At 64.8% G+C, this 57,671-nt stretch carries 50 protein-coding genes and 1 pseudogene (1 of these 51 running past the window's edge); 21 read left to right on the top strand and 30 right to left on the bottom strand.

The window, feature by feature from the left end; translation table 11 throughout:
• The 7 genes from BLR77_RS14715 to BLR77_RS14685 all read left to right on the top strand — a co-directional run.
• A protein-coding gene (locus BLR77_RS14715) for a CheR family methyltransferase (protein WP_074679036.1) crosses the window boundary here: on the top strand, positions 1-314 show its 3' portion. The gene continues 934 nt to the left of window position 1, outside the view; 314 of the gene's 1,248 nt are visible here — the last part of the coding sequence; its start codon lies beyond the left edge, outside the window; it ends in the stop codon at positions 312-314.
• A complete protein-coding gene (locus BLR77_RS14710; RefSeq protein WP_074679034.1) occupies positions 307-990 on the top strand; it encodes a chemotaxis protein CheW in 684 nt (227 codons plus the stop codon). Before BLR77_RS14715 ends, BLR77_RS14710 begins: the two co-directional genes overlap by 8 nt.
• On the top strand, positions 987-3,251 hold the full coding sequence (locus BLR77_RS14705) for a hybrid sensor histidine kinase/response regulator (protein WP_074679032.1): 2,265 nt from the start codon (positions 987-989) through the stop codon (positions 3,249-3,251). Before BLR77_RS14710 ends, BLR77_RS14705 begins: the two co-directional genes overlap by 4 nt.
• Positions 3,248-4,252: a chemotaxis response regulator protein-glutamate methylesterase gene (gene cheB, locus BLR77_RS14700; RefSeq protein WP_074679030.1), complete on the top strand. Its 1,005-nt coding sequence runs from the start codon at positions 3,248-3,250 to the stop codon at positions 4,250-4,252. The genes BLR77_RS14705 and cheB overlap by 4 nt, the downstream gene beginning before the upstream one ends.
• A 62-nt stretch (positions 4,253-4,314) precedes the next feature.
• Positions 4,315-5,337: a response regulator gene (locus BLR77_RS14695; protein WP_074679028.1), complete on the top strand. Its 1,023-nt coding sequence runs from the start codon at positions 4,315-4,317 to the stop codon at positions 5,335-5,337.
• Between the two features lie 220 nt (positions 5,338-5,557).
• Positions 5,558-5,998 (top strand): type II 3-dehydroquinate dehydratase, encoded by a 441-nt coding sequence (gene aroQ, locus BLR77_RS14690; protein WP_074679026.1) that lies wholly within the window; start codon positions 5,558-5,560, stop codon positions 5,996-5,998.
• Positions 5,999-6,003: 5 nt separating this feature from the next.
• Entirely contained in the window at positions 6,004-6,855 is an 852-nt protein-coding gene (locus BLR77_RS14685) for a shikimate dehydrogenase (protein WP_074679024.1), read from the top strand.
• Between the two features lie 70 nt (positions 6,856-6,925).
• On the opposite strand, the gene BLR77_RS14680 is transcribed toward BLR77_RS14685, so the two are convergent.
• The 6 genes from BLR77_RS14680 to BLR77_RS14655 all read right to left on the bottom strand — a co-directional run bounded on the left by BLR77_RS14680 (position 6,926) and on the right by BLR77_RS14655 (position 13,734).
• Entirely contained in the window at positions 6,926-7,597 is a 672-nt protein-coding gene (locus BLR77_RS14680; RefSeq protein ID WP_074679022.1) for a TetR/AcrR family transcriptional regulator, read from the bottom strand.
• An 86-nt stretch (positions 7,598-7,683) separates the two neighbouring features.
• On the bottom strand, positions 7,684-9,591 hold the full coding sequence (gene quiC, locus BLR77_RS14675; protein ID WP_074679020.1) for a 3-dehydroshikimate dehydratase QuiC: 1,908 nt from the start codon (positions 9,589-9,591) through the stop codon (positions 7,684-7,686).
• A gap of 191 nt (positions 9,592-9,782) precedes the next feature.
• Complete coding sequence (locus tag BLR77_RS14670; protein WP_074679018.1) at positions 9,783-10,667, bottom strand: DMT family transporter; 885 nt, start codon at positions 10,665-10,667, stop codon at positions 9,783-9,785.
• Between the two features lie 105 nt (positions 10,668-10,772).
• Positions 10,773-11,591: a sugar phosphate isomerase/epimerase family protein gene (locus tag BLR77_RS14665; protein ID WP_074679016.1), complete on the bottom strand. Its 819-nt coding sequence runs from the start codon at positions 11,589-11,591 to the stop codon at positions 10,773-10,775.
• Positions 11,592-11,604: 13 nt separating this feature from the next.
• Positions 11,605-12,654, bottom strand: a complete 1,050-nt coding sequence (locus BLR77_RS14660; RefSeq protein ID WP_074679014.1) for a Gfo/Idh/MocA family protein — start codon at positions 12,652-12,654, stop codon at positions 11,605-11,607.
• A 303-nt stretch (positions 12,655-12,957) separates the two neighbouring features.
• Positions 12,958-13,734 carry an IclR family transcriptional regulator gene (locus BLR77_RS14655; protein ID WP_074679012.1) on the bottom strand — a complete coding sequence of 259 codons (777 nt, stop codon included), beginning with the start codon at positions 13,732-13,734 and terminating at the stop codon, positions 12,958-12,960.
• 550 nt (positions 13,735-14,284) lie between these two features.
• Between BLR77_RS14655 and BLR77_RS14650 the strand changes: the two genes are divergently transcribed.
• The 3 genes from BLR77_RS14650 (at position 14,285) to BLR77_RS14640 (ending at position 17,352) form a co-directional block, all read left to right on the top strand.
• Positions 14,285-14,755: a tripartite tricarboxylate transporter TctB family protein gene (locus tag BLR77_RS14650; protein ID WP_074679010.1), complete on the top strand. Its 471-nt coding sequence runs from the start codon at positions 14,285-14,287 to the stop codon at positions 14,753-14,755.
• A 13-nt stretch (positions 14,756-14,768) separates the two neighbouring features.
• The gene (locus BLR77_RS14645; protein WP_074679008.1) at positions 14,769-16,283 is read left to right on the top strand and encodes a tripartite tricarboxylate transporter permease; all 1,515 of its coding nucleotides are present in this window, start codon (positions 14,769-14,771) and stop codon (positions 16,281-16,283) included.
• A gap of 67 nt (positions 16,284-16,350) precedes the next feature.
• Entirely contained in the window at positions 16,351-17,352 is a 1,002-nt protein-coding gene (locus tag BLR77_RS14640; RefSeq protein WP_074679006.1) for a tripartite tricarboxylate transporter substrate binding protein, read from the top strand.
• Between the two features lie 71 nt (positions 17,353-17,423).
• Here the strand turns inward: BLR77_RS14640 and BLR77_RS14635 are convergent, their stop codons facing one another.
• Positions 17,424-18,293, bottom strand: a complete 870-nt coding sequence (locus BLR77_RS14635; protein ID WP_074679004.1) for a helix-turn-helix domain-containing protein — start codon at positions 18,291-18,293, stop codon at positions 17,424-17,426.
• A gap of 135 nt (positions 18,294-18,428) precedes the next feature.
• On the opposite strand from BLR77_RS14635, the gene pobA (BLR77_RS14630) reads away from it, so the two are divergent.
• The 7 genes from pobA (BLR77_RS14630) to BLR77_RS14600 all read left to right on the top strand — a co-directional run bounded on the left by pobA (BLR77_RS14630) (position 18,429) and on the right by BLR77_RS14600 (position 28,255).
• Positions 18,429-19,613 (top strand): 4-hydroxybenzoate 3-monooxygenase, encoded by a 1,185-nt coding sequence (gene pobA, locus BLR77_RS14630; protein WP_074679002.1) that lies wholly within the window; start codon positions 18,429-18,431, stop codon positions 19,611-19,613.
• Between the two features lie 300 nt (positions 19,614-19,913).
• Complete coding sequence (locus tag BLR77_RS14625) at positions 19,914-20,966, top strand: TRAP transporter substrate-binding protein (protein ID WP_074679000.1); 1,053 nt, start codon at positions 19,914-19,916, stop codon at positions 20,964-20,966.
• A 58-nt stretch (positions 20,967-21,024) separates the two neighbouring features.
• Positions 21,025-21,555 carry a TRAP transporter small permease gene (locus BLR77_RS14620; RefSeq protein WP_074678998.1) on the top strand — a complete coding sequence of 177 codons (531 nt, stop codon included), beginning with the start codon at positions 21,025-21,027 and terminating at the stop codon, positions 21,553-21,555.
• Positions 21,552-22,874: a TRAP transporter large permease gene (locus BLR77_RS14615; RefSeq protein WP_074678996.1), complete on the top strand. Its 1,323-nt coding sequence runs from the start codon at positions 21,552-21,554 to the stop codon at positions 22,872-22,874. Before BLR77_RS14620 ends, BLR77_RS14615 begins: the two co-directional genes overlap by 4 nt.
• Positions 22,875-23,047: 173 nt before the next feature.
• Positions 23,048-24,271, top strand: a complete 1,224-nt coding sequence (locus tag BLR77_RS14610) for an OprD family porin (RefSeq protein ID WP_083366080.1) — start codon at positions 23,048-23,050, stop codon at positions 24,269-24,271.
• 107 nt (positions 24,272-24,378) lie between these two features.
• Positions 24,379-26,313 carry a methyl-accepting chemotaxis protein gene (locus tag BLR77_RS14605; protein ID WP_074678992.1) on the top strand — a complete coding sequence of 645 codons (1,935 nt, stop codon included), beginning with the start codon at positions 24,379-24,381 and terminating at the stop codon, positions 26,311-26,313.
• 247 nt (positions 26,314-26,560) lie between these two features.
• Complete coding sequence (locus BLR77_RS14600; protein WP_074678990.1) at positions 26,561-28,255, top strand: FAD-dependent oxidoreductase; 1,695 nt, start codon at positions 26,561-26,563, stop codon at positions 28,253-28,255.
• A gap of 81 nt (positions 28,256-28,336) precedes the next feature.
• Here BLR77_RS14600 and pcaC read toward each other — a convergent pair whose 3' ends face one another.
• The 13 genes from pcaC to BLR77_RS14535 form a co-directional block, all read right to left on the bottom strand.
• Positions 28,337-28,732: a 4-carboxymuconolactone decarboxylase gene (gene pcaC / locus BLR77_RS14595; protein WP_074678988.1), complete on the bottom strand. Its 396-nt coding sequence runs from the start codon at positions 28,730-28,732 to the stop codon at positions 28,337-28,339.
• 72 nt (positions 28,733-28,804) lie between these two features.
• Positions 28,805-29,593, bottom strand: coding sequence for a 3-oxoadipate enol-lactonase (pcaD, locus tag BLR77_RS14590; RefSeq protein WP_074678986.1), 789 nt, complete (start codon positions 29,591-29,593; stop codon positions 28,805-28,807).
• A gap of 9 nt (positions 29,594-29,602) precedes the next feature.
• The gene (locus tag BLR77_RS14585; RefSeq protein ID WP_074678984.1) at positions 29,603-30,955 is read right to left on the bottom strand and encodes a 3-carboxy-cis,cis-muconate cycloisomerase; all 1,353 of its coding nucleotides are present in this window, start codon (positions 30,953-30,955) and stop codon (positions 29,603-29,605) included.
• Positions 30,956-31,148: 193 nt separating this feature from the next.
• Positions 31,149-32,354, bottom strand: a complete 1,206-nt coding sequence (gene pcaF / locus BLR77_RS14580) for a 3-oxoadipyl-CoA thiolase (protein WP_074678982.1) — start codon at positions 32,352-32,354, stop codon at positions 31,149-31,151.
• Positions 32,351-33,133: a CoA-transferase subunit beta gene (locus BLR77_RS14575; RefSeq protein ID WP_074678980.1), complete on the bottom strand. Its 783-nt coding sequence runs from the start codon at positions 33,131-33,133 to the stop codon at positions 32,351-32,353. Before BLR77_RS14575 ends, pcaF begins: the two co-directional genes overlap by 4 nt.
• Entirely contained in the window at positions 33,133-33,981 is an 849-nt protein-coding gene (locus BLR77_RS14570; protein WP_024767627.1) for a CoA transferase subunit A, read from the bottom strand. The genes BLR77_RS14575 and BLR77_RS14570 overlap by 1 nt, the downstream gene beginning before the upstream one ends.
• Before the next feature lie 134 nt (positions 33,982-34,115).
• Positions 34,116-34,961, bottom strand: a complete 846-nt coding sequence (locus tag BLR77_RS14565) for an IclR family transcriptional regulator (protein ID WP_055987375.1) — start codon at positions 34,959-34,961, stop codon at positions 34,116-34,118.
• 164 nt (positions 34,962-35,125) lie between these two features.
• Positions 35,126-36,076: an AEC family transporter gene (locus BLR77_RS14560; RefSeq protein WP_024767626.1), complete on the bottom strand. Its 951-nt coding sequence runs from the start codon at positions 36,074-36,076 to the stop codon at positions 35,126-35,128.
• Entirely contained in the window at positions 36,070-37,089 is a 1,020-nt protein-coding gene (gene zapE / locus BLR77_RS14555) for a cell division protein ZapE (RefSeq protein WP_074678978.1), read from the bottom strand. Before zapE ends, BLR77_RS14560 begins: the two co-directional genes overlap by 7 nt.
• Positions 37,079-37,687 carry a protocatechuate 3,4-dioxygenase subunit alpha gene (gene pcaG / locus BLR77_RS14550; RefSeq protein ID WP_074678976.1) on the bottom strand — a complete coding sequence of 203 codons (609 nt, stop codon included), beginning with the start codon at positions 37,685-37,687 and terminating at the stop codon, positions 37,079-37,081. Before pcaG ends, zapE begins: the two co-directional genes overlap by 11 nt.
• A gap of 11 nt (positions 37,688-37,698) precedes the next feature.
• Positions 37,699-38,418: a protocatechuate 3,4-dioxygenase subunit beta gene (gene pcaH / locus BLR77_RS14545; protein ID WP_074678974.1), complete on the bottom strand. Its 720-nt coding sequence runs from the start codon at positions 38,416-38,418 to the stop codon at positions 37,699-37,701.
• Between the two features lie 116 nt (positions 38,419-38,534).
• On the bottom strand, positions 38,535-39,467 hold the full coding sequence (pcaQ, locus tag BLR77_RS14540) for a pca operon transcription factor PcaQ (protein ID WP_074678972.1): 933 nt from the start codon (positions 39,465-39,467) through the stop codon (positions 38,535-38,537).
• Positions 39,464-40,321, bottom strand: coding sequence for a helix-turn-helix domain-containing protein (locus BLR77_RS14535; protein WP_074678970.1), 858 nt, complete (start codon positions 40,319-40,321; stop codon positions 39,464-39,466). Before BLR77_RS14535 ends, pcaQ begins: the two co-directional genes overlap by 4 nt.
• A gap of 123 nt (positions 40,322-40,444) precedes the next feature.
• On the opposite strand from BLR77_RS14535, the gene pobA (BLR77_RS14530) reads away from it, so the two are divergent.
• On the top strand, positions 40,445-41,629 hold the full coding sequence (gene pobA / locus BLR77_RS14530; RefSeq protein WP_074678968.1) for a 4-hydroxybenzoate 3-monooxygenase: 1,185 nt from the start codon (positions 40,445-40,447) through the stop codon (positions 41,627-41,629).
• 400 nt (positions 41,630-42,029) lie between these two features.
• On the opposite strand, the gene BLR77_RS14525 is transcribed toward pobA (BLR77_RS14530), so the two are convergent.
• The 5 genes from BLR77_RS14525 to mhpT form a co-directional block, all read right to left on the bottom strand.
• A complete protein-coding gene (locus BLR77_RS14525; RefSeq protein ID WP_074678966.1) occupies positions 42,030-43,262 on the bottom strand; it encodes a thiolase family protein in 1,233 nt (410 codons plus the stop codon).
• Positions 43,259-45,127 carry a feruloyl-CoA synthase gene (locus BLR77_RS14520; RefSeq protein ID WP_074678964.1) on the bottom strand — a complete coding sequence of 623 codons (1,869 nt, stop codon included), beginning with the start codon at positions 45,125-45,127 and terminating at the stop codon, positions 43,259-43,261. Before BLR77_RS14520 ends, BLR77_RS14525 begins: the two co-directional genes overlap by 4 nt.
• A 159-nt stretch (positions 45,128-45,286) precedes the next feature.
• Entirely contained in the window at positions 45,287-46,729 is a 1,443-nt protein-coding gene (locus BLR77_RS14515; RefSeq protein WP_074678962.1) for an aldehyde dehydrogenase, read from the bottom strand.
• 60 nt (positions 46,730-46,789) lie between these two features.
• Complete coding sequence (locus BLR77_RS14510) at positions 46,790-47,620, bottom strand: p-hydroxycinnamoyl CoA hydratase/lyase (RefSeq protein WP_074678960.1); 831 nt, start codon at positions 47,618-47,620, stop codon at positions 46,790-46,792.
• A 155-nt stretch (positions 47,621-47,775) separates the two neighbouring features.
• Positions 47,776-48,978, bottom strand: a complete 1,203-nt coding sequence (gene mhpT / locus BLR77_RS14505) for a 3-(3-hydroxy-phenyl)propionate transporter MhpT (protein ID WP_074678959.1) — start codon at positions 48,976-48,978, stop codon at positions 47,776-47,778.
• A gap of 295 nt (positions 48,979-49,273) precedes the next feature.
• Here mhpT and BLR77_RS14500 point away from each other — a divergent pair, with 295 nt between their 5' ends.
• The gene (locus BLR77_RS14500) at positions 49,274-50,572 is read left to right on the top strand and encodes an OprD family porin (protein WP_074678957.1); all 1,299 of its coding nucleotides are present in this window, start codon (positions 49,274-49,276) and stop codon (positions 50,570-50,572) included.
• 39 nt (positions 50,573-50,611) lie between these two features.
• Here the strand turns inward: BLR77_RS14500 and BLR77_RS14495 are convergent, their stop codons facing one another.
• The 4 genes from BLR77_RS14495 to BLR77_RS14480 form a co-directional block, all read right to left on the bottom strand.
• Positions 50,612-51,565, bottom strand: coding sequence for an aldo/keto reductase (locus BLR77_RS14495; RefSeq protein WP_074678955.1), 954 nt, complete (start codon positions 51,563-51,565; stop codon positions 50,612-50,614).
• Between the two features lie 72 nt (positions 51,566-51,637).
• Complete coding sequence (locus tag BLR77_RS14490) at positions 51,638-52,720, bottom strand: polyamine ABC transporter substrate-binding protein (protein WP_238380582.1); 1,083 nt, start codon at positions 52,718-52,720, stop codon at positions 51,638-51,640.
• 36 nt (positions 52,721-52,756) lie between these two features.
• Positions 52,757-54,085, bottom strand: coding sequence for an alginate export family protein (locus tag BLR77_RS14485; protein ID WP_074678951.1), 1,329 nt, complete (start codon positions 54,083-54,085; stop codon positions 52,757-52,759).
• Between the two features lie 140 nt (positions 54,086-54,225).
• A complete protein-coding gene (locus tag BLR77_RS14480) occupies positions 54,226-55,497 on the bottom strand; it encodes a serine hydrolase domain-containing protein (RefSeq protein ID WP_074678949.1) in 1,272 nt (423 codons plus the stop codon).
• A gap of 154 nt (positions 55,498-55,651) precedes the next feature.
• On the opposite strand from BLR77_RS14480, the gene BLR77_RS14475 reads away from it, so the two are divergent.
• Entirely contained in the window at positions 55,652-56,266 is a 615-nt protein-coding gene (locus tag BLR77_RS14475; protein ID WP_074678947.1) for a TetR/AcrR family transcriptional regulator, read from the top strand.
• A gap of 30 nt (positions 56,267-56,296) precedes the next feature.
• Here the strand turns inward: BLR77_RS14475 and BLR77_RS14470 are convergent, their stop codons facing one another.
• Positions 56,297-56,788: a DUF3237 domain-containing protein gene (locus tag BLR77_RS14470; RefSeq protein WP_274379656.1), complete on the bottom strand. Its 492-nt coding sequence runs from the start codon at positions 56,786-56,788 to the stop codon at positions 56,297-56,299.
• Positions 56,789-57,116: 328 nt separating this feature from the next.
• On the opposite strand from BLR77_RS14470, the pseudogene BLR77_RS25095 reads away from it, so the two are divergent.
• Positions 57,117-57,248: pseudogene (locus BLR77_RS25095) on the top strand (IS110 family transposase); the annotation flags it as partial.
• Positions 57,249-57,671: the final 423 nt, after the last annotated feature.

Here is a 57,671-nt window from a genome sequence, read left to right as displayed (position 1 = left end):
CAGCGGATATCTGGAGCGAAATCGCCAACCTGGCCAACGCCGGGCGCACCGACGAGGCGCGCCAGCGCACTGAACAGCACCTGCAGCAGAACGGCCCCAGCGCCGCCGCCTATTACTGGCTGGGCCTGCTCTGCGACGCGGCAGGTCAGGGCGACCAGGCCTGCGCTTACTACCGCAAGGCGATCTATCTCGAACCGCAGCACCGCGAGGCGCTCACCCACCTGGCCGCGCACCTGGAAGCGCAAGGCGATCAGACCGGCGCCCAGCGCCTGTATCGCCGCGCGCAGAATCCCGAGGTAGGCGAACGTGACTGATCAGGATCTGCTGCACAGCCAAGCAGCCGTGGACGACTGCTGGAATCGCATCGGCGTGTTTGGCGACAAGAGTTGCCCGCAGCTGGAGCGGCATATTCACTGTCGCAACTGCGAGGTTTACGGCGCAGCGGCCATCGCCCTGCTCGACCGTTACGGCAGTACGCTGGAGCGTGGCGATGATGACTATGGCCAAGGCGAAACCGAGGAAGCGCAGGGCGCACAGCGCTCACTGCTGATCTTCCGCCTGGGTGAACAATGGCTGGCCATCGCTACGCGCTGCCTGGCCGAGGTGATGCCGGTCTCGCCGATTCACGTGCTGCCGCACCGCAACAGCCGTGGCCTGCTGGGCGTGACCAACGTACGCGGCACCCTGGTCGCCTGCCTGTCGCTGGCCGAATTGCTCGGCCTCGAAACGCAGCAGGATGCGCGCCGTGGCGAGCGACGGGTGATCCCGCGCATGCTGATTCTGGAGAGCGACAGCGGCCCACTGGTGACGCCGGTGGATGAGGTCAGCGGCATCCAGCGCATCCCCGTGGCGCGCATCAGCAGCGCCAAGCACGATGACAAGCGCGCCATCAGCCGTTTCACCGCCGGTGTCCTGCAATGGCAGGAGCAGAGCATTACCCTGCTCGACGACGAACAGTTGCTGCAAACCATGATCGGGAGCCTCGCGTGACACCGGACCAGATGAGGGATGCATCGCTGCTCGACCTGTTCCGGCTGGAGGCCGAGGCGCAGAAGCAGGTGCTCGACACCGGCCTGCTGATTCTCGAGCGCGACCCGACCAACGCCAGCCAGCTGGAAGCCTGCATGCGCGCCGCGCACTCGCTCAAAGGCGCGGCACGCATCGTCGGCCTGGACAATGGCGTGCAGGTCGCCCACGCCATGGAAGACCTGCTGGTCGCCGCTCAGGAAGGCCTGCTGCGGCTGCTGCCCGATCATATCGACGCGCTGCTGCAAGGCTCCGACCTGCTCCTGCGCATCGGCCAGGCCCAGCAGGACGCCGAGCAGGAAGCGCGGGTGGCAACCGTCACCACGCGCCTGCAGGTGCTGCTTGGCAACGCCGTACCCGCGCTGCGCGTGCAACCTGGCGAAAGTGCTGCATTTGCCGCCGAAGCCGCACCGTCCAACCTGCCCGAAACGCCCACTGCGGCCAGCCCGCAATCAGCCGAGCCAGTGGCCGACGAGCGCATCAGTCGTGTATTGCGGGTGTCGGCCGAGCGTTTCGATCACCTGATCGACCTGTCCGGCAAATCGCTGGTGGAATTCCAGCGCACCAAGCCGCTGAACGATTCGCTGCATCGCCTCAAGCGCCAGCAGGAGTCGGCGCGGCGCACGCTGGAGACACTGCGCGAACACCTGCTCGGCACGGACCTGGACGCCTCCGCCCAGGCGCTGTTCGCCGAGAGCCGCAACCTGCTGATCGAATGTCAGCAACAGCTGCAGGCCCATCAGGAACTGTTCGACGACTTCGTCTGGTACGGCGGGCAACGCACGCAGCAACTGTACGACCTGGCCCTGGCCTCGCGCATGCGCCCCTTTGCCGATGTACTGACCGGACAGACACGCATGCTGCGTGACCTTGGCCGCTCGCTGGGCAAACAGGTGCGCCTGGAGATCGAGGGTGAGAACACCCAGGTCGACCGCGACGTGCTGGAACGCCTGGAAGCGCCGCTGACGCACCTACTGCGCAACGCCGTCGACCACGGTATCGAGCCACCGGCGCTGCGCGCCCGCAAGGGCAAGCCGGAGGAAGGTGTGGTGCAACTGCGCGCACGTCATCATGCCGGCATGCTGGTGCTGGAAGTCGGCGACGACGGCGCCGGCATCGACCTCGAGCGCGTCGCTCAGGCGGTGATCAACCGTCGTTTCGCCACCGCCGAGCAGGCGCAGCAGATGACCGAGGAAGAGCTGCTGGCCTTTCTCTTCCTGCCCGGTTTCAGCATGAGCCAGCAGGTCACCGAAGTCTCCGGTCGCGGTGTCGGCCTCGACGTGGTGCAACACGAGATTCGCCGTATGCGCGGCAATGTACGTCTGCTGCAGAGCCCTGATAAGGGCTGCCTGTTCCACCTCGAACTGCCGCTGACCCTCTCGGTGGTGCGTGCTCTGGTGGTGACCATCGGCGGCGAGGCCTACGCCTTCCCGCTGGCGCAGATCGAACGCATGCTGCGCCTGCCGCGCAGCGCTATCGTCCAGCTCGAGGGGCGCCAGCACTTCTGGCTGGAGGACGAGCACGTCGGCCTGATCTCCGCCGCACAGCTGCTGCAATGCAACGAGAAACAGGGCGACGATGACAGCATTCCCATCGTGCTGATTCGCGACCGCGAGCAGTATCACGGCCTGGCGGTCGAAGCCTTCCTCGGCGAGTTCACCCTGGTGCTGATGCCGCTCGATGGACGCCTGGGCAAGGTGCGCGACGTCGCGGCCGGCGCCCTGCTGCACGACGGCACGCCGGTGCTGATCCTGGACGTCGACGACCTGCTCAACTCGGTGGGCAAATTGCTCGGCACCGGTCACCTAGAACGTGTCGACCATGCCAGCCATGCGCGCCAGGCTGTCAGCAAGCGCGTGCTGGTGGTGGATGACTCGCTCACCGTGCGCGAACTGGAGCGCAAGCTGCTGCTCAGCCGTGGCTATCAGGTGTCGGTCGCCGTGGATGGCATGGACGGCTGGAATGCCCTGCGTGCCGAGGCCTTCGATCTGCTGATCACCGATATCGACATGCCGCGCATGGATGGCATCGAACTGGTCACGCAAGTGCGCCAGGACCCACGCCTGCGTTCGCTGCCGGTGATGGTGGTGTCGTACAAGGACCGCGAAGAGGATCGCCGTCGCGGCCTGGAGGCCGGCGCCGATTATTACCTGGCCAAGGCCAGCTTCCATGACGAAGCGCTGCTGGACGCCGTACAAACCCTGATCGGTGAGGCCCGCGAATGAGGATCGCCATTGCCAACGACATGCCCCTGGCAGTCGAAGCCCTGCGCCGCGCCCTGGCGGCCGAGCCCGAGTATCAGTTGATCTGGGTCGCCAGCAACGGCGAGGAGGCTGTCAGCCACTGCCGCGACGACCTGCCCGATCTGCTGCTGATGGACATGCTCATGCCCGGCATGGACGGCGTGGAAGCGACCCGGCGGATCATGCACGACACGCCCTGCGCCATTCTCATCGTCACCTCGGACGTCGAACGCAACATGTCGCGGGTGTTCGATGCCATGGGTGCCGGCGCACTGGATGTGGTCGCCGCACCGTCGCTTGGCCCACAACAGGTGCTCGATGCCGCGACGGTAAGGCGCAAGATCCACAACATCGCCTGGATGATCGGCCACAAGACCTCGCGCTCGGTCAAACCAACGCCCGTGCGCAGCACCGAGAACCGCGGCAAACGTCTGGTGGCTATCGGCGCATCGGCCGGCGGCCCGGCTTCGCTGGTGGAGCTGCTGCAGCAGATCCCGCCGGATTTCCCCGCCAGCATCGTGCTGGTGCAGCATGTCGACGAAGTCTTCGCGGCCGGCATGGCTCAGTGGCTCGGCAGCGAATCGCACATGCCGGTGCGCCTGGCCCGGGAAGGCGAAGTGCTGCAACCGGCCACCGTGCTCCTGGCCGGCACCAACAATCACCTGTACCTGGCGCCGGAGGGGCGCCTGGTGTACCGACGCGAGCCGGCCGATCAGGTATACCGGCCTTCTATCGATGTATTCTTCGAGAGCGTGGCCACCTACTGGCGAGGTGATGCGATTGGCGTACTGCTGACGGGTATGGGCCGCGATGGCGCCAGGGGCCTGAAGCTGATGCGCGAGCGCGGCTTTCATACCATCGCCCAGGACCAGGCCAGCAGCGCCGTCTACGGTATGCCCAAGGCCGCCGTGGCGCTGGGCGCCGCAGCAGAGGTGCTGCCTCTGGACAGAATTGCGGCGCGCCTGCTCGAGCGCCTGAGCTAAGAACGCCAACCCGCGGCCAAAGAAGCCGCGTAACCCACGACAACAAAGGCGGAGACGCACTTATGCATAGGCCTCAAGGGAACTCCAATCATCATTACGGCTTGCCCGACTACTCGATGATGGTGCTGCTGGTCGACGACCAGGCCATGATCGGCGAAGCCGTACGGCGTGCGCTGAGTGAAGAGAGCGACATCGACTTCCACTTCTGCTCCGACCCGCAACAGGCGCTGAACGTGGCTCAGCAGATAAAGCCGACGGTGATCCTGCAGGACCTGATCATGCCCGGCGTCGACGGTATCGAACTGCTCGCCCAGTACCGTGCGGCGCCCGGCCTGCGCGATGTGCCGATCATCGTGCTGTCGACCAAGGAAGACCCCAAGGTCAAGAGCGCCGCCTTCACCGCCGGCGCCAACGATTACCTGGTCAAGCTGCCGGACGTGATCGAACTGCTCGCGCGCATTCGCTACCACTCGCGCTCCTACCTGACCATGCTGCAGCGCGACGAGGCCTATCGCGCCCTGCGCGAAAGCCAGCAACAGCTGCTCGACACCAATCTGGTGCTGCAACGCCTGATCAAGTCCGACGGTCTCACCGGCCTGGCCAACCGCCGCTACTTCGACGAATACCTGGAGATCGAATGGAGCCGCGCCCTGCGTGATCAGAGCGAGCTGTCGCTGCTGATGATCGACGTCGACTACTTCAAGGCCTACAACGACCAGCATGGCCACGTCGCCGGCGATGAAGTGTTGCGCCGCGTCGGTGAATCGCTGCGCGCCAGTTGCACGCGCGCCTCTGATCTGGCCGCACGCTACGGCGGCGAAGAATTTGCCGTGATCATGCCCGGCACCGCCGCCGGCGGCGCGCGCCTGCAGGCAGAAAAGATTCGTCGCGCAGTGGAGGCGATGGGTATCCCTCACGATCTGCCCAAACCGGGCTCGCCGATCAGTGTGAGCATCGGTATCGCCACCATCAGCCCCTCCATGGAGCATGATCCGCTGAGCCTGGTGATAAAGGCTGACGAAGGCCTGTATCTGGCCAAGCACAGCGGACGCAATCAGGTAGCGCAGGCTGGCGGCAGCAGCTGACACGGTAACCTGACACCAGCCGGGCGATAATCGCCCACTTTCCAAGCGCTATTCGACCTCACCACGATCCCATGTAACCCCCGTAGTTGCTGAGCCTGACACCTCAACTGGAGGCGTCAGGCAACTCGACGCGTGATCACATGCTGGCCGCTGAATTGACTGAATTAACCAGTTAGTACATTTTCCCCTGCAGTCACGTCACAACAACAAGAGATACCCCATGACGCCCTGCATTCTTGTACTCAATGGCCCCAATCTGAACCTGCTTGGAACCCGCGAACCGGCCACCTATGGCCATGAAACCCTCGCCGACATTTCCCAGCTCTGTGCCGATACTGCTGCCGAGCATGGCCTGAAGATCGAGTTTCGCCAGACCAACCACGAAGGCGAGCTGCTCGACTGGATCCACGGTGCGCGCGGGCGCTGCGCCGGCATTCTGATCAATCCGGCGGCCTGGACCCACACCTCGGTGGCCATCCGCGATGCCCTGGTGGCCAGCGAACTACCAGTGCTCGAAGTACACCTGTCCAACGTGCACAAGCGCGAGCCGTTCCGCCATCACTCTTTCGTCTCGCCCATCGCAGTAGGCGTCATCTGTGGCCTCGGCAGCCAGGGTTACCGCCTGGGTCTGCAGTACTTCGCTCAATCGCTCAAGGGTTAAAAACCATGTCCTCCGTTACCAATGGCATTCTCGCCGGCCTGATCGGCAAAGGCATCCAGGCCTCCCGCACGCCCGCCATGCACGAACGCGAAGGCGATGCGCAGGGGCTGCGCTACCTCTACCGTCTGATCGACCTCGATCAGCTCGGCCTTGACCTCGATGCACTGCCCAGCCTGCTCGATGCAGCGCAGCACATGGGCTTCACCGGTCTCAACATCACCTTCCCGGCCAAGCAGGCGATCATCCCGCTGCTCGACGAGCTGTCGGACGAGGCGCGAGGCATTGGCGCGGTGAACACCGTGGTGCTCAAGGACGGCAAGCGTGTCGGCCACAACACCGACTGCCTGGGCTTCGCCGAGGGTTTGCGCCGCGGCCTGCCCAACGTGGCCCGGCGGCGCGTGGTGCAGATGGGGGCTGGCGGCGCAGGCGCAGCCGTGGCGCATGCTCTGCTCGCCGAAGGCGTCGAACGCCTGTGCATTTTTGAAGTGGAGCCCGGCCGCGCCCAGGCCCTGGCGGACAATCTCAACGCTCACTTTGGCGCCGAGCGCGCCATCGCCGGTGAAGACCTGGCAGGTGAAGTCGCCGCTGCCGACGGCCTGGTCAACACCACGCCGGTGGGCATGGCCAAACTGCCGGGCACACCGCTGCCGGTGGAGCTGCTGCATGCCAGGCTGTGGGTCGCCGAGATCATCTACTTCCCACTGGAAACCGAACTGCTCCGCCACGCCCGCGCCCTCGGCTGCAGCACCCTGGACGGCGGCACCATGGCGGTATTCCAGGCGGTCAAGGCGTTCGAGCTGTTCAGCGGCCGCCCGGCCGATGCCGAACGCATGCAGGCGCACTTCGCCAGTTTCTGAGCGCACTCATGCAAAAAGGGCCCTGGCAGCGACAACGCCGCCAGGGCCCTTTTCATATCCGCACCGATCTTCAGCCCTGGATATAACGCAGCACGGCCTCGCAGATCATCGCCTTGTGCCGCTGCTTGACCTGCTCGTCGGGCAGATCGATCTGGAAGATCTCGCCAAAGGTGTGGCGGTTCGAGACGCGATAAAAGCAGAACGAGCTGATCAGCAAGTGTACATCGAGCACATCGATACCGGGGCGGAACACGCCCTCCTCCTCACCGCGGCGCAGGGTCTTGCCGAGGGTATCGAGCACCACGTTGCTCATCTGGCGAATGGCAGGCGATTGCTTGACGAACTCGCCGTAGTGGATGTTCTCGATGCTGACGATGCGCACGAAGTCGACGTTGCGGTCATGGTGATCGAAGGTGAACTCCACCAGCCGGCGAATCGCCAATACGGGTGGCAAAGAGGCCAGATCGAGGCGACTCTCGGTGCCACGGATATCGCCGTAGAGCTTGACCAGCACTTCGAGATAGAGCTGCTCCTTGCTGCCGAAGTAGTAGTAGATCATCCGCTTGGACGTGGCAGTGCGCTCGGCGATGGCATCCACCCGGGCACCGGAAAGCCCCTGCTGGACGAACTCCGTGATGGCAGCCTGGAGGATGCTCTCACGGGTTTTCTCCGGGTTGTTCTTACGTACCTTGCGCACCACCTCGGTAGGTGGCGTGGCCAGGTTGGCAACGGCTTCGGTCATACGGCAATGGTCTTTTTTATAGGTATTGGTGGGGCGGATTATGGCAGGCCGCAGCGGCAACCGGACAGGCTGCCGCCTGAACCCACTTATAACCGCGGACGCTTCAATCCGCCGCTGCGTGACTTGGCCATGGCAGCCAGGCGTACCGCGACGTTAGCCGCGCCGTAGCCGACATAGCCGCCCTTGCGCTGAATGATCTCGAAGAAGAAGCGCTCTTCGAACGGCTCGGTGTAGACATGGAACAGCTCGCCACCCTGAGCATCGCGGTCGTAGAGCACGTTGTAATAGGCCAGCTCGCTGAGGAACTCATCGTCGAAATCGAAGCGCGCGGCCAGATCATCGTAGTAGTTCAGCGGAATTTCCAGCAGTGGCACCCCTGCCTCCTTGGACCGCGCGACTTCGGCGAATATGTCTTCGCAGGAGAACGCGATGTGGTGCACGCCGGAGCCCTGATAGCTGGACAGCGCATGAGCAATGGCGGTGTTGCGGTTCTCCGAGATGTTCAGCGGCAAGCGGATCGAACTGCAACGGCTGCGAATCGCGCGGCTTTTAACCAGACCGTAAGGATCGGGCAAGACCACTTCGTCGTCCGCTTCGAAGTCCAGCAGGCTCTTGTAGAACAGCACCCAACTGTCCAGCGAGTCGGCCGGCAATGCCAAGGCCATGTGGTCGATGCGCTGCAGACCACCGCTGGCCTCGACCGTCTGATTGAGGCTGAAGTCGGTGTCATAGATGGTCTGCCCTGCTCCCGCCTGCTCCACCAGGTAGATCAGGCTGCCATCAGGGGCGCGCACTGCCGGCACTTCCCGCTCGTTGGGGCCGACCAGGCCGCGATAAGGCTGGCCGCGATAGTCGCAGGCACGCTGTAACGCAGCGGCACCATCCTTCACCCGCAGCGCGGTGGCACACAGCGACGGGCCATGGGACTCGAAGAAGTTGTGCGCGAAAGAATAGGGTTCGGCGTTGAGCACGATGTTGATATCGCCCTGACGCAGCAGGCTGACGTCCTTGGAGCGATGCTGGCCGGCACGAGCGAAGCCCAGTCGCTCCAGCCAGCCGGCCAGGCGCGCGCCGACGGCCTCATTGACGGCGAACTCGAGAAATTCGACGCCATCGTAGCGGTGGGCCGCAGGCGGCGTGAAGAGCACGCCCGGCTCGATCTGATGCCCCTCTTTCTCGAGACGCTTGTGAGTCTTCTCTTCGAGGTAAAGCAGCGAGCGCAGGCCGTCGGCCGCGTTCTGCCGCGGCGGCGCGGCGCGGAAGCCGTCGTTGAAGATTTCCAGTGACAGCGGACCGCGATAGCCGGTACGCAGGATCGGCGCGAGAAAGCCCGCCAGATCGAACTCGCCCTGTCCCGGGAAGCAGCGGAAATGCCGGCTCCATTCAAGCACGTCCATGGCCAGGATCGGCGCATCGGCCATCTGCACGAAGAAGATCTTGTCGCCGGGGATATCGGCGATGGCAGCAGGGTCGCCCTTGAGCGACAGGGTATGGAAACTGTCGAGGATCACCCCGACGGCAGGATGGTCGGCCTGACGCACCAGGTTCCACACCTGCTGGTAGGTGTTGACGTGGCGTCCCCACGCCAGGGCCTCGTAACCGATACGCAGGCCGCGTGCGCCGGCACGCTCGCCGAGCAGGCGCAGGTCGTCGATAAGGATTTCATCGTCGCCCAGCGAGTCGGCAGCGACGTTGCTGCACACCAGCACCAGGTCGGTGCCCAGCTCCTGCATCAGGTCGAACTTGCGCTCGGCGCGGTCGATGTTGCGCTGCAGACGGTCACGGCGACAGCCTTCGAAGTCGCGAAATGGCTGGAACAGGGTGATGGCGATGCCGAGGTCGGCGCAGCGCTTGCGGATTTCGCTGGGGCTGCCGTCGTAGTAGAGCAGGTCGTTCTCGAAGATTTCCACACCGTCGAAGCCGGCGGCGGCAATGGCTTCGAGCTTCTCAGGCAGGGTACCGCTGAGGGAAACGGTGGCAATTGAACGCTGCATAGACGGCTCCGGGCTGAGGCGGCGCCGTGGCGGGCAAAGTGAGGGAGGCGAAACGCGCTCCTGAGCCCTCACTCGGCCGGTGGATCGGCGCTCATGGATTGTTCGTAGCCTGGATTATTGGCAGGGTCGGGAATATCGGCAATTCAAAATGAACGAACTGGTTAGTTTTCCGTTCGATAATCGAACAATGCTTATTCCCGGGGCCGCCTCCTGCTCTGCCAGGCGGCCGCCAAACCACTGAGGCAGATGATGAGGATACCGATCATCGCCGTGGTGTCCGGCTTGTGCTGGAACACCAGCAGCCCCAGCAGCCCGGCGAAGACGATCTGCACGTAGCCAAACGGCGCCAGCAAAGCAGGCGCGGCATGGCGGAAGGCGTGGGTCAGCAACAGATGCGCGGCCATGCCACAGCCGCCCAGCGCCAGCATCATCAAACCGTGCGTCAGGCTCGGCACATGCCAGAAGAACGGCACCAGCAGACTCATCACCAGCGTGTTGACCAGGCCGGCGAAGAAGTTGCTGGTGGTGGCGCTGTCCACTTCACTGAGGCGCCGGGTGAGGATCTGATAGCAGCTGAAACACAACGCGGCGCTCAGCGGCAACAGCACCGCCGGGGTGAACAGGCTGCCGCCCGGATGCACGATGATCAGCACCCCGACGAAGCCGATGATCACCGCCACCCACTGCCCCACGCTGACGCGTTCACCGAGCAAAGGCACCGAGAGTGCCGTGACCAGCAGCGGCGCCAGAAAGATCACCGAGGTCGCCTCGGCCAGCGGGATGAACATCAGCCCCGTGGTGAACAGCAGGCTAACCCCCAGCAGGCACAGCGCCCGCAGCACCTGCAGACCGGGTCGCTTGGTGCGCAGCACGCGCAAGCCGGATTGCGGCAGGAAGATGCCTGCCATCAACAGGGTGTGCACCAGGTAGCGAGCCCAGACGATGAGAATGATTGGATAGAAGCCCGACAGGTATTTGGACATGGCATCGTGACTGGCGAACAGGAAGGTCGCCAGCACCATCAGGCCGATCCCCTTGAGCGGGTGATTGGCGCCGGACAATGGAGTGATGGTCATGAAATACCCGGAAAGCGGACTCGCCGCAAAAAGATAGCAAGACAACTAACTATACAGACCATGGCTGACCCGCGCCTATATCCGCGGCGGCAGGCGCTGGCTGCATTACGACTGACGGTCGAGCAACTGCCGGGTCTTCTCCAGCGCCATGCGCGCCCGCTGCAGCGCGCTGACGCCCTGCTCCATAAGCTGCCGGGTGGGAATCTCCAGACTCAACGGGATGTTCGCCGGCAGGGTTCCCAGCAAGCCGAGCAGATCGCAGTCGCCATCACCGGGAAAGCGCCGCTCGTTGCGCGCCTGCCGCAGGATTTCGTCCATGTCCTGCGGACGCGGCCCGGCCACATCGCACAACTGAGCGTAGCGCAGACGCTCGGTGGGCACCGCCGCCAGATCCTGCAGGCGCGAGGCTGAACGATCGAAGTGGAAAGCATCGACCAGCACGCAGCCATTGGCTCGCCCCGCCGCAGCGACGATACGCGCCGCCTGGGTGAGGTCGCGGGCGTCGGTCCAGGGCATGAACTCCAGATGCGGATGCAGGCCGTACTGCTCGGACAGATCACAGAGCGCGGCGAAGTTGTCGCTCAGTCGCGCTTCATCTGGATCATTGCCGGCCACCAGCAATTCGCTGGCACCACACTCGGCGCCTACAGCGAGGATGGCCTCGAAGTCGCTGACGCGGGTTTCCGCCTTCAGGCGCAGGATTTCCACATCGAGCACCCGGATGCCGGTATCGCGCAGACGCTGCAGGGTCTGCCCGCGCAGGGCGGCATCGGCCACCAGCGGAAAGTGATGCTCCTCCGGCGTGGCCGGCAGCAGACGCAAGCCAACATGGCTGTAGCCGGCGCGCGCCGCCACCTCGACCATCTCCGGCGGTGGCAGCTCGAGCACGGTCAGGGCGGCCAGGGAAAGAATACGTTCGCTCATGATGATTCTCTGCTCAGAGGGGTTCGGGGACGCAGGCCTGGCCACTTTCCGCCGCCTGGCGGATGGCCTCGACCAACGCCAGGGTGCGACCGGCATCGGCAGCGCTGACCAGCGGCTGAACCTGGCCACGGGCGACCTGGACGAAATGCTGCAACTGGCGATACAGGGCCTCGCCTGTGGCGAAATGCTCCTGCACCTGCTGCAGCGGCTGGTGCCAGCCGGCGCCTGCCTCGTTGTAGTGCCAGCGCTTGAGCTGCGGAATGCTCAGCGCGCCACGGGTACCGGCGAGCAGATAACAGGGCTGATCGGCCTGACGCGGGTAGACCGGGTTCTCGCCGGAATCCAGCTCCCAGCTCCAGGGCGCGGCAACGGCGTCGGAGCCGGTCAGGCTGCCCAACGCGCCACCTTCGAACTGCAGCAGCACCGCCGCGCTGTCCTCATTGGCGAAGCCGCGTACGCCGTTGCTGGTGATGGCTTGCACCTGACGCACCTCACCACACAGATGGCGCAGCAGATCGAGGTCATGAATCAGATTGGTCAGCAGCATCCCGGCACCGGCTTCACGGCGCCAGGCTATGTCGTAGTAGCTGTCGGGTTTCTGCACCTGCCACAGGGCGGTGACCGTGGTCAGCCGGCCCAGAGCGCCCTCCTCGATCAACGCGCGGGCACGGGCGATCAGCGGATTGTGCCGGCGATGATGGCCGACCAGCACCGGCACGCCGCTACGTTCACTGGCCGCCACCAGTTCGCGCACCTCATCCAGGTGCACGCCCACCGGTTTTTCCAGCAACACCGGCACGCCGGCTGCAATGCAGTCGAGCGCGGTGCTGACATGCAGCGCATTGGGGTTGGCGACGATCACCGCCTCGGGCCGCACCTGCTCCAGCATCTGCAGATGATCGGCGAAACAAGGCACGCCGCATTGCGCCGCAAACTCGGCGGCCTGGGGGCCGGGATCGGCGATGGCACACAATTGCGCTTCGGCCAGATTCTGCAGGTGCTGATGGTGCTGTCGGCCCATGACGCCAGCACCGATCAGGGCAATACGCAGGGGAAGGGTCACGCGGGGATCCTCTTGTTGTCGTGTTCGCGCGGGGGCGCCGAAGAGATTCTGCAGCGCCTTTTTAATTTAGAACCCAGTTCCAAAAATTACGCAAGGCGAAAATGCAGCGAATACCGCAGGCTTCGCTGCCCCCCAGAAGTCGACGCGAGATCCGTAGGGTGCGCCATGCGCGCCGCGCCTTGAAAGCAATCGGATTTGGGATCAGGCCTGCGGATTACCCGCAGGCGCGGCTGTGCCGCGAAGGACGCTGATCGCGGCTGAAGCCGCTCCTACGGTGGGCTAGGCGTGTTGCGTTCTAGCCGATCAGGCGAACAGCTCGGAGGCGGGGCTCGCAGCGGACAACTCTTCGGCGGCGGCCAGCAGCTCAGGCGCCAGTTGCTCGATACACGCCAGCGGCAGGCGCGCACTGGGCCCGGCGATGCTGAGCACACCGATCACTCGCCCTCCGAAGGGATGGCGCACTACAGCGGCCAGAGCCGCGGTACCCAACGACGAGCTTTCCATCACCCAGGCGTAACCCTGCTGGCGTGCCAGCGCCAGGCGCTGCAGCAGCTCCTGTTGGTTACGCGGTGCATTGGGGCCGAACTCGGCGGGGTCGGCGATGCCCTGCCGAACAACCAGCTCCAAGGCCTCGGCATCGCTCATGCTGGCCAGCCAGGCATGCCCGGAAGCGGTGTAGAACAGCGGCGCGTCACGCCCCATGTCCGGGTCGTAACGCAGACCGGAGCGAGCCCCCTGGCTCTTGGCGATCCAGGTCTGGCGCTCGCCCTCGATCACACCCAGGCGCACCAGCTCGCCGCTGGTTTCAGCCAACGCATCGAGAATCGGCTGCACCACGTCAGCGCCGCTGTTGGCCAGATAGCGAAAGCCCAGCGCCACCAGTTTGGTCGACAGGCGATAGCGACTGGTAAGCGCATCCTGGCGCACATAGCCCAGGCGCATCAGCTCGGCGAGCATGCGATGCGTGGCGCTCTTGGGAATATCCAGCTCATCGGCCAGTGCCTGCATCTGCACGCCACGGGCATCACGAGTGAGGCTTTCGAGAAGGCTGAGCGCGCGTTCGATCTGACTGCCGGCCATGAGAGTGTCCTGGAGAATTTGCGCAGATTCTAAGAGACAAGCGCCCGGCGACGCGAGCCAGACGGGAGCCTGCCTCTGGATGCTGGGCCACGGACGCGCGATACTGCCAGCGCAACGCACAATGTACTAACTGGTTCGTTCTTGTTCGTTTATCGAACAAAACCCCGTTTAGCGAATTGAAATGGCCAGCGTGGTCGGCCCACTATTCCTACCACGCCTGAAAACGAAGTGATCCTCTGCCTGGTGCATCACACTTCGAGTCTTTCAGCAGCCAATAAATATAAGAAGGTCAATTGTCATGTCACAGCCTATGCACCTGCGTGCCCCGGCCACCCATGCCACAGCGAGGATGGTTCCTCGTCCGGCGCCCAGCTCGTTGCTCGACGACTGGTCATCTCTCTCCACTCTGGCTATGCCCGTCCTCGCCCCTGCCCGTCAGGGCATGCGCAAGGTCTCCTGGCGGCGCCTGATCGGCGCGCTGACAGCCAAACGGCAGCCTGCGTGCAAATCCTGACCTGCCCCATCCTCCCAACCCTGTCGGAGCGATAGCATGAACAAGACAGACAAGATGCTGGTCGGCGAGCGCACCTTCTGTGTCCTGCTGGTGCTGGCGAGCCTGGTGGTGTTCTACCTGGCCTACCAGATTTCCGGTTTCTCCTCGATCAATTCCCCCGGGGCATTTCCCCTCGGCGTCGCGCTGGTGATGATCCTCTCCGCCGGGAAGATCGCCGTCGAGCTGATCGGCAAGGCCAAGCCCGACTGCAGCGGCTGGCTGGACGCATTCCAGCAGTTTCGCAACACCCACTTCCCGCGCCGCACCCTGGTCTTCGGCTTGCTGGCCGTGGCGTACCTGGCGGCGATCCAGTGGGTCAGCTTCTACGTCAGCACCTTCCTTTTTCTGGTGCTGTCGATCGTCTACCTGCGAGGCGGCCGCGTACTCAACGCGATCCTGATTGCAGCTGTCTTGCTGGTGCTGATCTACCTGCTGTTCAGCCTGGCGTTCAGCGTTTACCTGCCATAACGAGGCACCCGAGATGAGCGATACCCTTTCCTACCTGCTGATGGCCTGGAGTGACCCGCAGCTGCTGATGCTGACTGCGCTGGGCACTTTCGCCGGCATCTATATCGGCGCCATCCCGGGCCTGTCGGTGACCATGGCGGTGTCCATCCTGGTGTCCTTCACCTTCGCCTGGGATGTCAACGATGCACTGGCGCTGATCGTCGGTATCTTCATCGGCGGCGTTTACGGTGGCTCGCGCAGCGCCATCCTGCTGAACATCCCCGGCGCGCCCTCCTCGGTGGCCACGGCCTTCGACGGCTACCCGCTGGCACAACAGGGCGAAGCCGGACGCGCCATCGGCCTGAGCACCGTGATGTCGGTGGTCGGCGGTATCGTCGGCACCATCATGCTCGCCAGCGCCGCACCGCTGATCGGCGATCTGGCCCTGCGCTTCGCACCGCGCGACTACTTCCTGGTCGCCGCCATCGGTCTGCTGCTGGTCGGCAGTCTGGCCGAAGGCTCGCTGGCAAAAGGCATCTTCGCCGCCGCCCTGGGTGCGGTGATCGGCCTGGTCGGTATGGACCCGGTCACCGCGCAAGGGCGTTTCACCCTGGGCCAGGTCGAACTGATGGGCGGCATCCACTACGTGGTGCTGATGATTGGCCTGTTCGGCGTCGCCGAGGCCTTCTACCAACTGCATAACCTCGACAGCCCGGTGATCCGCCAGAAGGTGGACAAGATCCTGCCCTCCTTCGCCATGGTCCTGAAGTTCCTCCCGCTGTCGATCCGCACCTCGATCATTGGCGTCATCGTCGGCGTGCTGCCGGGCGTCGGTGGCGACATCGCCGCGCTGATGGCCTATGACCACGCCAAGCGCACCGTGAAGAATCCGACCAGACCGTTCGGCAAGGGTGCCTACGAAGGCCTGATAGCGCCGGAAACCGCCAACAGCGCGGCGGTCGGCGGCGCCTATGTGCCGATGCTGACCCTGGGCATGCCGGGTGATGCAGTCACTGCGGTGATCATCGGCGCCCTGGTGGTGCATGGCCTCAATCCCGGCCCGATGCTGATGGTGGAAAACCCGCATATCTTCTACTTCACCGTCGGCAATCTGCTGCTGGCCAACGTGTTCCTGATGATCTTCGGCCTGATGGGCATCAAGCTCTTCGCCAAGTTCGTGGAAATGCCCAAGTCCGTGCTGATTCCACTGATCCTCGTGCTCTGCGTGGTCGGCACCTACTCGATCAACAGCAGCATGACCGAGGTGTACTGGATGCTCGGCTTCGGCGTGCTCGGCTATCTGCTGAAGATCTTCGGCTTCCAGATGGGCCCGATCATCCTCGGCGCCATCCTCGGCCCGCTGATGGACACCTCGTATCGCCAGGCCATGTCCTCGGCCGGTGACAACCCGGTGGAGCTGCTGCAAGGGCTGGTCACCAGCCCGCTGTCACTGATCCTCAGCGCCGCGGTGGTGCTGATTCTGCTCGGCAACACCCCGCTGCTGAAGAAACTCAAGAGCAAGCTCAGCCCCGCTTCGGCGCGTGGCTGATACCCAGGTTCAAAGGCGTGCCCCGGCCTACAGGGGCTCACAACAACAACCGATGGAGAGTCTCCACATGTTCAAATCGCTACTGACTGGCGCCGCTCTCGGACTCAGCGCCCTCACCATGGCCCTGCCAGCCCACGCCGAGTACCCCGAGCGCAGCATCCAGGCGGTCATTCCCTGGGGTGCAGGCGGCGCCACCGACAACGTCATGCGCAGCCTGACTCCGTACGTGGAAAAGGAACTGGGCGGCAAGTTCATCCTCAACAACCGTCCGGGTGGCACCGCCGTGATCGGCAGCACCCACGTCATGCAGCAGCGTCCGAACGGTTACACCATCCTGCTCGGCGCCGAGAACCCGCAGCTCTATAAAGTGCTGAAACTCGCCGACTTCGATTACGCCGACTTCTACCCGGTCAACATCATCGGCCAGAACGTGGTAGTGATCGCCGCCAACGCCGACGCGCCGTTCAACAACATGGCCGAGCTGATGGCGGCAGCCAAGGCCAACCCGGACACCCTGCGCATGGGCTCCACTGGCGCCGGCGGCCTGCCGAGCACGGTCAGCGCGATGATCAATGCGGTGGACGAGCTGAAAGTGCGTGAAGTGACCTTCGGTGGCGACGGCCCCGGCATCACCGCGCTGATGGGCAAGCACATCGACTTCATGCCCCTGAGCCTGGCCGCCGCCCGCGAGCTGGTACGCAGCGGCAAACTCAAGGCCCTGGCCGTGTTCGCCACCGAGGAAACCCCGGAGCTGCCGGGCGTGGAGCCGATCACCAAGGCCCTGCCGGCCATCGCCGAGTACCTGCCGTGGGGTCCGTTCTGGGGCGCCTTCGTGCACAAGGACACCCCGGACGACGTCAAGCAGAAGCTGGTCGACGCTTACGCCAAAGCCGTCGGCAACGACGAGTTCCAGGGCTTCCTGAAGAACTTCGGCGCGCAGAGCCTGAACCTCAACGGCGCAGAAGCTGAAGAGTTCCTCAAGCGCTGGCAGTCGGTCACCACCTGGTCGATGTACAAGGCCAAGGCCATCGAAATTTCCCCGGACTCGGTTGGCATCGCCAAGCCCTGATCCCCACGCATGGGGCGCCCTGCACGAGGTAGGGCGCGCCATGCGCATTCACCTCCCCGCGCCCGCACCTCTCAGCGACGCAAACGAAACGCCTTGGGCGAAAGCCCGCTGCCACGCTTGAAGAAACGGGAAAAATAGCCCGGCTCGGAAAAACCCAGACTGTCTGACACCTGGCTCACCGTCATGGTGGTGTACACCAGACAGCGCTTGGCCTCGAGCAACAGACGCTGATTGATCAGCTGCAACGCGGATTGCCCGGCCAGCCGCCGGCACAGCGCGTTGAGGTGAGCGGCACTGATCCCCAGGCGCGAGGCGTAATGCTCGATCGGTAGATGCTCGCGAAAGTGCACTTCGAGCAAGCGCACGAATGCCTGCACATGCTCACGCCCTCGTCCATCCGTGGGCTCCTGCGCCTCGCTTCGCGCCAGTTGCCGACGCGCGATGGCAACCAGCAGGACGCTGATCAGCGATTGCAGCATCAGCTCCCGCGCTGGCTCCAGACGGCCGTACTCCTGGCTGATGGATTCGAACAAGGCATCCAGGTAACGGCGCTGCTCGCCAACCTCGTAGCACATGGGGCTGTGCAAGCACTGCTGGCCCAATGGCGCGGCCAGTTGTTCCACCAGCGGCCGCGCCAGGCTCAGCACATAGCCCTGAACATCACTCGAGAAGCGAAAGCCGTGCACGCACAGTGCCGGTACGACCTGCAGCGAAGCGCTGCGCACCTGGCGCAATTGCCCCTCAACCTCCAGCTCCGCTTCACCCGCCTGTACATAGAGCAATTGCAACAGGTCAGCGTGGCGGTGCGGTTTGATCTCCCACCCGTGCAACTGGCTGCGCTCGGGAATCGATTCGCAGTGGATGAGATCTGGGGTCGGCCATTCGGCCGTCTCACCGTACAGCTTGAATACCGGCACCAGGGGTGCTTTCGAAACGGTCATGGCCGGGCGCTTAAAATCATCGAAAAGTCCAAGAATCCTTTTCGATATTGCCTTCTAACCGAACATGCATCCACAAAAAATACAGACCTGAGCCTGTGAATCGACATACAGCCGATCACCTACTGGAGAACAATAATGAACACTCAGGTCGCCATCATCGGCGCTGGCCCCTCCGGCCTGCTGCTCGGCCAATTGCTGCACAACGTCGGCATCGACAACGTCATCCTCGAACGCCAGAGTCCCGACTACGTGCTCGGCCGCATCCGCGCCGGCGTGCTCGAACAGGGTATGGTCGACCTGCTGCGCGAGGCCGGTGTGGCCGCGCGCATGGATCGCGAAGGCCTGCCGCACGATGGTTTCCAGCTGGCCTTCGATGGCCGCTGCGAGCGCATCGACCTCAAGGGGCTGACCGCTGGCAAGAGCGTGATGGTCTACGGCCAGACCGAGGTCACCCGCGACCTGATGGAGGCCCGCCAGGCCAGCGGGGCCATCACCCTGTACAACACCAGCCAGCTGCAGTTGCACGAACTCAAGGGCGAGCGCCCTTACCTGACCTTCGAGCATGAGGGCCGCACACAGCGTCTGACGTGCGATTACATCGCAGGCTGCGACGGCTTCCATGGCGTATCGCGACAATCCATTCCGGCAGGGGTACTTCAGGAATTCGAGCGGGTGTATCCGTTCGGCTGGCTGGGCATCCTTGCCGACACCCCGCCGGTGCATGAGGAGCTGATCTACGCCAACCACGCGCGTGGCTTCGCCCTGTGCAGCATGCGTTCGCCGACACGCACGCGTTACTACGTGCAGGTGGGCGCCGAGGAGAAGGTCGAAGACTGGTCCGACGAGCGCTTCTGGGACGAACTCAAGCGCCGCCTGCCAAGCGATATCGCCAGCCAGTTGGTCACCGGGCCTTCGATCGAAAAGAGCATCGCGCCGCTACGCAGCTTCGTCGTCGAACCGATGCAGTACGGCCGCCTGTTTCTGCTCGGTGATGCCGCGCACATCGTCCCGCCGACCGGTGCCAAGGGCCTCAACCTGGCCGCCAGCGACGTCAGCACGCTGTACCGCATCCTGCTCAAGGTCTACCGCGAAGGCCGCGTGGAGCTGCTCGAACGCTACTCGGCAATCTGCCTGCGGCGCATCTGGAAGGCCGAGCGCTTTTCCTGGTGGATGACCTCGATGCTGCATCGTTTTCCCGATACCGATGCCTTCAGCCGCCGCATGCAGGAGACCGAACTGGATTACTTCGTCAGTTCCGAAGCCGGGCGCAGGACCATCGCCGAGAACTACGTCGGCCTGCCCTACGAGGCCATCGAATAGCTCATTTATCAGCCGCAAGGTGCGCCGCGTGCACCCTGCCAGACCGAGGTTCATGGGTGCACACGGCGCACCTTACCTCTCGAACGGAAGCCCTTGATCGATAATCGCCTGGCGCGCCACAGGCACGTCCCAGGCCTACGCAATTCGTTCGTTTATCGCACACTAAGTCGTTAATCGAATTGAATAGCCCCTCGCTAACTCGCACCATGCGAGCAGCGAATCCTAGCGGCGGCAGTATTGCAGCCGAACCTGGCTGTACCTGAGTCGCCTACTAACAATGAATAAGAAAGGACATTTGCGATGCACAAGCTTTCCAAGGCTTTGCTGACGCTGCTTGCCACCAGCGTCATGACCTGGGCCAACGCCGACGAGGCCGAGGTCACCCTCAAGGTTCACCACTTCCTGCCGGCGCACTCGGTGACCCAGGCCGACTTTCTCAAGCCCTGGGCAGAGAAGATCACCGCCGAATCCAATGGCCGGATCCAGTTTCAGTTCTACCCGTCCATGCAGCTGGGCGGCACCCCGCCACAGCTGATCGATCAGGCGCGTGATGGCGTCGCCGACATCGTCTGGACCCTGCCTGGCTACACCAGCGGCCGCTTCCCTCTGGCCTCGGCATTCGAGATGCCGTTCATGAGCCACTCTTCGGAAGCCAGCAGCCAGGCCATGTGGGATTTCCTCGAAGCCCACGGGCAGAAGGAATTCGCCGACGTGCATCTGCTGGCCACCCACCTGACCGATGGCGCGCTGCTGCACACGGCGAAGAAGCCGGTGCGCAGCCTGTCCGACTTCCGCGGCCTGAAACTGCGCTCGGCCAACCGCATCTCCACCAAGCTGATCTCCATGCTCGGCGCCACACCGGTGGCCATGCCGGTACCGCAGGTGCCGGAAGCGCTGTCCAAGGGTGTGGTAGACGGCGCCGTGCTGCCCTGGGACGTGGTCCCTGCACTGAAGCTGCAGGAACTGGTCAAGTACCACACCGAAATGGCGCCGGGTCAGCCGGCGCTGATGCACACAGCGCTGGTGCTGGCGATGAACCCGGCCAAGTACGCCAGCCTGCCCGATGACCTGCGCAAGATCATCGACGACAACAGCGGCCGTGAACTCTCACGCCAGGCCGGCCATATCTGGGATACCAACGTGATCGAGACCGGACACAAACTGGCGCAATCGCGTGGCAACGAGATCTACGTACTGCCCGCCGAAGAACAGGCCAAGTGGATGGCCATCGGCCGCAAGCTGGACAACGACTGGATCAAGGAAGTCGAGAGCAAGGGCAACGACAACGGTGCCGCGCTGCTGCAAGAAGTGCGCGACCTGATCGAAAGCTACAACGCCAAGCTGCCGCACTGATCGTTAACCCTCGTTGTGCTGGCCGGCACTTGCGGTGCCGGCCTTGCGGAGTCCTCTCATGATCGAAAACCCTGCCCTGTCCGGGCGGCCTCAGCGCACGCGCCCGTTTGGCCAGTTGCTCGATGCCCTGGCACGCTGGCTGGCACTGGCTGGTGGCCTCGTGCTGGTCGCCATCACCCTGCTGTCGGCCTACAGCATCACCATGCGCAGCCTGTTCGACGCGCCACTGCTCGGTGACGTCGAACTGGTGCAGATGGGCTGCGGCATTGCCGTGGTGAGCTTCCTGCCGCTGTGCCAGTTGCGTCGTAGCAATGTCATCGTCGACGCCTTCACCCTGCGCGCCTCGGCCACCACCCGGCGCTATCTCGACACCCTCGGCTGCCTGCTGATGGCTGCCTGTGCGGCGCTGCTAGCCTGGCGCTCGGTAATCGGCACGCTGGATACTTATCGCAACGGTGAAGAGTCGATCATCATGGGCATTCCCATGTGGTGGTCGATGACGCCCTTCGCGCCGTCTTTCGCCCTGCTGGCCGTCGTTGCCCTGTACACCGCCTGGCTCGACCAGCGTGGTGAGGGAGGCCAGCAATGAGCAGCGTCGCATTGGGCGGACTCTTCCTCGCCTTCCTCCTGGTTCTGCTGGCCATCCGCATTCCGATCGCCATCGCCATGCTGCTGACCGGTATTGGCGGCTACGTCTCGATCAGCGGCTGGGACCCATTGCTCAACTACCTGAAGACGGTGGCCTACGCACGTTACACCGTGTACGACCTGTCGGTGATCCCGCTGTTTCTGCTGATGGGGCAGTTCGCCTCGCGGGGCGGCCTGGCTACCGGCCTGTTCCGTGCCGCAGCCGCCATGGTCGGGCACTGGCGCGGTGGCCTGGCGATCTCCGCCATTGGCTCGTGCGCCGCCTTCGGCGCGGTCTGTGGCTCATCGGTGGCGACCGCTGCGACCATGGGTCAGGTGGCTCTGCCGGAGCTGCGTCGCTACAAGTACTCCAACTCGCTGGCAGTCGGTTGCCTGGCGGCCGGCGGCACCCTGGGCATTCTCATCCCGCCCTCGGTGGTGCTGGTGATCTACGCCATCCTCGCCCAGCAGAACATCTCCACGCTGTTCATGGCCGCCTTCGTGCCGGGCATTCTCGCCGTCATCGGCTACATGATTGCCATCGCCATCTATGTGCGCCTGTTCCCGGACTCCGGCCCGGCGCAGGAGCGCTCGAGCTGGAAACAGCGACTGCAGGCACAGCAGGGTGTGTGGCCGGTACTGCTGATTTTCCTGGTGGTGCTCGGGGGTATCTACGGCGGCTGGTTCACCCCGACCGAGGCCGCTGCCATCGGCACCGTGGGCACGGGCTTCTTCGCCTTCACCCTGGGCAAGATGCGTCTGGCCGAACTCAAGGAGGTGCTGCTGGGCACCGGCGTGACCACGGCCATGATCTTCATGATCCTGCTCGGCGCCGATGTGATGAACGCCTTCCTGGCCATCTCGCAATTGCCCAACTTCATCGCCGAAAGCATCAGCGGCGCAGGTCTGCCACCGTTCCTGGTGCTGGCCGGGATCCTCGTTCTGTACCTGATCCTCGGCTGCGTGATGGACACCATGTCGATGATCCTGCTGACCATCCCGATCTTCTTCCCGGTGATCATGGGGCTGGACTTCTATGGTCTGGACCAGACGGAAAAAGCCATCTGGTTCGGCATTCTGGCCTTGATGGTGGTGGAGATCGGCATGGTCACCCCGCCTCTGGGCATGAACGTGTACGTGATTGCCGGCATGGCGCGCGATATTCCCATGCGCGACGCCTTCAGAGGCATCGTGCCGTTCCTGATCTCGGACGTCGTGCGCGTGGTCATCCTCGTGCTCTTCCCATCGATCACCCTGTGCCTGGTGCGCTGGCTGACCTGAGGACTCGCGATGCATTCAGACGAACGCCGCTGAACCCCGAATAACTGCCACCACTCTCCCCGATGTAGAAGCGTATCCGCCGCTGCGGAGGGGAGCTTTCAACCTTGAAAAAGGAAACGATAACAATGAAAAAAGCTCTGTACATCGCTCCCAGCGCAATCGCCGTTGCCGTCATGGCCTCCAGCCTCTCGGTCGGCGTTCAGGCCGCCGGTTTCGTCGAAGACGCCAAGGTCACCCTCGGCCTGCGCAACTATTACTTCAACCGCAACTACCTCAATGGCACCGACCCCGTGATTCGCGGCGAACGCCAGGGCCAGGCCGAAGGTTGGACCCAGAGCTTCATCCTTGACGCGCGCTCCGGTTTCACCGAAGGCACCGTCGGCTTCGGTCTCGATGTGCTCGGTCTGTACAGCATCAAGCTGGACGGCAATCGCGGCGCCGCCAACACCCAGCTGATGCCGATCCACGATGACGGTCAGGCCGCTGACCAGTTCGGTCGTACTGCAGTGGCCGCCAAAGCCAAGATTTCCAAGACCGAGCTGAAGGTTGGCGAGTGGTTCGCCGTGCTGCCGATCCTGCGCGCTGACGACGGTCGTTCGCTGCCGCAAACCTTCCAGGGTGCGCAACTGACCTCCAACGAGATCGATGGCCTGACCCTGTACGGCGGCCAGTTCTGGAAGAACAGCCAGCGCAACGATGCCAGCCGTGAAGACATGTCGTTCACCGTAAACGGCACCACGCACAACGGCGACGATTTCAACTTCGCCGGTGGTGAGTACCGCTTCAATGGCAACAACACCATGGTCGGCGTCTGGCATGCCCGCCTGGAAGACGTCTACCAGCAGAGCTACGTGCAGTTGACCCACAGCCAACCGGTCGGCGACTGGGTGCTGGGTGCCAACCTGGGCTATGTCACCGGCAAGGAAGAAGGCGCGGCCAAGGCCGGTAACCTGGACAACAAGGTCTACCAGGGTGCGCTCTCCGCCAAGACCGGCAACAACACCTTCATGGTGGCCTACCAGCGCCTGAGCGGTGACACCAAGTTCATGCGCATCGACGGCGCCAGTGGCGGAACTCTGGTCAACGACGGCTTCACCAACAGCTACGACAACCCGGAAGAGCGCTCCTGGCAGGTTCGTCACGACTACAACTTCGCCGGCCTCGGCATCCCGGGCCTGACCCTGATGAACCGTTACGTCAGCGGTTCCAACATCCACACCGGCGGCCGTACCGATGCCGAAGAGTGGGGTCGTGAATCCGAGCTGGCCTACACCATTCAGGAAGGCACGCTGAAGAACCTGAGCGTGCGCTGGCGTAACTCCGATGTGCGCCGTGACGTGGGCCAGGATCTGCACGAGAACCGTCTGATCATCAACTACCCGCTGTCGATTCTGTAAGCCTCACGCGACATCGCTGCACAAGTGACTCCTAGTGTTACGGCACGTTCAGCCCGTCCTCGTGACGGGCTTTTTTTTGATGTGCAACTGTTCGAGGAAGTACCCCCATGCGCTGGATCATCGAACGTAGCGCCGACCTCAAGGTCGGGCACAAACTCCTGCTGGGCTTCTCACTGGTCATGCTGCTGACCCTGGCAGTCGCCCTGGGTGGCTGGCGCACGGCCAGTGAGATTCTCGGGCATGCCGCTCAGTCGCTCCAGGTGGCAGACCTCAAGCAACAGATCCTGCAACTGCGCTTGCAGGAGAAGGACTACCTGCTGGCGCCGCTGGCTGGCCATGCAGCGGCGATCACCGAGCAACATACGCGCATCGCCGCACAGCTGGCTGACTTGCCCACCGACGCCGAGCAACTCCAGCTGTTGCTACACGGCAATGACGCCTATCTGCAGCACTTCACCCAACTGCGCACGACGCAGTCTCAGGCCAGCACGGCGCAGACCGGAATGGCGATACGCGCCGACGAAGCGCTGATCCAGTTCGAGATGGTCACCCAGGACCAGTTCAACCTGATTCGCGATCGATTGTTCGATGGCGAAACGGGCACGCAGAGCAGCGTCGACCAGGCCGAGGCGGCGGCGCGCCTGAGCCACACCCTGCTGCAGCTGCGCCTGGCGGAAAGCCAGTTCATCCGTAGCGCTGACAGCGCCGATGCCGACCTCTGGCAAACGCGCTTCGCCAGCATGACCGAGGCGGCTCAGCAACTGCGCACGCAACTGGCTGCCCTGCAGCAGGCCTCTCTGGACGAGGCCCTGCGCGCACTCGACAGCTATCGCGAGTCCTTCGAGCACTATCGCCACAGCCTCGAGGCCGAGCAGCGCAGTCGCAGCCAACTGGCCGACCTGGCGCAAGGCATGCTGCAACATGGCAACGACCTGCAGCAGCACCAGCAACGCACAATGCAAGCGGGCAACCGCACCTCCCTGCAAACCCTTGCCCTGCTCACCACTGCAGCGCTGCTACTGGCTCTGCTCGCCAGCTGGCTGATTCGCCGCCTGATCGTCGGGCCGCTGCAACACTGCCTGCTGCTGGCCCAGCAGGTCGCGGCCGGCAATCTCAGTGGCAGTCGTATCGCCGTGCGGCGTGATGAGGTCGGCCAGCTTCTGGGCGCACTGCAGACCATGCGCGACCACCTGCGCGAATTGATCGAGCAGATCGGCGGCAGCGCGACACAGATTGCCGCCGCAGCAGAGCAACTCTCGGCAGTCAGCGAACAGACCCGCGCGGGGGTGCACGAACAGAGCGAAGAGTCCAGCCAGACAGCCTGCGCCATGCAACAGATGGTCACCAGCGTGCAGCAGGTGGCCGGTGATGCCGAGCAGGCATCGCAGGCCGCGCAACAGGCAGAACTGCAGGCCCGTGATGGCGACCGCCAGGTGCACCAGGTAGTCGAGCAGATCGAGCGCCTGGCCAGCGAGGTGGCGCATACCGGGCAGACCGTTGGCCTGGTGCAAGGCGAGAGCCAACGCATCGGCACTGTGCTGGATGTGATCAAGGCAGTCGCCGAGCAGACCAACCTGCTCGCGCTCAACGCCGCCATCGAGGCAGCGCGCGCCGGTGAACAAGGCCGCGGCTTCGCCGTGGTCGCCGATGAAGTGCGCGCCCTGGCGCGCCGTACTCAGGACTCCACCCGCGAGATCGAGGCGCTGATCACCAGCCTGCAAAGCCGCGTACAAACGGCCGTCGCCCAGACCCAGGCCAGCCAGACGCTGAGCCAGGACGCCATGAGCAGCGTCAAACTGGCCGGCCAGAGCCTGACGCGCATCAATCAGGCAGTCGCGCTGATCGAACAAATGAACCAGCAGATCGCCAGTGCCGCCGAACAGCAGAGTGCGGTGGCCCTGGAGATCAACCGCAGCCTGGACAACGTACGTGGCATCGGCGAGCAAAGCGCCAGCGCCACCGAGCAGACCGCCCTGTCCAGCGCCGAACTGGCCAGGCTGGGCGGTGAATTGCAGCTGCGCATCGGCCGTTTTCGGACCTGAGACCGAGGAACCGGCCTCGCTCATCCCGGCCGTAGGGTGGACAACGCGCAGCTTGTCCACCGTCGCGGCCCATGAGCAATGCGCAATCGCTGCCCTTTCCCGGATTGCATCCGCACTACCCCGACAACAACTGACCGCTAACCGCACGACTTCCCGGGCGAATCATCCGACAGTGCTTGGCGCCTCGGCAGCGCCAACATAAAATCCGGAACCAAGTTCCAATAAATAACAAATGCGGAGATCTGCCATGGCCAACGCCCCACTCGACTGCGACCTGCTGGTGGTCGGCTCCGGCGCGGCCGGCCTGGCGGCCGCCGTCAGCGCCGCGCACCTGGGCAAACGGGTGATCCTGGTGGAGAAGGACGCGGTGCTGGGCGGTGCCACCGCCTGGTCCGGCGGCTGGCTGTGGGCGCCGCGCAACCCGCTGGCCCGGCGCGCTGGCATCGTCGAGGACATCGAGCAGCCGCGCACTTACCTGCGTAACGAACTCGGCGAGCATTACCGTCCCGAACTGGTGGACGCCTTTCTGCAAAATTGCCCGGATATGGTGGCGTTCTTCGAGCAGCACACTGCCCTGCAGTTCGTCGATGGCAACGGCATCCCCGACATGCACGGTGACACGCCCGGCGCCGCCAGCGGCGGCCATCAGGTCATCGCCGCGCCCTATGATGGCCGCGAAGTGCTCGACCTGCTGCCACGTCTGCGCAAGACCATGCGCGAGACCTCCTTCATGGGCATGCCGATCATGGCCGGTGCCGATCTCGCTGCCTTCCTCAACATGACGCGCTCGCCCGGGGCTCTGCTGCACGTGATCCGGCGCTTCACCACCCACCTCTATTACCTGGCCCGCTACGGACGCGCCATGCACCTGGTCAACGGCGTAGCGCTGATCGCACGCCAGGCGCGCTCGGCGCAGGACCTGGGCGTGCAAATGATGGTGTCCACGCCCGCGCAGCGCCTGATCATCGAAGACGGCAACGTATGCGGTGCCATGGTGCTGCACGCCGGTGCGGAAATGACTATCCACGCCAAAGCGGTGGTGCTGGCTGCCGGTGGTTTTCCCAACGATCCCGAGCGGCGTAAGGCAATGTTCCCGCGCGATGCCAGCGGCCATGACAACCTCGCCCTGCCGCCAACCAGTTGCTCCGGCGACGGCCTGCGCCTGGGCGAATCAGCGGGCGGCCACGTGGCCGACGACCTGCGCTCGCCAGTGGCCTGGGCACCGGTGTCGAAGGTGCCCTATGCAGACGGTAGTGTCGGCCACTTCCCGCACATCATCGACCGCGGCAAGCCCGGCATCATCGGCGTGCTGCAAAACGGCAAGCGCTTCGTCAACGAGGCAGGCGGTTACTACGACTATGTCGACGCCATGCTCAAGGCCATCCCCGAGGATCAGCAAGCCTGCTCCTGGCTGATCTGCGACCACCGCTTTCAGCGCCGCTACGGCCTCGGCTTCGCTCGCCCGGCGCCAGTACCGCTGTGGCCACATATCCGCAACGGCTACCTCAAGCGCGGCCACAGCCTGGAAGCGCTGGCGCAGGCCTGCGGCATCGACCCGATCGGGCTCGCTGCCACCGTCGACGAGTTCAACCAGCATGCGCGCCGTGGCGAAGACCCACTGTTCGGCCGTGGCAGCACAGCGTTCAACCGTCGCAGCGGCGATGCTCAGCACAGCGGTCCAAACCCCTGCGTAGCCCCTATCGAGCACGGCCCCTTCTATGCCGTGAAAGTACAACCGGGTTGCTTCGGTACATTCGCCGGGCTACGCACCGATGGCCATGCGCGGGTGCTCGATGGCGCAGGCCAACCGATACCGGGGCTGTATGCGGCGGGCACCGATATGGCCAGTCCCATGGGCGGGCACTACCCCTCGGGCGGCATCAACCTAGGGCCGGCGCTGACCTTTGGCTATATCGCCGGACGCCACGCGGCTACGGTCTGATATCGGTCGGCCATGGATGGCAAGCATAAAAAAGCACCGCCCGGATGCGTGGTCCGGGCAGCGCTGTATTGCTCGTACGAATCAGTCTTCCAGCGATTCCACGCCCAATTCGTCCCAGACTTCCTCGGCCAGGTGGAAGGTGGCGTTGGCCGCCGGAATACCGCAGTAGATGGCGCTCTGCATGAGCACTTCTTTGATCTCGTCGCGGCTCACCCCGTTGTTCTTCGCGGCACGCAGGTGCAGGCGCAGCTCGCCCTCGCGGTTCATGCCGATCAGCATGGCGATGGTGATCAGGCTGCGGGTGTGGCGCGGCAGGCCGGGACGGGTCCAGATATCGCCCCAGGCGTGACGGGTGATCATCTCCTGGAACTCACTGTTGAACGGCGTGAGCTTCTCCAGGCTGCGGTCGACATGGGCGTCGCCGAGCACCGCGCGGCGCACCTGCATACCGGCTTCGTAGCGTTGTTTTTCGTCCATAGCATCACTCCGGGTAAGCATCGGTGCGCACGGCGCACCCTACCGTAGGGTGCGCCGTGCGCACCGATGGTTTCACTGGTTCAGGAAATCCAGCAGCGCCTGGGTAAAGGCCACGCCAGCCTCGACGTTGGACAGATGCGCGGCGTGGAACTCCAGCAGTTGCGCGCCCTCGATCCGCTGCTGCATGAAGCGGCCGTGCTCGACGGTGGTGACCGGATCAAGGCTGCCGCAGACGATCAGCGTTGGCGACTGGATATCGGCAAGCTGCTCGCGGAAATCGGCATCGCGCACCGCTGCACAGTTGGCGGCGTAACCTTCGGGCGAAGTCTGCGCCAGCATGCCGACGATGGGCTCGACCTGGTGCGGCTGCGCGGCGGCGAAACCAGCGGTGAACCAGCGCGAAATCGAGGCGTCGCGCAGATCGCGCATGGCCTGGGCGCCGCCAGCCAGCACCGTGTCGATGCGCGGGTTCCACACCTCCGGCGCGCCGATCTTCGCGGCGGTGTTGCACAGCACCAGGCGTGCGATGCGCTCGGGGGCGTTGAGCGCCAGCCACTGGCCGATCAGCCCGCCCATGGACAGCCCACAGAAATGCGCCTTGGCGATATCCAGCGCGTCGAGCAGAGCCAGCACGTCGCGGCCCAGTTGCTCGACGCTGTAGGGCCCTTGCGTTACCAGCGACTGGCCATGGCCACGGGTGTCGTAGCGCAGCACCTGAAAATGCCGGGTCAGCGCCGGCATCTGCACGTCCCACATGTGCAGATCGGTACCCAGGGAGTTGGACAGCACCAGCACCGGCGCACCGGCGGGGCCTTCGAGCAAGTAGTTCAAATCGCCATCGGCGAGACGTACGGCAGGCATGGATAACTCCTAACGCGAAAATTGCGTGTGTTCGGCGACGGCCCGCTGCACCCAGCGGCGGGCCTGTCCCAGGTAATTAGCCGGATCGAGCAGACGGTCCAGTTCGGCAGCGGACAGCTCGGCGCCGACCTCGGCATTGGCGCCAAGCACCGTGCGCAGATGCACGCTCTGCAGCACTGCCTGGCGGCAGCATTGCTCGACCAGATGATGGGCAGCGTCGCGACCGATACGCTGGGCCAGGGCGATACTCACCGCCTCGGCCAGCACCAGGCCCTGGGTCAGTTCGAGGTTGCTGCGCATGCGCGCGGCGTCCACTTCCAGACCCGGCACCGCCAGCAGCGCCTGCTGCAGCGCACCGGAGACCAGGCAACAGAGTTCCGGCAAGGTTTCCCATTCGGCGTGCCACAGGCCGAGGCTGCGTTCGTGCTCCTGCGGCATGGCGGCGAACATCGTCGCTACCAGACCCGGCGCACGGGTAGCGGCGCCGATCAGCACGGCGGCGCCGACCGGATTACGCTTGTGCGGCATGGTCGAAGAGCCGCCCTTGCCGGGCGCGGCTGGCTCGAACACCTCGCCGGCCTCGGTCTGCATCAGCAGACTGAGGTCGCGGCCGAGCTTGCCCAGGCTGCCGGCGATCAGCCCGAACAGGCTGGCGAACTCCACCAGACGGTCGCGCTGGGTGTGCCAGGGCTGCTCGGGCAGGTTCAAGTGCAGCTCGGCGGCCAGCGCCTCGGCCACCGGCCAGGCCTGCTCGCCCAGTGCCGCCAGGCTGCCGGAGGCGCCGCCGAACTGCAGGCACAGCAGGCGCGGCTTGAGTTCCACTAAACGCTGGCGATGACGGGTGATGGCGCCGAGCACACCGGCCAGCTTCATCCCCAGGGTCACCGGCGTGGCCTGCTGCAGCCAGGTACGTCCGGCCAGCGGGGTGTCGGCATGACGCTCGGCCTGTACCGCCAGGGCATCGGCCAGAGTAGCGAGATCGCTTTCGATCAGGTCGATGGCAGCGCGTAGCTGCAGCACCAGGCCGCTGTCCATGGCGTCCTGGCTGGTGGCTCCGAGATGTACATAGCGTTCGGCCTCGGCATCGCTGGCAGCGATACGCTTGCCGAGGGCCTTGACCAGCGGAATCGCCGAGTTGCCGGCGGTGGCGATGGCCTGGGCCAGCGCCGGGTAATCGTATAGCTCAGCTTTACAGGCGGCCTCGATGGGCGCCACGGCCTCGGCTGGGATCAGCCCCACGCGAGCCTCGGCCCGCGCCAGAGCAGCCTCGAAGTCGAGCATGCCCTGCACCCGGCCGGAGTCGCAGAAGATCGCGCGCATGGCCGGCGCGGTGAAGTAGGCATCGAAGAGTTGGTTGCTCAAGGCAGTCTCGTTCCAGCAGTTTGGGGGTAAGCCTAGGTTGGCAGGGCGACGTAGGCGAATCCAGTGCGTAGGGTGGGCTTCAGCCCACCGGTGTGAAAATGGTGGGCTAAAGCCCACCCTACGATCCTCACGCGCGGTGAACATGGCGGGCTAAAACGGATCGCCGCCCGGCCCACCCTACGAGCTACGCGCGTCACACCCGCTCGATGGCCAGCGCCAAACCCTGGCCAACGCCCACGCACATGGTCGCCAAACCCAGCTTGCCGCCGGACTTCTCCAGCTGATGCAGCGCGGTCTGCACCAGGCGCGCACCACTGGCACCCAGCGGGTGGCCGAGGGCGATGGCGCCGCCATTCGGGTTGACCTTGTCGCTGTCGTCGGCCAGGCCCAGCTCGCGCATCACCGCAAGGCCCTGGGCGGCAAAGGCTTCGTTGAGCTCGATCACGTCGAACTGGTCGATGCCCAGGTTAAGCCGCTCCAGCAGCTTGCGCACCGCCGGTACCGGACCGATGCCCATGACCCGCGGCGCCACACCGGCGCTGGCCATACCGAGTACCTTGGCACGCGGAGTCAGGCCATATTTCTTCACCGCTTCGGCACTGGCCAGGACCAACGCCACAGCGCCATCGTTGACGCCCGAGGCGTTGCCGGCGGTGACCGTCTTGCCCTCGCCGTTGACCGGTTTGAGCTTGCTCAGCGCTTCCAGAGTGGTGTCAGCGCGCGGATGCTCGTCGGTGTCGACTACCGTCTCGCCCTTCTTGCCCTTGATCACCACCGGCACGATCTCTTCGGCGAAGAAGCCTTCGGCCTGGGCCCGCGCGGCGCGCTGCTGGCTGCGCAGGGCGAACAGATCCTGGTCGGCGCGGCTGACCTGATAGTCGTCGGCGACGTTGTCGGCGGTCTGCGGCATGGCATCGACGCCGTACTGCGCCTTCATCAGCGGGTTGATAAAGCGCCAGCCGATGGTGGTGTCCTCGATCTTCTGGCCGCGGCCAAAGGCGCTGTCGGCCTTGCCCATCACGTAGGGCGCGCGGGACATGGACTCCACGCCACCGGCGATGGCCAGCTCCATCTCGCCGCTGGCGATGGCGCGAAAGGCGCTGCCCACCGCATCCATGCCCGAGGCGCAGAGGCGGTTGAGGGTCACGCCCGGCACGCTGTCGGGAATGCCGGCCAGCAGCAGGGCCATGCGCGCGACGTTGCGGTTGTCCTCACCGGCCTGATTGGCGCAGCCCATGAAGACTTCGTCGATGGCGGCCAGATCCAGCTGCGGGTTGCGCTCGATCAGCGCTTTCAGCGGCACCGCCGCCAGGTCGTCGGCGCGCACCGGCGCCAGGCCGCCGCCGAAGCGGCCAATGGGCGTGCGGATGGCGTCGCAGATAAAGACGTCGCGGCTCATTCCTCACCCCCGGCCTGGCCATGGGCGGCAGCGGTGCGCGCTTCCAGGGCGCGCAGTGCCTCAAGCTCATGGGCGTTCGGCGCTTCGGTCACGACCAGGTTGTCAGCGAAACGGATGGCCCAGCCGGTGTTCTCGACCACCTGCTCGCGGGTCACCCCCGGGTGCAGCGCAGTGACCACGAACTCGTTGCTGCCGGCTTCCGGCTCCATGATGCACAGGTCGGTGATGATACCCACCGGCCCCTTACCAGGCAGGCCGAGCTGCTGGCGGTGGTCGCCACCCTCGCCGAAACCGACCGAGGTGATAAAGGCCAGCTTGTCGACAAAGGTGCGGTGCGACTGCTTGAGGATGATCAGCACTTCCTTGGCGGAGCCTGCGATCTCCGGCGCGCCGCCGGCGCCGGGCAGGCGCACTTTCGGGTTGTGGTAATCGCCGATCACCGTGGTGTTGATATTGCCGAACTTGTCGACCTGGGCCGCGCCGAGAAAGCCGACGTCGATGCGCCCACCCTGCAGCCAGTAGCGGAAGATCTCACCAGTGGGCACCACAGTGTCGGCGGTTTCGGCCAGCTCACCGTCGCCGATCGACAACGGCAGCACGCTGGGCTTGGCGCCAATGGGGCCAGATTCGTAGATCAGTACCACGTCCGGCGAGGAGGTCAGGCGCGCCAGGTTGGCGGCCTTGGACGGCAGGCCGATGCCGACGAAGCAAACGGCGCCGTTCTTCAGGCGACGGGCAGCGGCGACGGTCATCATTTCATTGGTGCTGTAGGCGCTCATCACTTGGCCTCCGCAATCTTTTTCTGGAAGGCCGCAAAATCGGCGGTGCCACGGATGTATTCGTCGATCCAGGCGCTGAAGGTTTCGCGGTCGCGGGCAATCGGGTCCCAGGCCTGGTAGAAGCGGTTGTCGCGCTCGTAGTAGCCGTGGGCGTAGGACGGATGGGCGCCGCCAGGCACGTGGCAAACGGCGGTCAGCGCCCAGCTTGGCAGCACGCAGGCGTTCATCGGCGCGTTCAGGTCATCGACGATTTCTTCCACGGTGACGATGCAGCGCTTGGCCGCCAGGGCCGCTTCCTTCTGCACGCCGAGGATGCCCCACAGCAGCACGTTGCCCTTGCGGTCGGCCTTCTGCGCGTGGATCACGGTGACGTCCGGGCGCACCGCCGGGGTGGCCGCCAGCTTCTCGCCGGTAAAGGGGCAGTCGATGAACTTGATGTTCGGGTTGACCTTCGGCAGGTCGGAGCCGGCATAGGCGCGCAGCAGGGCAAACGGCAGGCCGGAGGCACCGGCGACGTAGGAGTTGGCCAGGTCGGCGTGGCTGTGCTCGTCGATTTCCAGGGCGTTCGGCCACTGCTTCTCGACCGCATCGCGCAGGCGATGCAGCGAGCCGACACCGGGGTTGCCGCCCCAGGAGAAGGTCAGCTTGCGCGCGCAACCGGCGCCGATCAACAGGTCGTAGACCAGGTCCGGGGTCATGCGCACCAAGTGCAGGTCTTTCTTGCCCTGACGGATCAGCTCGTGGGAAGCGGCAGTGGGAATCAGGTGGGTGAAGCCTTCAAGAGCGACGCAGTCGCCGTCGTTGACGTGGCGCGAAATGGCTTCGCCCAGGGTGATGATGTCGGCCATCGTGTTGTTCTCGCTTGGGTTGCAGATGCCATCGGAGACAAGATGGCAGGTGGCTAAACCTTAGGCTGCAGCCTGGAGGAGAACAATCCGATAATCGCCTTACCGGGCGATTATCGAACAAATTTCAAACCCGTCTAAGCGGGCCGAAACAACTGGCTACTCAGCTCGCGGCTGGCGCTGAGCATTAGCGGCAAATAGCGCTTCTCCAGCTCGCTGACCGGCACGCGGCCGGCGTGGGTGCTGACGTTCATCGCCGCCAGCACGTGGCCGGCGGAGTCGTACACCGGCACCGCCAGCGAACGCAGGCCCTGCTCCAGCTCCTGGTCGACGATGCACCAGCCCTGGTGACGCACGCGCTGCAGGCACTCCCATAGCGCCTCGGGGGTGTGCAGGGTGCGGCTGGTCTTGGGTTGCAGCTCGGCGTGGGCCAGGTAGTCCTGCAACTGATCGTCGTCCAGCGCAGCCAGCAGGATGCGGCCCATGGAGGTGCAGTAGGCCGGCAGGCGGCTGCCGACGCTGAGGTCCACCGAGATCAGCCGCTGCGGAATCGCCGATCGGGCGATATACAGCACCTGCTCGCCCTCCAGGGTGGCCAGGTTGCAGGCCTCGTGCAGTTGCTCGCTGAGGCGGTCGAGGTAGGGCTGGGCGGACACCGCCAACGGCGTCGACGACAGGTAGGCGTGGCCCAGGGTCAGCACCTTGGGCAACAGCGAATAGGTACGCCCGTCGGTGGTGACGTAGCCCAGCTTCATCAGGCTGTAGAGGCAGCGGCGCACCGCCGCGCGGGGAATCTCGGTACGGTGGCTGATCTGCGCGATGGTCAGGTGGCGCTTGCGCTCCTGGAAGGCGTTGATCACTGCCAGGCCGCGAGCCAGGGAGGTCATGAAATTGGGATCGCCAGCGAACTCCTCGATGCGCTTGGCAGGCGAAACGTAGGGCGGCGGCGCCAGACTGGACAGGGGCGGACGGGTATCGCTCATGGAACCTCCGGGGGCGGTCGACAGTGCCTGGCGATTATCGAACCACGGTGCGGTAATCGCAAATAGTGCCCAACGATGAGCGCTCCCCTGTGGGAGGGGCTTCAGCCGCGACCGCTGTCGATGATTCTCGCCGCTGAAGCGCCTCCCGCAGTTCGTAGCCAGCCTCAGCCCGGCAGCAAACCCTGCCAACGCAACAGCGCCAGCAGGCCACTGATGCTGAAGAAGGCCAGCACCGTGGCCGCAACCAGAGCGGCGGCGCAGCGCTGTTCGAGGCCGAAACGCTGGCCGAGGATGGGGTAGATGCTCATCATTGGCGCGCTGGCGAACAGCAGCCCGGCCACCATCAATTGCGGCTCTACCCCGGGCAGCAGCAGGAAAGCCACCAGCAGCGCCAGCGGATGGAGGATCAGCTTGCCCAGCGCGGTCTGCACCAGGTCGCCGCCCATACCGCCCAGCTTCAGCCCGTACAGGCTGCCGCCGATGACGAACAGCGCTACCGGCGCCGAGGCGTCGGCGAGCATGTCCACCACCCGAAACGGCACGGCCGGCAGGCGAATCTGCAGCAGCGACAGCAGCAGGCCGAGGGCGATGGCAATGATCAGCGGGTTGCGCGCCAGGCGCAGGCCGGTCTCGCGCAGCAGCGCCCAGCCGCCGCTGCCACGCTGCGTGCCGGCTTCGGCCAGAGCCAGCGCCAATGGGATCAGCAGCAGGTTCTCCACCAGCATGCCCAGGGCCATGGCCACCGCCGCGGTCTGGCCGAGCACCATCACCGCAATCGGATAGCCAATGAAACCGCTGTTGGACACCGACATGCCCATGGCCAGGATAGCGCTGGCCGACTGCCCTTGCCCACGCAACCAGCGCGCCACGGCGAAACCGGCGGTGAACAGGCTCAGCGATGCCAGCGCGTAAGCGGCCAGATAAGGCCAATTGAGCACCTCGTCGAGGCGCCGCTCGACCAGCGCACGCAGCACCAGCGCCGGCAGAGCGAAATTGATCACGAAGGCGCCGAGGCCACGAATCTGCTCGCGGTTGACCAGGGCGATGCGCGCCGAGACGAAACCCAGGCCGATGAGGATGAAGATCGGCGCGGTGATCCCCAGCACCGTCAGCATGCCAGGCGCTCCGGACCGTCCACGCGCAACTGCGCAAGGCGCGAGCGGGTGCGTACGAAATCGCCGTGGGCGACGTTGGCGCACAGCGTCGCCAGATCATGCTCGCTCTGCAGCCAGAGCTCGCGACCGCTGTCGTAGGCGATGTCGACGAAGTTGATCAGGCGTTGCTGCACGTCCAGCGAGCACTGCGCCAGCGCCGGCAGCTCGCCGATCACGAAGTGGGCGAAACGCTCGGTCAGTTGCAGGTAGTCGCTGCTCGCCAGCGGTTGCTGGCACAGTGCGGAAAAATCCAGCCACAGGGTGCGTGAGTCCATACCGCGCAGGGTCAGGCTGCGCCTTTGCAAGGGCAAGTGAGCGACGCTGGGCAGATGGCCCAGCTGCCTGCGCAACTGGCTCGCCGGCTGCTGCAGATAGCGCCCCCAGGGTTGCGCACTCAGGCAGCGGTAATCGGCGCCGGCCTCCATCTGCAGCACCAGGCAGCGACGCTGCAGCACTTCGGCAAAGGGCTTGAAGCGACTGTGATAGAGCGGATTCGGGCACAGCGCCGGCGGCGCGTAGTTGGAGCTCAAGAGCAGGATGCAATCGCGCTCGAACAGCGGCTTTAACAAACGACCGAGGAGGATCGCATCACCGATGTCATGCACATGAAATTCATCGACGAACAACAGCCGCGCCTCGGCCGCCAGTTCGTCAGCCACCCGCGCCAGGGGATCGGCCTGGCCGGCATGCGCCAGCAGGCGTCGTTGCACGTCCTGCAGCAGTGCGTGCACGTGCAGGCGGCGTTTCGCTAGCGGGGCAACCTGGAACAGGGCATCGAGCAGCAGGCTCTTGCCACGCCCGACGCCGCCCCACAGGTAGGCGCCGGCTGCGGGCCGACGCAGCCAGGCAGGTGGCCGCAGGCGCGCCTGCAGCCAGTCGCCCAGGCACGCCAACATGCGCGCCTGGGCCTCATCCAGTTGCAGGCCGCGCGCCTCGATCAGGCGAGCGGCCTGCGCGGCCAACTCAGAAGTCAAAGAACACGGTCTCGCCTTCACCCTGAATGCGGATGTCGAAGCGGTAGGCCGGCTTGCCATCGACTTCGCAGCGCTTGGCGATCAGCGTCTCGCGGCGCTGCGGCTGCTCGATCAGATTGAGCACCGGATCCCTGGCGTTGGCCTCGGCCTCGTCCTCGAAGTACAGGCGGGTGTTGAGGTGAATGTTGATCCCTCGGGCGAACAGCGCGACGTTGACGTGCGGCGCCATTGGCACACCGGCGGCATTGCTCACCACGCCCGGCTTGACCGTGGAGGCGGTCCACTCGCTACCGGCATCGAAGGTGGTGGCGGTACGACCGAAACCGTTGAACGGCTTGGACTGGTCGTACTCCTCGTCGTACTGACCCAGGTGGTCGGCCTGCCACAGCTCGAGGAAAGCATCACGCACCAGGTGGCCGTTGCCGTCATAGACGTGGCCAACCAGCAGGATGTGTTCGCCGGGCGCGTCGGGCCCCGCCATCTGGTTCCAGATTTCCTGCTCGCGGGTCGGGTTGCCGGCAGCGGCCAGGGCCAGGCCGATGTGCACGTAGGGGCCAGCGGTTTGCGAGGGGGTTTCCGGCAGCAATTCAACAGGCATGGTCATCCTCCTCAGCGATTCTCAAAGTGGGTTTGGCGCTGGCCGCGCAGGACGATATCGAAGCGGTAGGCCAGGCAATCCATCGGGTTGGCCGTGCTCATGTCGAGCTTGGCGATCAGCGTCTGTACCGCCTCCGGGTTGGCGATGGACTTGACGATCGGGCACAGCGGAATCAGCGGATCACCCTCGAAATACAGCTGGGTGATCAGACGCGTGGAGATCGACGGGCCATTGAGCGAGAAGTGGATGTGCGCCGGGCGCCAGTCGTTGGGGTTGTTGCGCCACGGATAGGGGCCGGGCTTGATGGTGCGGAAGATATAGCGCCCTTCGCTGTCGGTCAGCGCCCGGCCGACACCGCCGAAATTGGGGTCGAGCGGCGCCAGGTAGCGGTCGTTCTTGTGCCGGTAGCGGCCACCGGCGTTGGCCTGCCACATCTCCACCAGGGTATGCGGGATCGGCTTGCCGTACTGATCCATCACCCGGCCGGAAACGATGATGCGCTCACCGATGGGCAGGCCACCGTTGTTGAAGTTGAGCAGCAGGTCGTTGTCGTGCTCGGCGAACTTCAGGTGCGAGAAGTCCGGGCCGGTGGTCTCGGAGATCGACTGCGGAATGCTCACCAGCGCCTGGCGCGGCGAACGGGCGATGGAGGTCTTGTAATCGGGCGTCAGGGCTTTGGGGTGCCAGTTGCGGTCACGAATGACGAAACGGCGGTTGTCCTCGGCAGGCATGGTGCGCTCCTGTTGTGAGTATTGTGGAGTCGACCTGGGATCAGGCTGAAACACAGTTTCCGACAAAGCAGACGCGGGGAATATTGAAAAGACGCCGCCTATCCATAACCAAATGGTTATGAAAAAAGCCCTTCGCGGTAGGCTTCGGCCACCTCACGCAGCACCGCGCAGAACTGCTCGGCGGCCAGCGGCAGGGCCAGCGCGCTGTTGCGGCAGATGCCCACCGAGCCGCCCGGTTCCTGCACACCCAGCTGCAGCTCGACCAGCTCGCCACGCTGCACGTCCAGACACACCGCGTCCTGCGGCGCCACCCACAGCGCATCGCCGGACAGCACGTAGCGCCGACTGAGCGCCGGCGACAGGGTCTCCAGGCGCTGCCGCGAGGGCGTCACCCCACACTGCACGAACAGGCTGTCGGCATGCTTGCGGATGGTGGTGCCGGCCGTCGGCAGCACCAGTGGGTAATCGCCAAGCTGTCCCAGCGCGGCGGCGCCGGCGGCCAGCAGCGGGTGACCGGGGCGCACCACCAGGCTCATCGATTCGCTGTACAGGTGCTCGAAGGTCAGGCCCTGGATGTCCGGACTGTCGGTCATGCGCCCGACCACCAGGTCCAGCTCGCCGACGCGCAGCTGACCGAGCAGGTAGGCGCCCGGCCCGGTGGCAACGCTGACCACCAGCGCCGAGTGACGCTGATGCAGCCGCCGCACCACCTCGGGAATCAGCAGGCTCTCGACGGTGGACAGCACGCCGACACGCACCTGGCCGGCCTCGTGCTCACCTTCGCGCAGGCTGCTCACCCCATCGCGCAGCGCCTGCACGCAAGGCCCGGCGTAACGCATGAAGGCCACGCCGGCGGCCGTCAGCGTCACGCCTTGCTTGCCGCGTTCGAACAGACTGGCGGCGAGGATCTCCTCCAGTTCCTTGAGCGTCTTGGAAATCGCCGGCTGGCTGACGGCCAGCGCATCGGCGGCCTTGGCGAAACTGCGCTGGCGGGCGATTTCGAGAAAGCACAATAGGTGGCGGAATTTGATGCGGGTGTCGATGTTCATCGCTGGCTCCGGAAATCCTTGGGGGCAACGCCCGTACCGCGCCTGAAGAAGCGCGAGAAGTACGCCGCCTCGGAAAAGCCGAGGCTATCGGCCACCTGGGCAATGGTCATGGAGGTGTACACCAGGTTGCGCTTGGCCTCGAGCAACAGACGCTGGTGGATCAACTGCAGGCCGGACTGCCCGGCCAGGCGTCGGCACAGGCTGTTGAGATGGGCGACGCTCAGGCCCAGTTGCGACGCGTACCAGTCCAGCGGGCGGTGGCTGCGGTAATGCTGCTCGACCAGGGCCTGGAAGCGCCGCAGGTGCATGCGCCCCCGATCACTGAGCTGCGCCTCGGCATGGACACCGGCCAGTGCACGGCGCGCCAGCCAGACCAGCAGCGCGCTTATCAACGACTGCAGCATCAGCTCACGACCGACCTGGTGCTGGCCGTATTCGCGGGCCAGGGTGCCGAACAGCATGTCCAGACTGTCCCGATGCGCCTCGGCCAGGTAGCAAACCGCCCGGCTCAGCGGCGGTCGCTCCAGGGCCGCGCCCAGATGCTCGACCAGTGGCTGCGCCAGGGTCAGCACATGGCCCTGGATGTCCTCGGAAAAGCGGAAGGCATGCACGCAAAGCGCCGGCACCACCTGCACCGCCGCTTCATCGAGCACCCGTGCCTGGCCGTCGATCTCCACCTCGGCATGTCCGCTCTGGATATACAGCACCTGCAGCAGGTCGCTGTGCAGGTGGGCGCGGATCTCCCAGCCATGCAGGCGGCTGCGCTCGGCGATCGACTCGCAGTGGATCAGGTCCGGCGTCGGCCAGGCACGATCCTCGCCATAGAGCTTGAACACCGGTACCTGAGCGGCCATGAGAATCCTCGAAATGTCCAAGCAACCAAGCAGATAGTGCCTTCATACGCTTCATCTATCCATCAAAAATGCTGCTTCCTACATCCGTGTCTTGCACACGGCAGTCACCCAGGGACAACAACAATGAAAACCCAAGTCGCAATCATCGGCGCCGGCCCGTCCGGCCTCCTGCTCGGCCAGTTGCTGCACAAGGCCGGCATCGACAACGTCATCATCGAACGCCAGAGCCCGGACTACGTGCTCGGCCGCATCCGCGCCGGCGTGCTCGAACAGGGCATGGTCGACCTGCTGCGCGAAGCCGGCGTCAGCGCCCGCATGGAGCGCGAAGGCCTGGTCCACGACGGCTTCGAGCTGGCCTTCGACGGCCGCCTGGAACGCATCGACCTGCGCGGCCTGACCGGCGGCAAGACGGTCATGGTCTACGGCCAGACCGAGGTCACCCGTGACCTGATGGAGGCCCGCGTGGCCTGCGGCGCACCGAGCTTCTACAACGCCAGCGAGGTCGAGCTGCACGAGCTCAAGGGCGAACAGCCCCATGTCACCTTCACCCACCAGGGCCAGCGCATTCGCCTGGACTGCCAGCAGATCGCCGGCTGCGACGGTTTCCACGGCGTATCGCGCCAGTCCATCCCCGCCGGCGTGCTCAAGGAATTCGAGCGGGTCTACCCCTTCGGCTGGCTCGGTGTGCTGGCCGATACGCCGCCGGTCAACGAAGAGCTGATCTACGCCAACCACGAACGCGGCTTTGCCCTGTGCAGCATGCGCTCGCCGACACGTACCCGTTACTACGTGCAGGTCAGCAGCGAGGAGAAGGTCGAGGACTGGTCGGACGAGCGCTTCTGGGACGAGCTCAAGCGCCGCCTGCCCGCGCAGACCGCTGCCAGGCTGGTCACCGGCCCGTCCATCGAGAAGAGCATCGCGCCGCTGCGCAGCTTCGTCGTCGAGCCGATGCAGTACGGCCGCCTGTTCCTCGTCGGCGACGCCGCGCACATCGTCCCGCCCACCGGCGCCAAGGGCCTGAACCTGGCCGCCAGCGACGTCAACACGCTGTATCGCATCCTGCTCAAAGTGCATCAGCAAGGCCGTACGGAGTTGCTGGAGAAGTACTCGGATATCTGCCTGCGGCGTATCTGGAAGGCCGAGCGTTTCTCCTGGTGGATGACCTCGATGCTGCACCGCTTCCCCGACACCGATGCCTTCAGCCAGCGCATGCAGCAGACCGAGCTGGACTACTTCGTCGGTTCCGAAGCCGGGCGCCGCACCATCGCCGAGAACTACGTCGGCCTGCCCTACGAAGCCGTGGAATGATGGCGAAGGCGGTGGATCGTCGATCCACCGCCCTCCTCCATCAGTTGCACCGCGGCCATCGCGGCTGAAGCCGCTCCTACGGGAGATGGGCATTGTTTTGTCTGAATGACTCTGCACATCAGGTCGCGGCTAAAGCCCCTCCCACAGAAGATGTGTTGTGTTTGTAGGAGCGGCTTCAGCCGCGATATGAACTGGCACAGCACATTTGCCCCCCATCAATGCCCACCCACAGGCGCGCAACTAAACGCCCCGAGCCACTATTCGAGCGCACTGGTAGGCACAAATTCGTGCATAAAATCGGCAAGCGTCGCGGCCAAGGCCCCTTCCACAGGAGGCTGGCTCTGCCTGTGGGAGGGGCTTCAGCCGCGACAAGCTAGCGCGCTCACGGCGCAGTAATACCTCACCGACCAGCCGGATTTTCCAGCAACAGCGCCATACCCTGCCCGCCGCCGATGCAGGCGGCGGCGATGCCATAGCGGGCACCGCGCGCCGCCAGCTGCCGGGCGACACTGTGCGCCAGGCGCAGGCCGGTGGCAGCCAGCGGGTGGCCGAGGGCGATGGCGGCGCCATGACGGTTGAGCCGCAGCGGATCGAGTTCCAGCTCGCGCTGCACCGCCAGGATCTGTGCGCCCTGGGCCTCGTTGATCTCCAGGCTGTCGATGGCGTCCAGCGTCAGGCCGGTGCCATTGAGCAACAGGCGGATGGCCGGAGCCGGGCCGATGCCCATGAATTCCGGCGGCACGCCGACCACCGCACTGGCACGCAGCAGGGCCAGCGGCGCGTCAACGGTGCGGGCATCACCCACCAGCACGGCGGCGGCGCCATCGACCAGCGCGCAGCTATTGCCAGCGGTCTGCACCGAGCCGGGGCTGACCGGCAACAGTGCTGCCAGGGCCTCCAGGCTGGTCTGCCGGGGATGGCTGTCGCGGTCCAGGTGGGTGACCTTGCGCGGCAAGCTGAGGTGACGAGGCTGGTAGCCCGGCAGCTCGAAGCAGGCACTGGCAACCGGCGCAATCTCGGCCTCGAACCAGCCCTCGGCCTGCGCCGCCAGCGCCTTCTCGAAGCTGCCCAGGGCAACCGCGTCCACCTCCTCACGGCGCAGACCATGGCGCTTAGCGAGGTTCTGCGCGGTGTCGATCATGGTCTGGGCGATGGCCGGGTCAAGCAGCGCCTCCCAGAGAAAATCCTTGAAGCCCACCGGCGCGCCGAGGCGAAAGCCACCCCGGTGCTCGTAGCTGGCGATGGGGTTGCGTGACATGGATTCGGCCGCCACGCACAGCGCCAGACTAGCACTGCCGCGTTCGAGCTGGTTGCCGGCCTGGCGCAGCAGTTCCAGGCCGGTGCCGCAGATGCGCTGCACCGCCAGCGCCGGCACCTCGATCGGCACACCGGCGTAGAGGCCGATATGCCGCGGCAGCATGTAGGCGTCGAAACTGGCCTGGGCCATGCTGCCGGCCAGCACGCTGTCGACCTGCTCGCCGCCTATGCCGGCCCGCGCCAGCACGGCGCGGGCGACATGGATGCCGAGGTCGATGGGCGATACCTGGGCCAACGGCCCGCAGTAGTCGATCCAGGGCGTACGCGCGGCGGCCAGCAGCGCCACATGCTCGAAGGCCTCGAACTGGCCCTTCACGGCCGATCCTGCGCCAGCACGCAGTGCGCGGCCGGGTCGGCATACAGACGTTCGATCAGCTCGGCGCGGCGGCTGAGCACCGCACGCTGGTTGAGCGAGCCCTTGTCGGTGATTTCGCCGGCGTCCAGGCTCGGCGCCTCGCTCATCAGACAGGCCCAGGCGATGTGCGAGGCCAGCCCGGTGGCTTCGCGGTTGAGTTCTTCCAGTAGCCCGGCCAGCCACTGGCGTACGGGCTCGGCCGCCAACACCGCTACGACACTGGCCTCGGCCGGCAGCCCGGCCAGCGCGCGGCAGGCCGGCAGGCTGGGGAACACCAGCAGGCCGATGCGCTGGCGGTCCGGTCCGGTCACCACCACATCCTGCACGTAGGGCGCGCCCTGCAGGATGACCCGGGTGCGTAGCGGCCCGACACTGACGAACACGCCAGTGCTGAGCTTGAAGTCCTCGGCGATGCGCCCGTCGAACATCAGCCCCCAGTGCGGGTTGGCCGCGTCGGCGAAGCGCAGGGCGTCGCCGGAGCGGTAGAAGCCCTCCTCGTCGAAGGCCTCGCCGTTGAGTTCTGTTTGACGCCAGTAGCCGGGCATTACATGCGGGCCGCGGAAGCGCCCTTCCAGCTTGCCGTCCACCGGCGCCAGCTTGACCTCGCAGCCTGGCGCCGGCAGGCCGACGTAGCCGGCCACCGACAGCGGCCCGGTGGTGAAGGTGCAGGACGGTGCCGTCTCGGTCATGCCCAGGCCGGCCATCATGCGAATACGCTCGCCGCAATGTTGCTCGGCGACCCGATCGAGGCGATCCCAGACTGGCTGGCTGAGCCCGGCACCGGCGAAGAAGAACAGCTTCATGCGCGCGAAGAAACGCTCGCGCAGCTCGCCGTCCTGCTCCAGCGCGCTCACCAGCTCCTCCCAGCCCTTGGGCACGGTGAGGTAGGCGGTGGGCGAGATGTCCTTGAGGTTGCGCAGGGTTTCGCCGAACAGTTGCGGCGTCGGCCGGCCATCGTCGAGGTACAGGCTGCCGCCGTTGTAGAGGACGATGCCGACGTTGTGACTGCCGCCGAAGGTGTGGTTCCACGGCAGCCAGTCCACCAGCACCGGCGGCTCCTCGCCGAACACCGGGAAGGTCTGCAGCAGCATCTGCTGGTTGGCGCAAAGCATGCGCTGGGTGGTCACCACCGCCTTGGGCAGTTTGGTCGAGCCGCTGGTGAAGAGGAACTTGGCGATGCTGTCCGGGCCAGTGCGGGCGAAGGCGGCATCGGCGGCGTCCAGGTCGCGAGGTTTCAGCAGCGCGTCAAAACGCTGCGCATGGCGTCCCGCCACCTCACCCCGCACCAGCAGCAGGGGTACCTCGGCCGGCACCACCGCCTCGATGGCACGGCTGAAGGCCGCGCCATCGGCGGCCATCACCAGGCCGGGGCGCAACAGGTCGAAGATGTGCTGCAGCTTGGCGTAGTCGCGGGCCACGGTGGAATAGGCCGGCGACACCGGGCAGTACGGCACGCCGATGTACATCGCGGCCAAGGCCAGTTGCAGGTGCTCCAGGTCGTTGCCGGAGAGGATCACCAGCGGACGTTCCGGGCTCAGGTCGTGATCGAGCAGGTGCGCGGCGATGCAGCGCACGCGCGCCAGCATCTCGCGGTAGCTGATGCGCTGCCACTGCCCATCGCTGCCACGGCGAGCGACGAAGGTCTGCTCGCCGCGCACCTCGGCCCAGTGCAGCAGGCGCTCGAGCAGACGTGGCGGTAACGCCGCCAGGGTTTCGCGGGACTTGAGATAGACGCTGCCGGTGCGCTCCTCGATGTGCACGTCCGGCGTGCCCAGGGCGACCGGGCGATACCGGGCGAAGGGCTGCAGGGAGGATTCGTTGTTCACTTGTTATCACCTCCGGCCGTACCCGCTCGGGCACGGCGCGACGCCGGGCATCGGCCCGGCAGACTCAGTTCATACGTCCAATGATCGCGCAAACCGCACGCGCTTGGCCTCGCGGCAGGCACGCCACTCGAACGACCAGCACAGATCAGGGACAGACACTCAGATCGGGTAGTGACGCGGGCCGTTCTGCACCGTCACCCAACGCAACTGGGTGAAGTGCTCGATGCTCGCGCTGGAGCCGAAACTGCCGTAGCCGCTGGACTTAACCCCGCCGAAGGGCATTGGCGCCTCGTCGTGCACGGTCGGCCCGTTGATATGGCAGATGCCCGACTCCACCCGTTGCGCCAGGCTCAGCGCACGGGACACGTCACGGCTGAAGATCGCCGACGACAGGCCGAACTCCGAATCGTTGGCCAGTTGCAGCAGTTCCTCGTCGCCATCACCACGCAGGATCACGGCCACCGGGCCAAAGGACTCCTCGCGGTACAGGCGCATTTTCGGGGTTACCCGATCGAGCAGCACCGGTTGCATGACACTGCCCTCGATCTGCCCGCCGGCCAGCAGCACCGCGCCCTTGTCTAGGGCATCCTGTACCAGCGCCATGATGCGCTCGCCTGCTGCTGCGTCGATCAACGAACCCAGCAAGGCCTGCCCCGGCAAGCCTGCCTTGAGGGTGGCGACCTTGCTGGCCAGGCGTGCGGCGAAGTCATCGGCAACCCGCGCATCGACGATCAGCCGCTCGGTGGACATGCAGATCTGCCCCTGGTTGAAGTACGCGCCGAAAGCCGAAGCGGCCACGGCCTGTTCCAGGTCGGCGTCGTCCAGCACCAGCAGCGGCGCCTTGCCGCCCAACTCCAGCACCGCCGGTTTCAGATGGCGGGCGGCAAGCTGGCCGATGATGCGACCGACATGGGTGGAGCCGGTGAAGTTGACGCGGCGCACCGCCGGGTTGGCGATCAGCCGTTCAACGATGGCGGCGGCATCGGCCGGGGCATTACTGATGACGTTGACCACGCCATCGCCGAGGCCGGCCTGCTGCAACACCTCGCCGATCAGTCCGTGCACCGCCGGGCTGTTCTCCGAGGCTTTGAGCACCACGGTGTTGCCACAGGCCAGGGGCATGGCCAGAGCGCGGGTGGCGAGGATGATCGGCGCGTTCCACGGGGCGATGCCCAGCACTACGCCGCAGGGCTGGCGCAGGGCCATGGCGAAGCTGCCCGGCACGTCGGAGGGAATCACCTCACCCTTGATCTGGGTGACCATGCCGGCGGCATCGCGCAGCATGTTGGCCGCCAGCTTGACGTTGAAGCCGTACCAGTCGGCGGTGGCGCCGGTCTCCACGGCCATGGCCATGAAGCGCTCGCGGTTGGCCTCCAGCAAACGGGCGGCCTCCAGCAGGCGCGCGCGGCGCTCACCCGGCCCCAGCGCAGCCCAGGCCGGGAAGGCCGCCTGCGCGGCAGCGACGGCGGCATCGGCGTCCTCTAAGGTGGCGGCAGCGACGCGACTGACGGTCTCGCCGGTGAAGGGGCTACGGCGCTCGAACACCGCGCCACCGGTGGCCGGTCGCGTCTGCCCGGCGATCAGCAAAGGCACTTCGAACATGGTCTGGCTCCATCTTGTGATTGTTATACGGGGGGCGGGCACGACCGCCCCTGGCACAGCTCAGCGTTTGTAAGCTTGCAGGCCCGGCTTGATGCTCTTGTCATCGAGGAACTGCTTCATGCCCTGCTCGCGGCCACCTTCCTTGTCCAGCAGGCGCGACTGGTCGAGCTTGGCGTACAGGTAGTCTTCGTTCTGCTCCCAGGTCAGCTCGCGGCAACGCTTGAAGCCGATCTTCGCCGCGCGCATCACCACCGGGTTCTTCTCCAGCAGGTTACGCGCCAGTTCGATGGTGGTTTCACGCAGCTGCGCCAGCGGCACGCTCTCGTTGACCAGGCCCATCTCGGCGGCTTTCGGCCCGCCGAAGGTCTTGCCGGTCATGATGTAGTAAAGCGACTGACGGTGGCCCACGGTGTCGGCCATGGCCTTGCTCACCAGGTTGCCCGGCGGGATGCCCCAGTTGATTTCCGACAGGCCGAAGGTCGCTTCGTCGGCGCAGATCGCCAGGTCGCACGCCACCAGCGGGCTGAAGCCACCGCCGAAGCACCAGCCGTTGACCATGGCGATGGTCGGCTTGGCGTACATGCGCAGCAGCTTCCACTGCCAGGTCGAGGCCTCGCGGCGAATCTTCTCCTGAAGGATCTCCGGGCCGGCATCGACTTCGCGAAAGTATTCCTTCAGATCCATACCCGCCGTCCAGGACTCGCCCGCGCCAGTCAGCACCAGCACGCCGACGTCCGCGTCCTGCTCCAGGGTTTCCAGTACCTCGACCATCTCGCGGTTGAGGGTCGGGCTCATGGCGTTGCGCTTTTCCGGACGATTGAGAATGACCCAGCCGATGCCCTCTTCGACTTCGACCTTGACCGTCTGCCAGCGCGATTCGTACTTGCTCATGGGAATGTCCTGCATGTGTGGGGTAGATGTGCTCAAGGTAGGCCGAGCAAATAGTTATGTCAATTAACTAATTGCTTGATTCGTTCGATCACCGCACCGATAGAATCGCTGGATACAGCGGTATCGACCGTATGATTAACCTGATTAATAGAAACTCAAGCTGGAGCAGCCGCGCGGCGCTCCCGGCTGCCCAGCGCGACCACCACCAGGGCGGCCACCAGCAGTCCTGGAGCGGCCGCCATCAGCACCCCGGCCGTGCCGGCGCCGGCGGCCAGGATATGCCCGGCGGCCAGCGGCCCGCTCACCGAGCCCAGGCGGCCGATGGCCACCGCCGCACCCACACCGGTGGCTCGCACCTGGGTGGGGTAATAGGCCGGGGCCAGGGCATAGAGCACCAGTTGCGCGGCCATCACGAACACACCGGCCGCGAAGCCCGCCGCCGCCATGCTCGCCAGGCTGGTGGAGAAGCCGATTCCGGCCAGTGCCAGCAGCAGCCCGAAGTAGATACCCAGCACCACCGGTGTGCGCTGGAAGCGATCGAGCAGTACCCCGCCGAGCAGCGAACCGAGTGCCCCGCCAATGTTGAAGACCATCTGCACCGTACCGGCCTGCTGCTTGCTGAAACCCAGCTCCAGCAGCAGCGACGGCAGCCAGTTGAGCAGCATGTACATCACGGTGAGGGTGAAGAAGTAGCTGATCCACAGCGACAGGGTGATGCGCGTGCGGCCATCGCCGCACAGCGCAGCCACGGTGGACGGCCGGTCCGACGTGGCGCGCGCCTGCTGCTGGTGGAATGCCGAGGACTCCGGCAGCAACCAGAGCATCAACGGCGCAATGGCCAGGGGCGCCACGCCGCCGACGATGAACACCCATTGCCAGGCCTCGCCGGCCAGCATGCCGATCACCGCAGCCGCCGCGCCGCCCAGAGGGACGCCGCAGTACATGATGCTGATGGCGGTGCTGCGCTGGCGTTCGTCCACGGCCTCGGCGCATAGCGCGATCAGGTTGGGCAGCGCCGCTCCCAGGCCGAGACCGGTGAGGAAACGTGCCGCCAGCAGGCCGGACAGGCTGCTGGTGTAGGCCGTCCACAGGGAGAAGATGCCGAACAGCACCACGGCAGCGATCAGCACCTTCTTGCGGCCGATGCGATCGGCGACATAGCCGCCGAGAAAGGCGCCGGGGAGCAGGCCGATGATACTGGCACTGAACATCCAGCCCATCATGCCCGGATCCAGATTGAAGGCAGCGCGGATGCCGGCGGCGGCGATGCCGGCCGATTGCAGGTCGAGCCCCTCGATCAGGGCGACGATAAAGCAGATGACGATGGTCAGCCGGGATCGGCTGGATGGGGTTTGCATGGCGGAGCCTCGCTCTTGTTGTTTTTGTTCAGGAGTGGCGCCGAGACACGTCGGCCTCGATGCAAAAAGATTAACAAACAAAACTAAAAAAACATCCCCAACCCAGACACCCCAGCTCAGTTCGATCACTCCTTTAAAAACAAACAGTTAAATCGATTTGCAGTGATTCGTTACGAATTAGTTAATTAATTTAACGTTCGATAATCGGACATAATCATTTGATTAGGCCGATGAGCGATTCCATCCTCTGTGCGCAACGGCAATCCGCCGGATAACAACAAAAAAGGTACCGAGCATGCCTACACGGCCTCTTCACGCTGTATTCGCGCGCAGCCCCCTGCCCCATGCCGTCGCCCTGTGCAGCGTCGCAATGTCCCTGGGTGCCCAGGCCCAGGGCTTCATCGAAGACAGTCACGCCAACCTGACCCTGCGCAACTACTACCTGGATCGCGACTACCAGGACGACGGCGCCAAGTCCGAAGCACGTGAGTGGGCACAGGGCTTCATCCTCAAGTTCCAGTCCGGTTTCACCGAAGGTCCGCTGGGCTTCGGCCTGGATGCCACCGGGCTGCTGGGCGTCAAACTGGACTCCTCGCCAGATCGCAGCGGCACCGAACTGTTGCCGGTATCACCCAGCAGCGGGCGCGCCGCCGACGAATATTCACGCCTGGGCCTGACCGGCAAGATGAAGATCGACAAGACCCTGCTGCAGGCCGGCGACCTCAACCTGGCGCTGCCGTCGGCGCTCTCCAGCCCGTCGCGCCTGCTGCCGCAGACCTTCCGCGGCGGCTACCTGACCTCCTCGCAGATCGACGGCCTGACCCTGCACGGTGGCTACGTGGACCGCATCGCCAAGCGCAATTCCAGCGACTACGAGGCCATGACCGTCGCTTCGCCCAACGGCCGCTTCAATGGTCGCGCGACTACCTCGCACATGGCCTTCGTCGGTGGCGACTACGCCCTGACGCCGGAACTGACGCTCAAGGCCCACTACCTGGAAGTGGCTGACCTCTATGAGCAGGGCTACCTCGGCGCCCTGCACAGGATACCGGTCGGCCCCGGCACCCTGAGCACCGACCTGCGCGCCTTCTTCAGCGACGAGAACGGCAGCGCCGATGCCGGCAAGGTGGACAACCAACACCTGTCGCTGCAATTTGCCTACGGCCTCGGCGGCCACCGCTGGACCCTCGGCCATGCCCACCAGGGCGGCGACACCGCCACGCCCTACATCTCCGGCACCGAGCTGATGGGCATCAGCGAGATGACCATGAGCTCCGACTACCTCAATGCCAGGGAACGCATGTGGCAGGCCATCTGGGACTATGACTTCGCCGCTGCCGGCGTGCCCGGCCTGACCGCGCGCCTGCGCTACGTGCGCGGTGACAACATCGAACTGGCGGCCTTCGGCGTCGATGACCGCAAGGAGCGCGAAGCCCAGTGGGAAATGGGCTACGTGATCCAGGACGGCCCACTGCGCGGCGTCGGCCTGCGCGTTCGGCAGTCGTTCTACCGTAACGACTTCCCTGCTGGCGCTGCCTTCCGCGACGAAAACCAGACGCGCCTGATGGTCACCTACAACCTGCCGATCTGGTGACGAATCCCGCAGCTCGCGTCGCCGTGTGGCGACGCACATTCACCAGGCGCTCGCCTGGCGCAACATCTGCAATGCTGCTTCGTCCAGTTCCAGCGTCATGGCAGCCTGCAACGCACGCAACTGCGCCAGGCTGGTGGCGCTGGCGATCGGCGCGCTGATCCCCGGCTGCGCCATCAACCAGGCCAGCGCAATGCTGGCGGGACTGATGCCGAGCTGCTCGCTGAGCAGTGCCAGGGCATCCAGAATGCGCTGGCCACGCTCCGTGAAATACCGTTCCAGATCCTCGGCCCGTGCTGCCTGCCGGATATCGTCGAACGTGCGGTACTTGCCGCTGAGAAAGCCGGAAGCAAGGCTGAAGTAGCTGACCACGCCGAGCCCCTTGGCCTGGGCATAAGCCTGCAGCTGCGTCTCGTAGTCCTGGCGGTCGTACAGGTTGTATTCCAGTTGCAGCACGCCATAGCTCGGCAAGCCGGCATCGGCGGCAATCGCCTGGGCGGCGTCGAGTTGCTCGAGGCTGTAGTTGGAAGCGCCGATGGCGCGCACCTTGCCGCTGGCGATCAGGCTTTCGTAAGCCCGCAGAGTTTCCTCGTGCGGCGTCTGCACGTCGGGATAGTGGGAAAAGTACAGGTCGATGTAGTCGGTGCGCAGGCGCCGCAGCGAGTCCTCCACTGCACGCACGATCCACTGGCGCGACAGCCCGCCACCCTCGCCCATCGCGGCGCCGACCTTGGTGAACAGGGTCAGGCGATCACGCAGGCCAGGGTTGGCGGCCAGCCACTGACCGATGATCAGCTCGGACTCGCCCCCGGCGTGCCCTTCGACCCAGTTGGAGTACACATCGGCCGTGTCCAGGGTGGTAATCCCGGCCTCGAAGGCTGCGCTCAACAGCTCGAACGAGGCGCGCGCATCCAGCGTCCAGCCGAACACGTTGCCACCCAGCACCAGCGGCGAAATCCTCAACCCGGTGTTGCCCAATGCTTTGCTTGCGGACATACCCGCTCCTTGAATGGCGAAAGGTCATGCGCAACCGGCGCAGCGGGCCATGCCCCACCGCGCCGGTGCGGCTCACTTGCCGGTACGGATGCTGTTCCAGGTACGCATGCGGATACGCTCGGCCTTCAACGACAGGGCCTTGAGCGCGTACAGGGAGCTCATCCTGTCAGCCGGAATGTACATGCTGGGATTGTTACGCACCTCGGGGTCGACGAAGGGCGTGGCGTCCTTGTTGGGGTTGGGGTAACCAATGGCGTTACTGGCCTTGGCGATCACCTCCGGGCGCAAGAGGTAATTGATGAAGGCATGGGCCTCCTCGACATTCTGCGCGCCCCTGGGGATGACCATCACGTCGGACCACAGCGGCGCGCCCTCCTTGGGCAGGAACATATCGATCTTCACGCCCTTGCCGGCCGCCACGGCCATCTTGCGCGCCAGCTCGATGCCCCCGGACCAGCCCACCGCCACGCAGATATCGCCGTTGGCCAGGTCGTAACCGTAGCGCGAGGAGTTGAAGTAGGTGATGTACGGGCGGATCGTCATCATCAGGTCCTGCGCCTTGCGATAGTCCTCAGCCTTCTCCGAGTTCGGATCGAGGCCGAGATAGGCCAAGGCAATCGGCAGGATGTCGCCGGGTGAATCGAGGAAACCGACCCCGCATGAGGTGAGCTTGGAGAGATTCTCCGGCTTGAAGATCACATCCCAGCTATCGAGCCTCACGTCCGGCCCCAGCGCCGCGCGTACCTTGTCGACGTTGTAGCCGATCAGGTTGGTCCCCCACATGTAGGGTACGGCGTACTGGTTGCCTTCATCGCCGCTGTTGGCCAGCTCGGCCATGAAGGTTTCGTCCAGCAAATGCCAGTTGGGCAGTTTGCTGCGATCGAGTTTCTCGAAGGTACCAGCACCGATGAAGGTGCCCAGCGACGCGCTGCCCGGGAAGGCCACGTCATAGCCGGAGTTGCCGGTGAGCAGCTTGGATTGCAGGGTTTCGGCGCTGTCGAACACGTCGTACACCGGGCGGATGCCGGTTTCTGCCTCGAAACCCTTGAGAATCTCAGGCGGCATGTATTCGATCCAGTTGTAGATCCTCACCGTGCGCGGCTCTGCATGAACGCCAGCGGCGCCAGTCAGTGCCAGGGTCAGGGCGGCGACCATAGGTAGTGCTTTCATCGCGGTGTCTCCTGGCGGTGCTCAGTAACGGTAGGTGAAGTAGAGTTCGAGGGCGCTGAAGCGCTCATCATCGCCGAACACCTGCCTGGCCGCCGACTTGGCGTCGACCCAGTTGTAGGACAGCGAGGTGTACAGGCGCTCGGTCGGTGTCCAGTCGAGGAACACCACGTTCTCGTTGGCGAAGCGACGATTGTCCACGGCAATGCCCTGGTAGTTGTTCTGATCCAGCCAGAACTGATAGTGGATGGCGCCGAGGGTGAGCGTCTCGCTCAGGCGGGTCTTGAGGGAGAACTGCTGCACGCGCTGGTTGCTGTTGAACAGCACGTAGTTGCCCATCACGTCACCGACCAGCCAGGTGCCCCAGTCGATGAAGCCCTTGCTCAGCGGATCCCAGGATTTCTGGGTGTTGTCGGCCAGGTCGTCATCGCCGGAGAACACCGCGTAGCGATACCCCAGCACCGGGCTCAGCGGCAGCGCCTCGAAGGCATAGTCGGCCTGCGCGTACCAGGCCTTGGCGTCGTAGTCGACGCCATCGCCACTGCCACGCTGCACGGCGTACTCGCCGTTGAGGGTCAGCGCATCGAGGCCCGGCAGCTTGCCCTGCAGCGCGCGGAAGTTGTAGACCTGCATGCCGTCACGGCGCAGTGGCGTGGCATAGGTGTTGGTCTGCGAATCCACCTTCATGGCCATGGCGCCGAGGGTCACCTGGCCGTCCAGGTCGTAGTCCAGGTTGGCGCCGTTGAGACGGAAGTCGCCCAGGTGCGAGTCGGTGCGCAGGCTGAAGGCCTGTGCCCGGAGCGCACCATGATCCCAGGCGAGGATGCCCGAATCGCGGAAGGCTGTACGCGGCCCCAGCCAGTAGGCACCGTCGCCTCGCGAATCTAGGTTGCCGTCCATCACGATGAAGCCGTTGCCGACCAGATAATTCTGCCGCCCTGCGGTGAAGGTCCACTCCCCCGCGCGAAAGCCCGCATAGGCCTCCTCCGTTGCGGTGTAGCCGTCCGAGCCACGGGTGAAACCGCCGGCATCACCGTCGCCGAAGGTCTTGGCCGCCACCACGGAGCCACCGGCGATCAGGTCGAAATCGGGGTCGATGGCGTATTTCAGGGTCACGCCGGGCTTGAGGTAGAACTCCTGCCAGTCGATACGGGTGCCGTCGTTGCGGCCGTTGCGTTGGTCGACACGACCGGCGCCGAAGTTGACGTTGCGCGTGGAGAGAGTCGCGCCACCGACCGTAAGCGTGGCTTCGCCGGAGAGGTTGCCTTCCTCGAAGGTATACCCGGCCATGGCCTGGGAGCTGCTCAGCACGGCGACGGCCAGCAGCGTGGAGGTAGAGGGAACGCGGATCATGAAATGCTCCTGGGTAAGTTGTTTTTGTGTCACAGGGCAGTTGCAAAGCAGACCGGGCGGGCACTCGTCGCCCGGCTGCAAACCGGCAAGCCCGCCTGCGCGGGCCACCAGATCTTTCTTGTTCCTTTGGGGGGGCTGGCTCAGTCGCGCAGGTGAGCAGCGAGTGCGCGCAGCGCGCGGACGTTGTCGACGTCGAACAGGCCCACCGCTTCGGGAAGCGAGGACTGCTTGGCGATCACCACGTCGGCCGCGAAGTCGACGAACAGGTACTGGCCATGGATGCCGCCGGCGACGATGGCGCGACTGTGGTCGTTGAACACGTACCACTGGCTGCGGTAAGAGGCGCCCGGCATCCACTGGGCGAACTCATCGTCCTGGGCGTAGACCGCCGGGTCGGCGCCGTCGGCGATGGCCTCGATGGCCTGCGGCGCGAGCAGCGTCCGGCCCTGGTGCTGGCCGCGATTGGCCAGCAGCAGGCCGAAGCGCGCCATGTCACGCAGCGTCGCGTTGAAGCCGGCACCGGCCACGCCACGCCCCCAGGGATCGGCCATGAAATAACCGTCGCGCTGGCAGCCGATCGCCGTCCAGATCCGCGCCAGCAGTTCGTGACAGGCTTCACCACAGGCCCGCTCCATCACCCAGGCCAGCGCCTCGGTGGTCGCCGTGACGTAGTGGAACAACCCGCCATGCTCGCCGCGCTTACGCAGCGATGGCAGGAACTGGTAGAGCGAGGCGTACTGGGCGAACGCCGCCGGCGCCGGCTGGAAGCCGCAGGCGTAGCCGAACTGCGAGCTTTCCGAGGCCGGGTCGTCGTACTGCTCGGTGTAGGAGATGCCCACCGCCATATCCAGCAACTGGCGAACGCTGGCATCGAAGTAGGCACCACCGGCGAACTCCGGCACGTAGTCGCCGGCCAGGCGCTCGGGGTCGAGCCTGCCGGCGTGGATCAGTTGCTCGGCCAGGGTGCCGATCAGCGACTTGGTCACCGAGAACATGACGTGGCGATCATTGACGCCGTGGCCGTTGAAGTAGCGCTCGTACACCACCTGCCCCGACTTCAGCACGATGAAGCCATCGGTATGACTGGCCAGCAGATGCTCGTCCAGGCGCACGCTCAGGCCGCACTCGCTGGCGAAGGTGAAGCCATCAAGATCCTGCAAAGCCTCGGGCAGCGCGTGTATGGCCTGGCCGCAGGGCACGCTGATGCTCGGCCGCAGGCGCTCCAGATGGCGGAAGCCCCATTTGTTGAAGGATGGACGCATCCAGTTGTCCCAGGTGACCCGTTGCGCTTCGACCGGGGGGAAACCGCTCATGAAGGGCTGCGGCGCCTGCGCGTGCTGCAGGGCCTCGTGGGCTTCGGCGTAGTGGCGGGCCAGGGAGCTGGCGAGCGGGGCGTTTACGGAGGAAGTCATGAACCTCTGTCCTTTCTTGCAGGAAGCTCTGCACGCGGCAGATGTGACAGAATAATTGCCTTAATAAAAATCTTTAGTCAATAAAATATTTACGTATGAAAACCTACTTCCGTTATGCTCGCGGAGCACGCCATCAGGACGAGGAGAAACATCAGTGAGCGGTCTGCGCGAACGTCAGAAGGCCATGCGCCGCAAGGCCATCGGTGAAGCGGGTGTAGCCCTGTTCGAACGGCAGGGGTTCGAGAACACCACCATCGAGCAGATCGCCCGGGAAGCCGGCGTCTCACCGCCGACGGTGTTCAAGTACTTCAGCTCCAAGCAGGAGATCCTCCTGGAAATGCTGCAGAAAGCCGACGAGACGGCTCTGCTGGATGCACGCATCCACATGGCCGAGCTGGACGACCCGCTCGACGCGCTGTGCTACCTGGAACAGGTGCTGGTGGATCATGCCCTCGGCATGCTGCCGGCGCCGATCTGGCGCGAGCTGTTGCTGCATGTGCTAGGCGGTGATCGAAGTGACCTGCCGGAAAAATACAAACGCCTCAACGAGGAGTTGCAGCACGAGATCGCCAGCCTGCTGCGCGACCTGCAGGAGCGCGGCAAGCTGCGCGCCGATCTCGATGTGGAGCTGGCGGCCTTCCTGCTCAACGACTACTCGCACCTGCAGTTGCTGCGCCTGACCAGCAGCGAGCCAATGGATCTCGAGCAGCACCGGCGCCAGGTCCGCCTGACCAGCGGCCTGATCCTGCAGGGCATGATCGCCCGCTAGCGGTGTAACCCGGTACGTTGTTCAGCGCAGCTAGCCGACGGCCTGCAAGGCAAAACAGTGGATCAGCACCCGGTCGGCCGTGGGGTAGTGAACCCGGCCGATGAAGGCCTGCTGGTTGAGCCAGCCCAACGCGCCATTGGCCACCTGAAAGCGCGGCGTGCAGGTGCAATGGTATTCGCGCTCGGGGAGCGGCCAGACATCCTGGCTCTCCAAGGCCCTGCCCTGCTCGGTCAACAGCAGCAACCCCGTGTTATGGATGTTGATCAGATCGCCGTCATCGCTCACCAGGCTGTAGCGGGCATCCAGCTCTCCTACGCCGTCCGGCCGCAGGCGGTAGGTGTCGGCACCACCTGGCAGCACCCTGCCCTTGACACCCTGGCATTCGAAGGTGCCACCGATGATCGGGTAATTGACACGGTAACCATCGGCACAGCGCCCCAACACAACGCCTTCATCGATGATCACGGCGAGACTCATGACGAGTTCCAGCCTCGCGGTTTGCGGGTAAGTAGGGTTGTTCACGGCCTATTTTCCTGATCAGGTGGAAGGCTGCACCCGGCGCGGTCACGCGGACTGGAGTGCACCCTCAGAAACTCTTAATCCTATAAATATTTTAAATCAATAAATATAAACCCAGTACAGGCATCGCCCCCATCGCGATACCCGAGTCTTCGACTGGCAAGCACGTTTACAGGCTGGGTCACCGTGCGCCCTGATCCCTTCCTCCGTGTAGAACAGAAGGGCATCGCGTTGCCCTTCTCGCGCCTGATGCGCTCTGCACGGCCTGCACGGCGTCTATGCGGCGTGATGCGGCAGATGGTCAAAGTTGAAGCGGCATCACTCGCGTTACAGATGGGCGCGCCCCGCCGTGAGGGGCCACGAGAAGGCGGCCCTGGCCAACAAACTGGTGCGGATCTGCTGGGCGGTGTGGTGCCACGAGCGGCGCTTCAATGGCAATTGGCAGAGCACAAAGCCCGCCTGACGGCGAGGGTGATCAGGAAGGCGTGATGGTTTTCTTGTGGTTGTGGTGAGCAACAGCACTGTCGAAACAGGCGAGTCCTACAGCGGAACAAGGCCGATAACAACGATGATCCCGGGGATCGATTGAACGCTTGGCCCCCGCTGCGCGAACTACAGAATGGCCAGGGCGGAAAGCCCAGAACAGGCCGGATATACGAATGCAACCGCACTGACGACAGGTGCAGAAGAGAAGCTTTGCTCACTACTTTTGGGGCGAGTCCATATACGAGGTGTTAGGTGACCTTCTTTAGAACTCGCTGAAGCCGGCGAGCATGGCTTTCTACCGCCTTCCAGTTCCAGTCATCAGGTGGGCTCCATTCTGGATAGGTAGGCGCCCAAGCCTTTGCACGAGCTAGTGAGTTCGCGCAGATCCGAGACATTCGAA

The organism is Ectopseudomonas alcaliphila (assembly GCF_900101755.1).
Lineage (GTDB): Bacteria > Pseudomonadota > Gammaproteobacteria > Pseudomonadales > Pseudomonadaceae > Aquipseudomonas > Aquipseudomonas alcaliphila.
Note: the sequence above shows the minus strand (reverse complement) of the source record. Positions and strands in the feature narration are given on the sequence as shown.

Coding starts and splice junctions, on each gene's coding strand:
- BLR77_RS14635 (WP_074679004.1), bottom strand. CDS start 18,293: ATGACCGTTTCGAAAGCACCCCTGGTGCCGGTATTCAAGCTGTACGGT.
- BLR77_RS14495 (WP_074678955.1), bottom strand. CDS start 51,565: ATGTCCGCAAGCAAAGCATTGGGCAACACCGGGTTGAGGATTTCGCCG.
- BLR77_RS14500 (WP_074678957.1), top strand. CDS start 49,274: ATGCCTACACGGCCTCTTCACGCTGTATTCGCGCGCAGCCCCCTGCCC.
- pcaG (WP_074678976.1), bottom strand. CDS start 37,687: ATGCCTGTTGAATTGCTGCCGGAAACCCCCTCGCAAACCGCTGGCCCC.
- BLR77_RS14570 (WP_024767627.1), bottom strand. CDS start 33,981: ATGGCCGACATCATCACCCTGGGCGAAGCCATTTCGCGCCACGTCAAC.
- BLR77_RS14610 (WP_083366080.1), top strand. CDS start 23,048: ATGGCCTCCAGCCTCTCGGTCGGCGTTCAGGCCGCCGGTTTCGTCGAA.
- BLR77_RS14645 (WP_074679008.1), top strand. CDS start 14,769: ATGAGCGATACCCTTTCCTACCTGCTGATGGCCTGGAGTGACCCGCAG.
- BLR77_RS14490 (WP_238380582.1), bottom strand. CDS start 52,720: ATGGTCGCCGCCCTGACCCTGGCACTGACTGGCGCCGCTGGCGTTCAT.
- BLR77_RS14625 (WP_074679000.1), top strand. CDS start 19,914: ATGCACAAGCTTTCCAAGGCTTTGCTGACGCTGCTTGCCACCAGCGTC.
- BLR77_RS14665 (WP_074679016.1), bottom strand. CDS start 11,591: ATGAGCGAACGTATTCTTTCCCTGGCCGCCCTGACCGTGCTCGAGCTG.
- BLR77_RS14575 (WP_074678980.1), bottom strand. CDS start 33,133: ATGAGCGCCTACAGCACCAATGAAATGATGACCGTCGCCGCTGCCCGT.
- mhpT (WP_074678959.1), bottom strand. CDS start 48,978: ATGCAAACCCCATCCAGCCGATCCCGGCTGACCATCGTCATCTGCTTT.
- pcaQ (WP_074678972.1), bottom strand. CDS start 39,467: ATGAACATCGACACCCGCATCAAATTCCGCCACCTATTGTGCTTTCTC.
- BLR77_RS14485 (WP_074678951.1), bottom strand. CDS start 54,085: ATGATCCGCGTTCCCTCTACCTCCACGCTGCTGGCCGTCGCCGTGCTG.
- BLR77_RS14655 (WP_074679012.1), bottom strand. CDS start 13,734: ATGGCCGGCAGTCAGATCGAACGCGCGCTCAGCCTTCTCGAAAGCCTC.
- BLR77_RS14535 (WP_074678970.1), bottom strand. CDS start 40,321: ATGGCCGCTCAGGTACCGGTGTTCAAGCTCTATGGCGAGGATCGTGCC.
- BLR77_RS14605 (WP_074678992.1), top strand. CDS start 24,379: ATGCGCTGGATCATCGAACGTAGCGCCGACCTCAAGGTCGGGCACAAA.
- cheB (WP_074679030.1), top strand. CDS start 3,248: ATGAGGATCGCCATTGCCAACGACATGCCCCTGGCAGTCGAAGCCCTG.
- BLR77_RS14685 (WP_074679024.1), top strand. CDS start 6,004: ATGTCCTCCGTTACCAATGGCATTCTCGCCGGCCTGATCGGCAAAGGC.
- BLR77_RS14560 (WP_024767626.1), bottom strand. CDS start 36,076: ATGCTGACGGTGCTGGGGATCACCGCGCCGATCTTCATCCTCATCGGC.
- quiC (WP_074679020.1), bottom strand. CDS start 9,591: ATGCAGCGTTCAATTGCCACCGTTTCCCTCAGCGGTACCCTGCCTGAG.
- BLR77_RS14615 (WP_074678996.1), top strand. CDS start 21,552: ATGAGCAGCGTCGCATTGGGCGGACTCTTCCTCGCCTTCCTCCTGGTT.
- BLR77_RS14600 (WP_074678990.1), top strand. CDS start 26,561: ATGGCCAACGCCCCACTCGACTGCGACCTGCTGGTGGTCGGCTCCGGC.
- BLR77_RS14620 (WP_074678998.1), top strand. CDS start 21,025: ATGATCGAAAACCCTGCCCTGTCCGGGCGGCCTCAGCGCACGCGCCCG.
- pobA (WP_074678968.1), top strand. CDS start 40,445: ATGAAAACCCAAGTCGCAATCATCGGCGCCGGCCCGTCCGGCCTCCTG.
- BLR77_RS14680 (WP_074679022.1), bottom strand. CDS start 7,597: ATGACCGAAGCCGTTGCCAACCTGGCCACGCCACCTACCGAGGTGGTG.
- pcaC (WP_074678988.1), bottom strand. CDS start 28,732: ATGGACGAAAAACAACGCTACGAAGCCGGTATGCAGGTGCGCCGCGCG.
- pcaF (WP_074678982.1), bottom strand. CDS start 32,354: ATGAGCCGCGACGTCTTTATCTGCGACGCCATCCGCACGCCCATTGGC.
- aroQ (WP_074679026.1), top strand. CDS start 5,558: ATGACGCCCTGCATTCTTGTACTCAATGGCCCCAATCTGAACCTGCTT.
- pcaH (WP_074678974.1), bottom strand. CDS start 38,418: ATGCCTGCCGAGGACAACCGCCGTTTCGTCATTCGTGACCGCAACTGG.
- BLR77_RS14695 (WP_074679028.1), top strand. CDS start 4,315: ATGCATAGGCCTCAAGGGAACTCCAATCATCATTACGGCTTGCCCGAC.
- BLR77_RS14480 (WP_074678949.1), bottom strand. CDS start 55,497: ATGACTTCCTCCGTAAACGCCCCGCTCGCCAGCTCCCTGGCCCGCCAC.
- BLR77_RS14515 (WP_074678962.1), bottom strand. CDS start 46,729: ATGTTCGAAGTGCCTTTGCTGATCGCCGGGCAGACGCGACCGGCCACC.
- pobA (WP_074679002.1), top strand. CDS start 18,429: ATGAACACTCAGGTCGCCATCATCGGCGCTGGCCCCTCCGGCCTGCTG.
- BLR77_RS14650 (WP_074679010.1), top strand. CDS start 14,285: ATGAACAAGACAGACAAGATGCTGGTCGGCGAGCGCACCTTCTGTGTC.
- BLR77_RS14670 (WP_074679018.1), bottom strand. CDS start 10,667: ATGACCATCACTCCATTGTCCGGCGCCAATCACCCGCTCAAGGGGATC.
- BLR77_RS14565 (WP_055987375.1), bottom strand. CDS start 34,961: ATGAGCGATACCCGTCCGCCCCTGTCCAGTCTGGCGCCGCCGCCCTAC.
- BLR77_RS14510 (WP_074678960.1), bottom strand. CDS start 47,620: ATGAGCAAGTACGAATCGCGCTGGCAGACGGTCAAGGTCGAAGTCGAA.
- pcaD (WP_074678986.1), bottom strand. CDS start 29,593: ATGCCTGCCGTACGTCTCGCCGATGGCGATTTGAACTACTTGCTCGAA.
- BLR77_RS14640 (WP_074679006.1), top strand. CDS start 16,351: ATGTTCAAATCGCTACTGACTGGCGCCGCTCTCGGACTCAGCGCCCTC.